The organism is Methylobacterium sp. J-048 (assembly GCF_022829515.1).
Taxonomy (GTDB): Bacteria; Pseudomonadota; Alphaproteobacteria; order Rhizobiales; family Beijerinckiaceae; genus Methylobacterium.
Map to the genome: position 1 here is coordinate 1 of NZ_JAKSYL010000139.1, position 56,860 is coordinate 56,860.

A 56,860-nucleotide genomic window follows, 5' to 3' on the forward strand; every position below is an offset into this window, starting at 1 on the left:
GCCCTGCCCGTAGAGCGCCGTGAGCGCCGAGGTGGTCAGCCCGATCAGGGCGCCGATCTTGATCACGATGGCGAGCCCGGGCATCGCCAGACGGTCGATCGCCTTGGCGATCGGGTCGGCGACGTCCAGCTCCCGGTAGGGAACCAGGCCGGTCAGCACCGCCGCCACCGCCACGTACAGGATCGTGCTGATGGCAAGCGACCCGATCAGACCGACCGGCGCATCGCGCTGGGGCGCCCGGCACTCGCCCGCCGCGGTCGCGACGGTCTCGAAGCCGATGAAGGCGAAGAACACCACCGCCGCCCCGCGGAACACGCCGCTCCAGCCATAGGTGCCGAACGACCCGGCATTCTCCGGCACGAACGGGTGCCATAGCTCCGGCTGCAGATGGGCAGCGCCGACGCCCACGAAGGCCAGGATGATCGCGATCTTGGCGACCACCAGCAGCCCGTTCACCAGGGAGGCGTCCCGGGTCCGGCGGGTCAGGAGCGCGGTGAGCACCAGCACGATGCCGGCCGCCGGCAGGTTGATCAGGCCGCCGTCCCCCGGCGCCCCGGACAGCGCCGCCGGCAGCTTCAGGCCGAAATCGGCCGCGAGCGACTGCGCGTAGCCGGACCAGCCCACCGCCACCGTGGCCGCCGCCATGGCAAATTCGAGCACGAGATCCCAGCCGATGATCCAGGCCGGCAGCACGCCGAGGCAGGCGCGCGTGTAGGTGTAGGTCGAGCCCGCCTCCGGGATCATGGCGGCGAGTTCGGCATAGCACAGGCCGACGAAGCCGCAGGCGATGCCGCCGATCACGAAAGACAGGCTGAGCGCCGGCCCCGGATATTGCGCCGCCGCTGTTCCCGTCAGCACGAAGATGCCCGCGCCGATCGTGGCGCCGAGCCCGATGGCGACGAGGCCCGGGGCGGTGAGGCTCCGGGCGAGGCTGGGATTGCCGGTCGCCGGGCTCTCGATCAGGGCGATGGCGGCGGTGTCGGACATGTCGAGGCTCACGGTCTTCGGTCACCGGGTGGATCGGATGGGAGGCCGGATCGCAAGATCCGAGCCGGCATCGCTGCGCGCTCGCGCAGACGCGCACGGACGATCGACCCATCGTACCGTCGAGTCTAGGAAAAAAGCGGTTCGATGCCGAGGCCCGGAACAGTATTGCGAGCCGGCGATCGACGTCCGGGCTTCGAGCTCCGCATCGCGTATCGCAGGACGTGCGCCAGCGTGCTCAAGGCATCGGCGCATTCTCGGAAGGCGGCCGGCCCTCGACCATCCGGGGATCGGTCCGGAAGACTTTGGCGATGCGTGCCGACAACCGGATGAACGCGCGGCCCTGCGGGGTGATGACATAGCCGTCCCCATCCGCGGCGAGGTTGCCCGACGCGGTCTGCTCCGCAAGGCGCCGCTCGACCTGCCGGAATTCCCCCACATAGACCGATTCGAACCGGGCCCGCGCCCGCTCGGCGCTGAAGCGCGCCTCGGGATCGGCCGCCATCTGGCCGAGCAGGAACACGCTGATCGAGCGGTCGATCGTCACCGGGAAGATCACGAAGACGCTGAGGTTCAGGGCGAGCGACAGCACGCAGGCGCCGAGGGCGTCCCGGCGGCGCAGACCCCAGGCGCGGCCGAGCCCCGCCAGGGCCGCCGTCGCCACGACGGTTATCAGGAAGGCCACCACCAGCAGGATCAGGCCGCGATAGAACAGGATCGTGACGCCGGACCAGAGGTCCGTCTGGAACAGCAACACGAAGACCGCGAAGCCGACGAGAATCGCGCCCGCATGCAGCGCGCCTTGAGCCGCGAGCCAGCGCAGCGCCTGTCGCGCGCGCACGGGGGTGGCCTCGGTCATCGCGGCCTCCCATCAAGGTCCTCGACGGACAGGATGCGGACGAGCGGCGACGCGTAGAGCGGTCGGCCGCGCCAGACCCAGGACTCCGGATTCCCCCAGGGGGCATCCTGCGCGGTGACGATCAGCGCGCCGATACCGGCTCCGGCGGCTAGGCGGTGGACATCGTCTGCTGTGAGCACATCGGAAAAAATCGGCGCGACCTGCGCCAGCCGCGCCGCGACGGCCTCCTGCGGGGCTCCGAACAGCCGCGCCTCCCGGTCGGCCACGGCCACCGGTTGAGAGCCATAAAGGCCGAAATCGAACACCCGCGGCGCGCTGGAAGCCGCCTGCAGCACAAGGTTCCGGGGCAGATGGATTCCGGCCCAGGCATAGGCTGCGCGCAGGGCGCGGTCGATGTCGGGGCGGCCGTTGAGGAAGGCGAAGCTCGAGGCGCCGGAGGCGGGATAGGCCCGCATCCCGGCGAAGCCGTAGAGCGTCGTCGCGTAGCCGAGCAGGAGCAGCCCGGCGATCACGCCGGGCAGCCGGAGCCGCACACCCGCGCCCCGAGACAGGGCCGCCACGGTCCAGACCAGGGTGGCGACCTGTGCCAGCAGGACCACGCGCCAGCCCAGGTCGTTGTAGAGGATCGCCGAGCGCAGAAAGCCGCCGATCAGCAGGGACGAGGCCGCCACGATGGTCAGCAACCGCCCCGCCTCCCGGGCATGGGCCTCGCTCCGCGGCACGATTCGCCAGAACAGGAACGCGCCGGCGGCGAGAACCCCGAAGGCGAGGTAGTAGTTTACCGGCAGCAGGATCAGGCGGAGCAGGCTCAAGGCCGGGCCGTCCGCCATGCCCTCCAGGGGGCCGAAGCTCCGGACCCCGAACACGATCGCCTGCCCGGCCTCGCCTCGGCTCGCCAGGAGCCCGGACAGGTAAGGCGCGGCCAGGACGGCGGCGACGAGTCCGGCCGCGACGAGCCGGCCGGCATCGCGCCAGCGGCGCTCGATCGCCAGCAGCGCCAGCCAGGTCCCGGCCGCCGCCACCGTGCCCAAGCAGACCCAGACCGACAGGCCGGCGCAGGCGGCGAACGCGATGCCCGACACTGCGATCGCGGCGCCCGGGGGGCGCCGCGTGCCATCCGCGGTCTCTGCGAGGACCAGGAAGCCCAGCCAGCCGGCCAGCGCGCCCGCGACGTGATGCGGGACCCAGACCAGGGAACTCGGCCAGTTTAGCACCTGCTCGTTCAGCCATTCCGGCATCGGGATCCAGAACCCGGTCGCGATCCGGTTGCGGACGACCAGCAGGATGTCGAGCCCGCCCGCAGGCAGCAGCAGGAGGGTTGCAAAGCGCACGCGGCGCGGGGATGCGTCCCGCACCAGTCCGGTGGCGGCGAGCAGCCGGTCCAGCAGGCCGAGCAGGCCGATCCCGGTCCAGAACGCCATCCCGGCGAAGGCGGTGCGCCCGTCGACCAGCGTCCCGCCGGCCCAGTCGGTGAGCGCGCACAGCGTGTAGAAGAAGTAGTAATAGCCGGCCCGTTCGGGCCGGGCGAAGAACGGATCGACCGGTGGCAGACCGTCCTGGACGATCGAGCGGGTCAGGCTCGCGTGCTTGACGAGGTCGATGACGGTCACCGGCTGGTACAGGCCCGTGCCGGTATCGATATCGATCAGCGCGTAGACGACGATGCCGAGCCAGAGCGCGGCGAGCGCCAGCCCGCGTCCCGCAGCCGGCAGGTCGATGCGGCCCCGGAACGCGCGGGAGGCCGGCACCAGCGCCGCCAGCCCCAGCGCACCGTTCGCCAGCACGGCGACCGAGATAGAAACGGCCTGGACCAGCAGACTGTCGAGGACCGGCAGCAGGCCGATGCCCAGCAGGACGGAGCAGAGAAGTCGGCCCCCGGGTGCAAGGCTGCGAAACCCCAGAATCCCGGTCAGGCTGCCCAGCGCGTAGCCCGGCAGCAGCATAAGAGGAACGCCGAGCAGCGTCGCCACGAGGACGCCGCTCATATCCGAGAGACTACCGTTCATCGCCGGGCCGCCGTTCGTGCCGGTTCCGGCTACCACGCCGGCGTTAACCCTTCCCTCGGCGCGGTCTTCCGGCCCGGGGGTGGCGTATCCGGCGGTTTCGTGTATGGATCGCGCGGCCTCGGCCCGGGTTACCGGGCGGGGCTTGAACCGCTTGGCGCTGTGACCGTGCTGGACGACATCCCGGCACCGGCCGAACGCCGAGTTCGCGCGCCCTCCAGCGGGGCGCCGCATCCGAACCAGCACAACCCGAAAGGTATGCGATGTCGATCACGGCAGAGCGCAAGACCGCGCTCATCAAGGAACACCGCAAGGACGCCAAGGACACCGGGTCCCCCGAGGTCCAGGTCGCGATCCTCACCGAGCGGATCACCAACCTGACCGGCCACTTCAAGACCCACGGCAAGGACAACCATTCCCGCCGGGGCCTGCTGAAGATGGTCTCGCAGCGCCGCTCGCTGCTCGACTACGTCAAGCGCAAGGACGAGGCCCGCTACCGCGCCCTCATCGAGCGTCTCGGCATCCGCCGCTAAGACCCTATCCCGCGCGGTTCCGAGCCCAGCTCGGGGCCGCGTTTCACGATCTCGGGCTGCCGGAATGGGTCCGGCCGCTCGAAAAACGGGCCGCTTCGAGGCGCCAGCGTCGGGGCAGGATCGCGCGACACTTCGCCGGAGGAAGTGTCGCGCCGTCTTGCCCCCGACGGCGCCGGGCCGGGCCCGCCGAAGGCTAAGGACAAGACAAGCATGTTCGACGTTCAACGCGAAGAGCTGATGTGGGGCGACCGCAAGCTCGTCCTCGAGACCGGCAAGGTCGCCCGCCAGGCTGACGGCGCCGTGATCGCCACCTACGGCGAGACCTCGGTGCTCGCCACGGTCGTCGCCGGCAAGGAGCCGAAGGCCGGCATCGACTTCCTCCCGCTCACCGTGAACTACCAGGAGCGCGCCTACGCGGCCGGCCGCATTCCCGGCGGCTACTTCAAGCGCGAGGGCCGTCCCTCCGAGAAGGAGACCCTGGTCTCCCGCCTGATCGACCGCCCGATCCGCCCGCTATTCATCGACGGCTGGCGCAACGACACCCAGGTCGTCATCACTGTCCTGACCCACGACCTCGAGAACGATCCCGACATCGTCTCGATGGTCGCGGCCTCCGCCGCCCTGACCCTGTCGGGCGTGCCGTTCATGGGCCCGATCGGCGCCGCCCGCGTCGGCTACATCAACGGCGGCTACCGGCTGAACCCGCTGGTCACCGAGACCAAGGAGGAGTCGAGCCTCGACCTCGTCGTCGCCGGCACCCAGGACGCCGTGCTGATGGTCGAGTCGGAGGCCAAGGAGCTGTCCGAGGACGTGATGCTCGGCGCCGTGATGTTCGGCCACAAGCACTTCCAGCCGGTGATCGAGGCGATCATCCGCCTGGCCGAGAAGGCCGCCAAGGAGCCCCGCGCCTTCCAGGCCCCCGAGAACGCCGACGTCGAGAAGGCCGTGCTGGAGGTCTGCGAGACCGAATTGCGCGCCGCCTACACCAAGACGGTCAAGCAGGAGCGCTACGCCGCCGTCGACGCCGTGAAGGCGAAGGTGCTGGCCGCCCTGTGCCCCGAGGGCGCGGAAAAGTTCCCGGCCGAGAAGGTCAAGGCCGCCTTCAAGGAGGCGCAGTCCAAGGTCGTGCGCTGGAACGTGCTCGACACCGGCTCGCGCATCGACGGCCGCGACCTGAAGACGGTTCGCCCGATCGTCTCCGAGGTCGGCGTGCTGCCCCGCGCCCACGGTTCGTCGCTGTTCACCCGCGGCGAGACCCAGGCCCTCGTGGTCGCCACGCTGGGCACCGGCGAGGACGAGCAGTTCATCGATTCGCTGGACGGCACCTACAAGGAGCGCTTCCTGCTCCACTACAACTTCCCTCCCTATTCGGTCGGCGAGACCGGCCGCATGGGCTCCCCGGGCCGTCGCGAGATCGGCCACGGCAAGCTGGCGTGGCGGGCGATCCGGCCGGTCCTGCCGCCGGCGCACGAGTTCCCGTACACGATCCGCGTCGTGTCCGAGATCACCGAGTCCAACGGCTCGTCGTCGATGGCCTCGGTCTGCGGCGGCTCGCTGTCGCTGATGGATGCCGGCGTGCCCCTGCGCCGTCCGGTGGCCGGCATCGCCATGGGCCTCATCCTCGAGGGTGAGCGCTTCGCGGTCCTGTCCGACATCCTGGGCGACGAGGATCACCTCGGCGACATGGACTTCAAGGTGGCCGGCACGGACGAGGGCGTGACCTCGCTCCAGATGGACATCAAGATCGCCGGCATCACCGAGGAGATCATGCGGGTCGCCCTCGACCAGGCGAAGGACGGGCGCGCCCACATCCTCCAGGAGATGGCCAAGGCGCTCACCGACGCCCGGCCGGAGCTGGGCGAATACGCGCCGCGCATCGAGACGATGCAGATCCCGACCGACAAGATCCGGGACGTGATCGGCACCGGCGGCAAGGTGATCCGCGAGATCGTCGAGAAGACCGGCGCCAAGATCAACATCGAGGATACCGGCATCGTGAAGATCGCCTCGGCCGACGGCAAGGCGATCAAGGCGGCCTATAACTGGATCCGCTCGATCGTCGCCGAGCCCGAGAACGGCATGATCTACGACGGCACGATCGTGAAGTGCATGGAGTTCGGCGCCTTCGTGAACTTCTTCGGCGCCAAGGACGGTCTCGTCCACATCTCGGAACTCGCCGTCCAGCGGGTCGCCAAGGTGACGGACGTCGTCAAGGAAGGCGACAAGGTCAAGGTGAAGTTCCTCGGCCAGGACGACCGCGGCAAGATCCGCCTGTCCATGCGCGTCGTCGACCAGCAGACCGGCGAGGACATCACCGAGAAGGTCAAGGCCGAGCGCGAGTCCAGCCGCAGCGACCGGGACGGCGAGCCCCGGCGCGAGGATAATGGCGGCCGCCACCGCGGCGAGCGCCGCCGCGACTCCGCCGGCGAGTAGGTTTGTGACTGTCCCGCGCGGGCTTCAGCCGGCGCGGATCTGAGATGAAAGGCGCGGTCCCCCGGGGCCGCGCCTTTTTTCATGCGCCGAGCCCAATTCCCTGGAACTGGAGCCTCGGAGTGTGTCTGTCCGGCAGGTCCTGCTCAGGCGCTCGATGCGACGTTCTACCGTGGCGTCGTCGGTCGTGCCGGCGCGGCAGCAGGTGCCATTCGGGCTCCTGCGCAGCCTGCACGCCTCAACCGTGCGGGACGGTTGGAACGCCCGCCCCGCGCCCGCGTTCGCACCGCGACCTCACAGCGGGAAAGCTTTCATGGCCAACGATATGATCCAGGACATCTTCAGCGGGCAGCCGAACCTTACCACCACCGAGCGGGCGGTGTCGGTGGCGCTGGGCCTCGGGATCGCCGCTGCGGCCGCGCAGCCCAGGCCGAACAAGATCCTCAGCCTGCTGGCGCTGGTCGTCGGCGTCGGTCTGGCCGTGCGCGGCGCCACCGGCCACTGTGCGGTGAAGGCAGCGGCGGATCATCTCTAAGGGCTTCGCCCGGTCGACGGACTGAGCAGGCCAAAAAACAAAAAGGGGCGCCCCGCGGGGCGCCCCTTCACGTTCCGGCGCTCTGGACGCGGTCAGATGGTCGTGCTGCGGCGGCCGGCGATCATGCCGTAGATGAACAGCACCACGACGGCGCCGACGACGGCACCGATGAAGCCCGCGCCCTGGTTGGGCCCGTACCAGCCGACGGCCTGGCCGATGAAGGTCGCCACGAAGGCGCCGACGATGCCCAGGATGGTCGTCAGAATGAAGCCCGACGGCTCGTTCGGTCCGGGCATGAGGAACTTGGCGATGATTCCGGCGAGGAACCCGATGACGATGGTCCAGAGAATACCCATGACGAACCCCAAGGCGTGACAAGCGATGCCGGTTGAACGCGCGGTGGCCGGCCACGGTTGCTCGCACCTGCACACGCAGGGGAGAATTTTCCGCCGGTTCCCGCGGCGCGTGGGCGCGCGGCCCTTTACGGCCGCACCGCTGCCACGGCAGATACCGGCTTTCGCCGGCTGGGGACTTGAATGAGCATCAAACGGATCGAACCGGGAACGCGGATGTCGCAGGGCGCCGTCCACGGCAACACCATCTACCTCGCCGGCCAAGTGGCGTCGGATCCGGTCGGCACCGGGGTCACCGCGCAGACCCAGAACATCCTGGTTCAGATCGACCGGCTGCTCGCCGTCGCCGGCAGCGACAAGGATCACATCCTGTCGGCGACGATCTACCTCGCCGATATCGGCCATTTCGCCGAGATGAATGCCGCCTGGGATGCCTGGGTGTCCAAGGAACACCCGCCGGCGCGCGCCACTGTCGAGGCGCGGCTGTGCGATCCGCAATATCTGGTCGAGATTGTGGTCGTCGCCGCGAGGCAGGCGTGAGCGGGGCCGGGACGGGCCGGGTCGAACGATCGGTCCGGCGCCTCGTCCCGATTCGGGATCGGTCCGCATCGCGCGCACGGACCGGTTTTCGTCTGACGACGGGGCTGCTGCTCTTAGCCCTCCTCGGCCTGGCCGCGCCCGTGCGGGCCGCGGAAGAGCGGGTCGTCAACATCTACAACTGGTCGGACTATATCGACCCGACGGTGCTCGACGCCTTCACCCGGGAGACCGGGATCAAGGTCGTCTACGACACCTACGACAACAACGAGATCCTGGAGACCAAGCTGCTGGCCGGCCGGTCGGGCTATGACATCGTCGTGCCGTCGGGACCCTATCTGCAGCGGCTGATCCGGGCCGGGGCGTTCCTGCCCCTGGACAAGTCCAAGCTGAAGAACCTCGGCAATCTCTGGCCGGAGATCTCCAGCCGGCTGGCCGTGTACGACCCCGGCAACGCCTACGCGGTCGACTACATGTGGGGCACCACTGGCATCGGCTACAACGTCGCCGCCGTGCGCGAGCGCCTGGGCGCCGGCGCAGTGCTGAACTCCTGGACCGTCGTCCTCAATCCGGCTTCCGCGAACAAGCTCAAGGATTGCGGGATCATGATGCTCGACAGCCCCGAGGACCTGATCCCCAGCATGCTGCCGGTGTTCGGGGCGAAAGCCGATTCCAAGCGCTGGGACGACCTGACCCAGGTGACCGACGCGCTCTACAAGGTCCGGGGGACCGTGCGAAAATTCCACGCCTCGGAATACATCCAGGCGCTGGCCAACGGCGATATCTGCGTGGCGGTCGGCTATTCCGGCGACGTGATGCAGGCCAAGCGCCGGGCCGAGGAGGCCAAGAACGGGATCGAGATCGCCTACGTGGTCCCGAAGGAAGGCGCGCTGATGTGGTTCGACACCTTCGCGATCCCGAAGGATGCGGCCCACCCGGCCGAGGCCCTGGCCTTCATCGACTACATGCTGCGGCCCGAGGTGGCGGCGGCCAACACCAACTTCGTGGCCTATGCCAGCGGCAACCTCGCGGCGAAGAAGTTCGTGAAGCCCGAGATCCTGAGCAATCCCGGCATCTATCCCGACGAGGCGACGATGCAGCGCCTATCGATCAACACCGCCTGGGACGACCGCACCCAGCGTTACGTCACCCGGCTCTGGACCCGGGTCCGAACCGGCCGCTGAGGAAGGCCCGGCGCGATCAGGCGCCGGGCCGTGCTCGGCTTCAGTTCTTGAGGTCTTCCGGCACCTTGCCGCCGTTCTCGGCGAGCTTCTGCATCACCTGCTTGTGCAGCCAGATGTTCATGGAGGCCGAGTCCTCCTTGTCGCCGGTGTAGTGCAACTCGTCGGCGAGCTTCTTGCGCTCCGACAGGCTCGAATCCAGGCCGAGCAGCTTCATCAGGTCCACGATCGAGTGGCGCCAATCGAGCGTCTGCCCGTTCTTCTCGGCGAGGCCGGTGAGCACGGCCGCCACGTCCACGGGCTCGCCGCCGCCCGCGCCGCCGGGGGCCGACGCGGTGCCCGTACCGGCCGAGCCGCTGGAGGAGCCCGACGTGGATGAGGGTGCGGCGTCCGCGGAACCGCCGCCGAACGGATGAAGGATCTTGCCGACGATGCTGCCGAGGAGGCTCATAGGTCCGCTCCGATAATCGAGGCCCGGCCTGCGCGCCGGGCGGGCTGTCAACCGGTTGTCGGCCCAGGCGTTCCGAGAATCGGTCTTCGCAGCCCTGAGACTACAAGCGGGCGCCGTGCAGGGCGACGCCGAGCAGGGACAGGCCGAGCACCAGGCAGATCCCGCTCAAGCGTTCGAGGACGACCGCGCGCGCGGGGTGGCGCAGCGAAAGACCCGCCAGACCCACACTGCAGACTAAACAACTCAAGCTCATCACGATAACCAGCACGTTCCTTGTGATCCAAAATCGACGGGCCCAGCCTTAATCAGATCTCGCCGCTGCAGGATATCGAAGACCACGTAGACAGCGGGAAACGCACAGACTTCTCAATTTTCACCGGCGATCAAGGGGGAACGGTGCCCGATATCGATTTGCAGGCGCGATGTAAAATCAATCCTGCCGCGCCAGGTCTGGCCGGCATGTCGCGCAGATATTAAATTTCGGTACGCAAGGCATAGTCTGTTTGCGTAATAAACGATCCTGCCGTCACGGCCGGTCGCGCGGGACGGACAGGTTGGGACCGCACGTCGAGACGTTCAGCCCGCGCTCGCCAGGGCGGCGATCAGGGCCCCCCGCTCCTCGGCGAGCGTGCCGCGCGGCACGGGCCTGCCGGCGCGGCCATACCAGTAGCGGGCATTGCCGTCATCGCCCTCGATGCGGTGGAGATGCGCGTGCACCCAGGCGGCGTCGGGCCCGGAGGCGTCTTGGACCAGGGCATGCGCCCGCGCCCAGCCGGCGTCCGCGGTCTCGGTCGCCTCCTTGGCGAGCCACCAGAGGGCGGCGCGCGGTGCCGGCCAGGCCGCGGGCGGCTCAGGCTCGGTCAGCGTCGCCGCGAAGGCGTCCGGCACGGTTTCGGTCATCGCGCGCTCCTCCGATCCGCGACGGGTCAGCGGCCGGCAGCGCGCTCCGGCTGCCAGCGCGGTCGGCGCTGGCGGGCGGACCATGCGTAGCGGGCATCGCCGTCGAGGCGGTCGAGATGGTCCGAGAGCCGGTTGCGTTCAAGCCAGGCGAGCGCCGCCTCCAGCTCGGGCAGGGTCATGGTCGCGCGGCCCTTGCCGAGTACGCGCTTGAGCACCGCGTTGTAGCGATGCGCCAGGTTGCCGCCGCGGGGGACGCGCAGAGACGCCTCGTCCTCGACCGCCTGGCTCGCCACCGCGACTGCGAGGCGCTGGCGCAGGGTCCGCTCGGTGACCGATGGAATCTCCGGCGTCGGTGCAACGGGGGCGGGCTCGGCGAGCCGGGGGCGCAGCAGGGCGTAGCGCAGCCCGATCGCGTTGCTCTCCAGCGGCGTGATCCCGCCGGGATCCTCGTCTCGCCATGGGGTCCGCTCCGGAACGATGGCGCTGGCCGGCCGCTCGCGCTTGGGCCGCACGCTGCTCCCCTGCTCGGTCTCCAGTTCCAGGCGGAAGCGGGCGAAGAGCGGATCGTCCGGGTGGAAGACCAGCGCCTGCTGGTTGTCGTAGGGGCCGGCATGCGGATCGACCCGGGTGGCGCGCGCCAGCATCTGCTCCAGCCAGGGCCGGGAGCGGATATGGGTCAGGGCCGCCACCACGGCGACTTCGGGGGCATCGAGCCCCTCATAGGCCATCGCCACCGTGACCAGCACCGCCGGCTCCGCGGTCAGGCGGAACGCCGCCAGGGCCGCGTGGGCATCGCCCTGGCCGGAGGTCGCGAGGCGGACATCGCGCTCCCCCTGCGTGGCCGGCATCCAGCTCCGCAGGGTCGTCAGGTAGGCGCGCGCGCTCGCCTGGTCCGGGGCGACCACGAGGAGCTTGCCGAGGCCCCGGGCCATCCGGCCGGGCGGCAGGCCGAGTTCGGCCCGGCGCCGGGCGCGCAGGCGCTTCGTCGCGAAGAAGGATTCACTCAGGAGATCCCGGGCGAAGCCGGTGCGCAGGGCCGTGAACAAAGCTGGCCGGGTGGTGACCCGGACCGATCCGGCCCCCAGCCGATGCGGCCCGACCCGGGGGCCGTCGCCGGCGATTCGGCCGCCCTCTAGCCAGCTCGCCTCGCCGTCGATCGCCCCGAAGGTCACCGGCAGCACCGCCCGCTCAGCCAGCGCCTGCGACCGGGAATAGCCGATCACCGCCAGCCCCGGCGCGTCGAGGTCGAGTTCGGGACCGCGGCCGAGGGCGGACGGCCGGTAGGGCAATCCGAGGATGCGCCGCCCATCCGCCCGCTCCAGGGTGCCGGACAGGAACAGGCCGATCTCGGCCGCCTCCATCACCGGCAGCATCGCCCGGGACCACGCCCCCGCCTCGGCCTCCTCCTCGGCGGAGGCGTCCTCCGCCCCCGGACGCCCCGGGACCGGCAGATGGTGCACCTCGTCGACCACCAGCAGGGTGCGGTGCGCCCGCGCCTCAGCGAGGTGCAGCGCCGGAGCGGCCGCGACCGCCTGATAGGTGGTGACGTAGCCGGAGAGGCCGCGGGCCGGGTCACGCTCGTTGTCGGCGGCGCGCACGCTCAGCCCATGCCCGAACGCCGCGCGCCAGAGCGGGTCGGCGAAGGCTTCCTCGGCCTGGAGCCGCAGGGAATCCCGCGGCACCACCCAGACCACGCGCTCGACCCGGCCGGCCGCGATCAGCGCGTGCGCGGCGATCACCGGCAGCAGCGACTTGCCGCCCCCCGGCGTCACCGCCGCCAGGATCTTTTGGACATGCCCCGCCTCCCCGCTCGCCATGGCCGCCACGAGGGCCATCAACGTACGCTGGTGGGACCGCAGGGACGGGGCGGGACGGGTCAATGGCCGGCGAAGCAGGGCGACATCCGCGCACCGTGGCCGATCCCGATTCCTTTGTGAATCCCTGGGGACACGGAACGTTCGTGTTTTCTTCCCCGGCGCTTAAGGTGCGGTCAGAAGGAGCCGCTGCGCGGCGAGTCTCATGCTGGGTCCCGGGTCGCATTCCGCTGGCGCTGCACGCGCCCGGGAAAGGGCGTGGCGTTTCATCCTGCATCGCCCCTTTCCCGGACAGGTGGAGCGAAGCGGAACCTGATCCGGGACCCAGCACAGAACTCGCCGCGCAGCGGCTCTGAAGCCTCACCCTCGGCGGAGCGTCGTAGCCGCGGCTAGGAAAGCGGGATCGCACCACGACAAGCGTTGACACCCGGCCAGCCTCTCACCATAAGGGCGCCGCGGGTGAAAAACCCGCCTTGGGGGAATGTCCCGAGCGGCAAAGGGGGCGGACTGTAAATCCGCTGCGTAAGCTTCGTAGGTTCGAGTCCTACTTCCCCCACCAAGGTTCCTGGAAAATTCTGCCCTGCCCGATCAGCCCTGCTTCGCCAGGGCCGCCTCGATGCGCGCGGCGGCGGCGGCCGAAAAACCCTTCCCGGCCAGCCCCTGACCCGCGGCGGCCTGACCGGTGAGGCTGCGCTTCTTGCCCTCCGGCAGATGCGTCTTGCGCAGCGCGTGCGCGTCGCGGTGGCTGGCATGGGTGATCGCGATGGCCAGCGCGTCGGCGGCGTCGGCGACGCGGAACTCGGCCTTGGGCAGCAGGAAGCGGACCATCGCCTGGATTTGCACCTTCTCGGCATGGCCGGAGCCCGCCACGGTCTTCTTGATCAGGTTGGCGGCGTATTCGAACACCGGCAGCCCGGCGAGCGCCGGCACCACGAGCGCCATGGCCCGGGCATGGCCGAGCTTGAGCGTCGCCTGGGCGTCCTTGTTGACGAAGGTCTCCTCCACGGCGACCTCGTCGGGCGTCTGTGCGGCGACGATGCGGCCGATCCCCTCGAACAGCTCACGCAGGCGCAGGGCCAGCGGCAGGTCGCCGTCCGAGGTCACGACACCGCAATCGCCGTAGGTCAGCTTGCTGCCCTGCGCGATGATCAGGCCCCAGCCGGTGCGGCGGAGCCCTGGATCGATCCCCAGAATGCGGACGCTGCTGCTCATGACGCTCCAGGGTTGTTTTTCTCGTGCATCGGCGTGTCCTGAAAGCCAGCCGCCGTCTTTCGGCCGGATGCTCTCGACCACTTGCCCAAGCGTGCCGTACGTATCGTGAACGCCCGGTTTCACCAAGGGACCGGGATTTGGGGAGCCCGACCATGAGCGCACCAACACGGATCAGCCGCTTCCCGGTGCCGAAGCTGTCCGAGATGCCGGACGACCTGCGCGCCCGCATCGCCCTGGTGCAGGAGAAGGCAGGCTTCGTGCCCAACATCTTCCTGGCGCTCGCGCACCGCCCGGACGAATTCCGCGCCTTCATGGCCTATCACGACGCGCTGATGGACAAGCCCGGCGGCCTCACCAAGGCCGAGCGCGAGATGATCGTGGTCGCCACCAGCGCGGCCAACAACTGCCTCTACTGCGTGATCGCCCACGGGGCGATCCTGCGGGTCCGGGCCAAGAACCCGCTGCTGGCCGATCAGGTCGCCGTCGCCTACGCCAAGGCCGACATCACCCCGCGCCAGCGCGCGATGCTGGCCTTCGCGCTCAAGGTCGCGCAGGAGGCCCACACGGTCGAGGCCGCGGACCATGCCGTGCTGGCGGGCCACGGGTTCAGCCCGGACGACATCTGGGACATCGCGGCGATCACCGCCCTGTTCGCCCTGTCGAACCGGCTCGCCAGCGTCGCGGAACTGCGGCCGAACGACGAATTCTACACGATGGGGCGGTGAAGCCCCCTCACCCGCGGCGCCCGAGCAGGATGATCGCCGTGCCGGCCAGGCAGACGGCGCTGCCCGCGAGGTCCCAGCGGTCGGGCCGCTGGCCTTCGGCGAGCCACAGCCACAGGATCGAGGCGGCGACGTAGACCCCGCCATAGGCCGCGAAGGCGCGCCCCGCCGCCGGGCTGTCCACCAGGGTCAGCAGGCCGGCGAACGCCACCAGGGAGGCGACGCCCGGCAGCGCCCACCAGGCCGACCGGCCGAGCCTGAGCCAGGCCCAGAACGCGAAGCATCCGGCGATCTCCGCCAGGGCGGCACCGGCATAGGCGAGGAGCGTCATCGATCCAGCTTGGCACGGGGATCGGCGCCGAGCGAGCCGCGACACGCAAACCGGTTGAATACGCGGCACGCGAAGCAATGAGCCGTAAGTGCAAGATGCTCATGCGCCCAAGATAGGCTAAGACCGCTCACGATCGCCTCCGCGTGCTTCCCGGGCCCCGCTGCCCGATCCACCGCCCCCGGCCATGTCAGACCCGATCGAGACCGCCCGCCTCCAGGTCCTGCACAGCTACGGCATCCTCGATACGCCGCGCGAACCGGCCTTCGATGACATCGTCACGCTGGCGACGCAGATCTGCGCGGTGCCGGTGGGCCTCGTCAGCCTCGTCGCGGCCGACCGGCAATGGTTCAAGGCCCGGTGCGGGTTCCCGGCCTGCGAGACGCCCCTGAGCCAGTCGGTCTGCGTCCACGCGCTGGAATCCGAGGACGGGCTGATGGTGATCCCCGACCTCAGCGCCGACCCGCGGACCCGCGACAACACCCTGGTGACGGGGTCGCCGTTCATCCGGTTCTATGCCGGCGCGGTGCTCCGGACCGAGGACGGCGTCCCGTTCGGGACCCTGTGCGTGATCGACACCGAGCCTCGGCCCGACGGCCTCAAGGCGGACCAGGCCTTCGCCCTGCGGGCGCTGGCGCGGCAGGTGACGGCGCAGCTCGACCTGCGCCGCGCGGTCCGGGAGCGCGAGGCGGCCCTGGCGGCCGAGCGCCAGACCCGCGACGCCCTGGCGGTCTCCGAGGAGCGCTACCGGCTCTCGTCGCGGGCGACCACGGACCTGATCTGGGACTGGAACCCGCAAACGGGCCGGATCCACTGGGACGAGGGGCTGTCCGCGCTCTACGGCTACCGGCCTGCGGAGATCGAGCCGAGCAACGCCTGGTGGTACGCGCATATCCACCCCGAGGATCGCGACCGCGTCCGCCGCAGCGTCCAGGCGGCCCTCGCGGGCGCCCGCCTGCGCTGGAGCGAGGAATACCGGTTCCGGCGGGCCGACGGGACCTACGCGACGGTCCTCAACCGGGCGATCATCGTCCGCACCGCGGAGGGCACGGCCACCCGGATGACCGGCGTGATGCTCGACGCGACCCAGCAGGCCGAGGCCGACGCGCATCGGGAGATGCTCAGCCAGGAACTCAGCCACCGGCTGAAGAACACCCTGGCCATGGTCCAGGCGATCGCTTCGCAGACCCTGCGCGACGCCCCCGACGTCACGTCCGCCCGCGACGCCCTGCTGCAGCGCCTTCTGGCGCTGGGCAAGGCGCACGACATCCTGCTTGCCGGCAATGCCGAGCGGGCCGGCATGGAGGCGGTGATCCGCGGCGCCCTGGCGCTCCACGACAATGCCCGCCCCGGCCGCCTGCGGATCGAGGGGCCGACCCTCGATATCGGGCCGAAGGCGGCCCTCGCCCTGGCGCTGATGATCCATGAGCTGGCGACCAACGCGGCCAAGTTCGGGGCCCTCTCGGCAGAGGCGGGCCATGTCGGCGTCACCTGGCAGATCGAGACCCTGGCCGATGGCCCGCAACTCCGGCTCAGCTGGATGGAATCGGGCGGCCCCCCGGTGGCCCCGCCCTCGCGCAAGGGCTTCGGCACTCGCCTGATCGAGCGCGCCTTCGCGGGCACCGTGGCCGGGAATGTCGCCCTGGATTACCGACCGACCGGCCTGCACTGCGTCCTCACCGCGCCGCTGGCCGGATTCCAGGGCAAGGACGGGATCCTGACCTGAGCGGCCGCTCGGCGAGGCGTTAAGCTCCCGACAACGAAAAAACAGTCGAGTGGGGCCATGAGCGCACGCGAGACGGCCGACGACCTGATCCTGCTTCCGGGCGATTCGCGCCTGCGCGAGGCGGTCCATGCCTGGGTCGACGGGCTGGCGCGGGAGCGGCGGATGTCGCCCAACACCGTCGAGGCCTACAGCCGCGATCTGCGCCAGTTCCTGGTCCACCTCGCGTCGCGCCTGGGCACGCCGACCATCCCGATGCTGGTGGCCCTGAAGGTGCGGGACATCCGTGCCTTCATGGCGGCTCGCCGGGCCGACGAGGTGTCCGGGCGCTCGCTGATGCGGATGCTGGCGGGGTTGCGCTCGTTCGGACGCTTCTTGGAGCGCGAGGGCTACGGCAGCGTCTCGGCGCTCGGCGGCGTCCGCGCGCCCAAGGTCCCGCGGCGCCTGCCCCGGCCGCTGCCCGTCGCCGCCGCGGTGGCGCTCACCGACACGGCCATCCGGGCCGGCGAGGAGCGCGAGCCCTGGGTGCTCGCCCGGGATGCGGCGGTCCTGGCACTGCTCTACGGCGCGGGCCTGCGCATCTCCGAGGCCCTGGGCCTCACCCGGCGCGACGCGCCGCTTCCGGGCAGCGATCAGGTCACCGTGCTCGGCAAGGGCGGCAAGCAGCGCATGGTACCGATCCTGCCGGTGGTGGCGCGGGCGGTGGCCGATTACGTCGCCGCTTGCCCGCTGCCGCTGCCGCCGGAGGGGCCGCTCTTCGTCGGCGCCCGCGGCGGACCGCTCTCGCCGCGCATCATCCAGTACACGGTGGCCCGGGCCCGAGGGGCGCTCGGCCTGCCGGAGAGCGCGACCCCGCATGCCCTGCGCCATTCCTTCGCGACGCATCTGCTCGCCCGCCAGGGCGAATTGCGGGCCATTCAGGAACTGCTCGGCCATGCCTCCCTGTCGACCACGCAGCTCTACACCCAGGTCGACGCCGCCCGGCTGATGAGTGCCTACACGGCGGCACATCCAAGAGCCGGCCGCTAATCTAACGGTGAGAGATCAGTTCTGAGAGCTGTTTCCAGCGATAGGATGAGCAGACTATCCCCTATATCGGCTTATGAGGCTGCCTTTTAAGAGCTTCGTCATGATCTGCATCCATTCTCGACGTCGGGGAATGGGATTGCTGGGGCATGGCCATGGAGCTGGATGAGGCGCGGTTGCCCGCGCGTGTCCTGATCGCGGATTGCGATGCAGGGCGCCGTGCCGCCCTGAAGGCGATCGTCGAACGCTTCGACCCCCACGCCGTGATCGACGAGGCCATTTCGGGTCAGGTCCTGTGCGACATCCTTCTCCAGCAACGCCCAAGCCTCGTCTTCGTGGGTCCCCAACTCGAAGACCGGAGCGGACCCGAGGCCGTCGCGGTGGCGCGCCGGGCGGGCGCCGAGCCGCCCTGCCTCGTGCTGATCGCCACGCGCGTGCTGCCGCACTGGCAGGAGATCGCCCGGAGCCTGGGCGCTTATGAGGTGCTGAAGACGCCCCTCGATCCGGGCCATATCGAGCAGCTCCTGCACGCCGATGCCCGCCGCCGTACCCCGACCCGGGCGCTGCTCGCCTGCTCGTCCCCCGCCGGGCGCACGGCGATCAGCCGGGTTGTGGCCCGCAGCGGCTTCGCCATCGCGCTCGAGGAGACCAATTGCGGGCGCCACGCCCTGAGCCAGCTCAAGCTCGGCGCCTACGACTTCGCCTTCCTCGACGTGAAGCTCGGCGGCATCGAAGGGATGGAGCTCGCCTGCCAGATCCAGCCCCTCGGGCTCCCGACCCGGATCACTCTGCTGACCACCGCCGAGCTGGAGCCGGTCGCCCAGGCCGGGCGCTATTTCGGGGTCGACGCGGTGCTGCGGATGCCGTTCTACGCCCGCGACATCGACCTGGCGCTGCACAACGCCCTGGGCCTGCGCCGGCCGTATCTGCTGAACGCGCTCACCGCGCCGCCGGCGCCGAGCGCGCTCCTGCGGATCGCCGACCTTCCGAACGCCCGGCGCAAGATCGCCTGATCCCGCGCCGGGTGCTTGCCGCTCAGACGTGGATGGCGCGCTTGGACACGGCCAGAGCGGCTTCCTTGACCGCCTCGGTCAGCGTCGGGTGCGCGTGGCAGGTGCGGGCGATGTCCTCGGACGAGGCGCCGAACTCCATCGCCACCGCGACCTCGGCGATCAGGTTGCCGGCACCCGCCCCGACGATGTGCACGCCGAGCACCCGGTCGGTCTGCGCGTCGGCCAGCACCTTCACGAAGCCGTCCGTGGTGCCGTTGGCCTTGGCCCGGCCGTTGGCCGTGAACGGGAATTTCCCCGCATTGTAGGCGACGCCGTCCTTGGTCAGCTCCTCCTCGGTCTTGCCGACCGAGGCTACCTCCGGGAAGGTGTAGACCACGTTCGGGATCACCCCGTAATTGACGTGGCCGGACTGGCCGGCCAGCATCTCGGCGATCGCGACGCCCTCGTCCTCGGCCTTGTGGGCGAGCATCGGCCCGGCGATCACGTCGCCGATCGCGTAGATGCCGGTGACGTTGGTGGCGTAGTGGGCATCCGTGAGGATCCGGCCCTTGTCGTCGCGCTGCACACCCACCGTGTCGAGGCCGAGGCCCTCGGTGTAGGGCACCCGGCCGATCGCCACGAGGACCACGTCCGCCTGCAGGCTCTCCGCCTCGCCGCCCGCGGCCGGCTCCACGGTGACGCTCGCGCCCTTCTTGCCGACCTCGACGCCGGTCACCTTGGTGGACAGCTTGAACAGGATGCCCTGCTTGGTCAGGATCCGCTGGAACTGCTTGCCGACCTCGCCGTCCATGCCGGGCAGCACCCGGTCGAGATATTCCACCACGGTGACCTCGGCGCCGAGCCGGCGCCAGACTGAGCCCAGCTCCAGCCCGATCACGCCGGCGCCGATGACCAGGAGCTTCTTCGGCACCCGGTCGAGCTCCAGGGCACCCGTGGACGAGACCACCACCTTCTCGTCGATGGTCACGCCCGGCAGGCGCGTGACGTCCGAGCCGGTGGCGATGACGATGCTCTTGGTCTCGAGCATCTGGTTGCCGCCATCCTCGGACACGACCTCGACCCGGCCGGCGCCCGCGATCTTGCCGGTGCCGTGGAAGGTGTCGACCTTGTTCTTCTTGAGCAGGAACTCGACGCCCTTGGTGTTCCCGGCCACGCCCTCGGCCTTGAAGCTCATCATCTTCTTGAGATCGAGCTTCACGCCGCTGACTTCGATGCCGAGATCGGCGAAATGCTTGGTCGCCTCCTCGAAGGCCTCGGAGGCGTGGAGCAGCGCCTTCGACGGGATGCAGCCGACATTGAGGCAGGTGCCGCCGTGGGTCGCGCGCTTCTCGACCACGGCGGTCCGCAGGCCGAGCTGTGCCGCGCGGATCGCGCAGACATAACCGCCGGGGCCGGTGCCGATGACGACGAGATCGTAGGACATGGGAGTTCGCTTCCGGTCGGTCATGCCGCCTGGGACGGGCGGAGAGAAGAGAGTTTGAAGGGGTGGGTTCAGCGGCCGCCGCCGACGTCGAGGATGGCGCCCGTGGTGTAGGACGCCTCCTCCGAGATCAGCCACGCGATCGGCGCGGCGACCTCCTCGGCGGTGCCGGCCCGGCCCATCGGGACGCCGGGGCCGAGACGCGCGACCCGGTCGGGCTCGCCGCCGCTGGCGTGGATCTCGGTGGCGATGATGCCGGGTGCCACCGCGTTGACGCGGATGCCCTCCCCGGCCACCTCGCGGGCAAGCCCGATGGTGAGCGAGTCGATCGCGCCCTTGGAGGCGGCGTAGTCGACGAACTGGCCGGGGCCACCGAGGCGGGCCGCCACCGAGGACAGGTTGACGATCGCGCCCCCTGCCCCGCCGCGCTTGGTCGACATGCGCCGCACCGCCTCGCGGGCGCACAGGAAGCTGCCGACCACGTTGGTGTTCATCATCCGCTGGAGCCGGGCGGCGCTCATGTCGGCGACGTCCGACTTCAGGTCGACCACTCCGGCGTTGTTGACGAGCGCCGCGAGCCGACCGAGCCCGTCGGCGGCCTGGAACAGGGCGAGCACGTCGGCCTCGACGCCGACATCGCTGCGCACCGCCAGCGCTGTGCCGCCCTTGGTGGTGATCGCATCCACCACCGCCTGAGCCGCGGCCGAGTCGGAGACGTAGCTCAGGCAGATCGCGTAGCCGCGCTCCGCCAGGAGCAGCGACACCGCCCGCCCGATGCCGCGGCTGCCGCCGGTGACGATGGCGACGCTTGGTCCGTTCATGGGCTCACTCATGCGGCTGCTGCGTGGGCCGATTCGTATCGGCTGGCCAAATCTTCGACGATCTGGGTCTCGATCCGGATCCGCGTCGCGTCGGGGCAGAAATCGATCTCGTGCCCGAGGGCGTCGAGGTTCCAGCCGAAGGTCCAGCCGCCTTCACCGACAGACACCGTCCGGAAATAGGCTTCGTTCTTCAGGGGAGCGAAGATCGCGCCTTCGGCAATCAGATCTGAAAGGTCGAGGATGCCACCGACGCCGTCATCGAACGTGATGCGGAGCGTCGGATACTGCAGGGGCTCCACAGAGGCGATCCGATGCGTCTTCATTCGATCATTCCCCCGCTGTGGCGGCCGGCCCGAATCTCTCGCCAAACATAGGAAACCTGTTCGCGATTGGCAGCCAGCCACGCACGGATGGCCTTGAGTTTCGCACGCGGCAAAGTCCCGCTGAGGACTTCGCCCGTGACGATCGAAAGCTTCGCCTCCTGGCCAGCAAAGAACGCGTGCAGATGCGGCGGAAGATGATCGTTGAGATAGATCGTGATCCGAACGCCCTCGACGATGGCGATGGTTGGCATCGATCAGCCCGTTATCGCGATCGATGCCGAGCAATGCCGACGGGGCTTAGAGGTCCAGCACGAGCCGGGCCGGATCCTCCAGCGCCTCCTTCACCCGCACCAGGAAGGTCACCGCCTCCTTACCGTCGACGATCCGGTGATCGTATGACAGCGCGAGGTACATCATCGGCCGCGCCTCGATCTTGCCGGCGCGGACCACCGGACGCTCCTCGATGCGGTGCATGCCGAGGATGCCCGATTGCGGGGCGTTGAGGATCGGGGTCGACATCAGCGAGCCGTAGATGCCGCCGTTGGTGATCGTGAAGGTGCCGCCCTGCATGTCCTCGATGGACAGCTTGCCGTCGCGCGCCTTCTTGCCGAAGCCGGCGATCGTCTTCTCGATGCCCGCGATGGACAGGTCGTCGGCATTGCGCACCACCGGCACGACCAGGCCCTTATCGGTGCCGACCGCGATGCCGATGTGGTAGTAGTTCTTGTAGACGAGGTCCTGCCCGTCGATCTCGGCATTGACCGCCGGCACGTCCTTGAGGGCGCCGATCACCGCCTTGGTGAAGAAGCCCATGAAGCCGAGCTTGGTGCCGTGCTTCTTCTCGAAGATATCCTTGTACTGGCTGCGGAGCGCCATCACGGCCGACATGTCGACGTCGTTGAACGTCGTCAGCATCGCGGCGGTGTCCTGCGCGTCCTTGAGGCGGCGCGCGATGGTCTGGCGCAGCTTCGTCATGCGCACGCGCTCCTCGCGCGCGGCATCATCCGGCGCGGAGGGCGCACGCGGCAGGGTCGGGCGGGCCTCCTTGGCGGGGGCGGCGGCCGGGACCGGCCCCTTGGAGATCGCGCCGAGCATGTCGCCCTTGGTGACGCGGCCGTCCTTGCCCGAGCCGTTGATGCCCGAGGGATCGACGCCGCTCTCGCGGGCGAGCTTGGCCACGGCCGGGCCGTTGTCGCCGGTCGGGCGCTGCTGGGTCGCGGGCGCGCCCGCGTCGCCGTGGTTGCCGTAACCGGCCGAGGATTCCTGGGCCGGCGCCTCGGCCTTCGGGGCAGCTTCCGGTGCCGGAGCCGCGCTGCGGCTCTCGGACTTGGTCTCGGCGACCGCCTTCGGGGCCGCCTTTTTGCCGCCGCCGGCCGATGCCCCCGCCTCGACGATCGAGCCGAGCAGCGCGCCGGGCTCCACCGTCTCGCCGTCCTTGACCAGGATCTCGCCGAGCTGACCGGCCGCCGGGGCGTTGACCTCCAGGGTGACCTTGTCGGTCTCGAGCTCGACGATCGGCTCGTCGACCGCGACCGTGTCGCCGGGCTTCTTGAACCAGCGGCCGATGGTGGCCTCGCTCACGGATTCGCCGAGCGTCGGGACGAGGATATCGGTAGCCATGGTGTTCTGCACTTCCGGATCGGTTGGGCCGTGCCGGACGGCCTGGAGAATGACGACGGCGCCGGCCCGGGGAGGCCGCCGCCAGGTCTCAAGAGATCAGACCGCCAGCGCCTCATTGAGGAACGCCTGGAGCTGGGCCTGGTGCTTCGACATCTGGCCCACGGCCGTGGACGCGGAGGCCGGGCGTCCGACGTAGCGGGCCCGCTTGACCGCGGAGCCGGCCTGGCCGAGCACCCATTCGAGATAGGGCTCGACGAAGGACCAGGGGCCCATGTTCTTGGGCTCCTCCTGGCACCAGACCACGTCCGCGTTGCGGAACCGTCCCATCTCGGTGGCGAGCGCCTTGAGCGGGAACGGGTAGAGCTGCTCGACGCGCATCAGGTAGACGTCGTTGAGCCCGCGCTTCTCCCGCTCCTCCAGCAGGTCGTAATAGACCTTGCCGGAGCACAGCACGACGCGGCGGATCTTGTCGTCGCGCACCAGCTTGTTGGGCGTGCCCTCCTCCTCGGCATCGTCCCAGAGGACGCGGTGGAAGGTCGAACCCTCGGCCAGGGCGTCCAGCGTCGAGACCGCCCGCTTGTGGCGCAGCAGCGATTTCGGCGTCATCAGCACGAGCGGCTTGCGGAAGTCCCGCTTCAGCTGTCGGCGCAGGATGTGGAAGTAGTTGGCCGGCGTCGTGACGTTGGCCACCTGCATGTTGTCCTCGGCGCAGGCCTGGAGGTAGCGCTCCAGGCGGGCGGAGGAGTGTTCGGGACCCTGGCCCTCGTAGCCGTGCGGCAGCAGCAGCACGAGGCCGGACATGCGCAGCCACTTGCGCTCGCCGCTCGCGATGAACTGGTCGATCACCACCTGGGCGCCGTTGGCGAAGTCGCCGAACTGGGCCTCCCACAGGACGAGGGCGTTCGGCTCGGCCAGCGAGTAGCCGTACTCGAAGCCGAGCACCGCCTCCTCGGAGAGCATCGAGTTGATGATCTCGATCGAGGCCTGTCCGCCGCGGATGGCGTTGAGCGGCGTGAAGCGCTGCTCGTTCTCCTGATCGATCACAACGGCGTGGCGCTGCGAGAAGGTGCCGCGCTCGACGTCCTGGCCGGAGAGCCGGACCCGGTTGCCGTCGAGCAGGGTCGCCCCGAAGGCCAGGGCCTCGGCGGTCGCCCAGTCGATGCCGGCGCCGGTCTCCACGGCCTTGGCGCGGTTGTCCATGAACCGCTGAATCGTGCGGTGCAGGTGGAAGCCCGGGGGCGCCTGGGTGATCTTGCGGCCGATCTCCTGCAGGGTCTCGGCCGGTACCGCGGTGCGGCCGCGGCGCGGATCGTCGACATCCTCGTGCACGGCCTTGAAGCCGGACCAGCGGCCGTCGAGCCAATCGGCCTTGTTGGCCTTGTAATTGGTCGCGACGTCGAGCTCGCTGTCGAGCACCTGGCGGAACTCGGCTTTGCGGGCGTCGAGGGCCTCCTGGTCGAGGGTGCCGTTCTCGACGAGCCGGCGGCCATAGGTCTCCAGCACCGACGGATGCTTGCGGATCCGCTGGTACATCTTCGGCTGGGTGAAGGCCGGCTCGTCGCCCTCGTTGTGGCCGAAGCGGCGGTAGCACAGCATGTCGATCACGACCGGCTTGCCGAACTTCTGCCGGTACTCGACCGCAACCTTGGCCGCGAAGGTAACGGCCTCCGGGTCGTCGCCGTTGCAGTGGAAGATCGGCGCCTCGACCATCTTCGCCACGTCCGACGGATAGGGCGAGGAGCGCGAGAACCGCGGATCGGTGGTGAAGCCGATCTGGTTGTTGATGATGAAGTGCACCGAGCCGCCGGTGCGGTGGCCCTTCAGGCCCGACAGGCCGAAGCACTCCGCGACCACGCCCTGCCCGGCGAAGGCGGCGTCGCCGTGGATCAGCAGCGGCAGCACGCTGGAACGCTGGATATGGGGCTTGGCCCACTGGTCCTGCTTGGCCCGAACCTTACCGAGCACCACCGGGTCGACGATCTCGAGGTGAGACGGGTTGGCGGTGAGCGACAGGTGGACGTTGTTGCCGTCGAAAGCGCGGTCCGAGGACGCGCCCAGGTGGTACTTCACGTCGCCCGAGCCCTCGACCTCGGCCGGCGAGGCGGAACCGCCCTTGAACTCGTGGAACACCGCCCGGAACGGCTTGGCCATCACGTTGGTGAGCACGTTGAGCCGGCCGCGATGGGCCATGCCCAGCACGATTTCGCGGACGCCCAGAGCGCCGCCGCGCTTGATGATCTGTTCCAGCGCCGGGATCATCGCCTCGCTGCCGTCGAGGCCGAAGCGCTTGGTGCCGGTGTACTTGAGGTCCAGGAATTTCTCGAAGCCCTCGGCCTCGATCAATTTGTTCAGGATCGCGCGCCGGCCCTCCGGCGTGAACGAGATTTCTTTGTCCTTGCCCTCGATGCGCTCCTGGATCCACGCCTTCTCGGCGGGGTCGGAGATGTGCATGAACTCGACGCCGAGCGTCTGGCAGTAGGTCCGCTCCAGGATGTCGACGATCTCGCGGATCGTCGCGAACTGAAGGCCGAGCACGTTATCGAGGAAGATCGGGCGGTCCCAATCGGCGTCCTCGGTGAAGCCGTAATGCTGCGGGTGCAACTCCTCGTGGTCGCCGCGCGGGGCCAGCCCCAGCGGGTCGAGCTTGGCGTGCAGGTGGCCGCGCATGCGGTAGGAGCGGATCAGCATGATCGCCCGCACCGAATCCTTGGTGGCCTGCTCCACCGACACGCCCGTCGTGGCGGCGACGCTGTCGACCGGCTTGCCGGGCTTCGGCTCCTTGGCGTCGCGGGCGACGATCTTGTCGCCGATCGCCTTCTCCAGGGCGCCCCAATTGCCGTCGAGCGCCGAGACCAGCTCGCCGTTGAGCGGCACCGGCCAGTTGGGCTTCTCCCAGGATGCGCCCGCGGCGTTCTTCTCGACCAGGGTCTCGTCCTCGCCGAGCCCCTTGAAGAACGTCTGCCATTCCTGGTCGACCGAGGCCGGGTTGCGGGCATAGGCCGCCTGCAGTTCCTCGATGTAGGCGGCGTTGGCGCCGTAGAGGAACGAGGTTTCGAGGAGCGCTTCGTTCACGTCCTGGCGTGCCATGGTCCGTTCATCCTATCGCGCGGGCAGGCTCTCCTGCCCTTCCGGCGACCCGCTCGCGGGGCGGATCGCCCTGAAATTGAACCGGGGCGGCAGACCGCCCCGTCCCGTCGATATGGGGGTCGCGCGCCTGCGCCGGCCGCGACCCAGACGCGCGGCCCTCAGCCCTTGAGGACTTCGACCAGCGTCGAGCCGAGCCGGGCCGGCGACGGCGACACGCGGATGCCCGCCGCTTCCATGGCGGCGATCTTGTCCTCGGCGCCGCCCTTGCCGCCCGAGATGATCGCGCCGGCATGGCCCATGCGGCGGCCCGGAGGCGCCGTGCGGCCGGCGATGAAGCCGACCATCGGCTTCTTGCGCCCGCGCTTGGCCTCGTCCTTCAGGAACTGCGCGGCCTCCTCCTCGGCCGAGCCGCCGATCTCGCCGATCATCACGATCGAATCGGTCTTCGGGTCGGCGAGGAACAGCTCCAGCACGTCGATGAACTCGGTGCCCTTCACCGGGTCGCCGCCGATGCCCACGGCCGTGGTCTGGCCGAGGCCGGCGTTCGAGGTCTGGAACACCGCCTCGTAGGTCAGCGTGCCGGAGCGGGACACGATCCCGACCGAGCCCTGGCGGAAGATGTTGGCCGGCATGATGCCGATCTTCGACTGGCCGGCGGTGACGATGCCGGGGCAGTTCGGACCGACGAGGCGCGACTTCGAGCCGGTGAGCGCCCGCTTCACCCGGACCATGTCGAGCACCGGGATGCCTTCCGTGATGCAGACGATCAGCGGGATCTCGGCACTGATCGCCTCGCAGATCGCGTCGGCGGCGCCGGGCGGCGGCACGTAGACCACCGAGGCGTCGGCGCCGGTGGCCTCGCGGGCCTCGGCGACCGTGTCGAAGACCGGCAGGCCGAGATGGGTCGCGCCGCCTTTGCCGGGGCTGGTGCCGCCGACCATCTTGGTCCCGTACGCGATGGCCTGCTCGGAGTGGAAGGTCCCGTTCTTGCCGGTAAAGCCCTGGCAGATGACCTTGGTATTGGCGTCGATCATCACCGACATGATCAGGCTCCCTTCACGGCGGCGACGATCTTCTGGGCGGCGTCGTCGAGGTCGTCCGCCGGGATCACGTTGAGGCCGGAGCCCCGGATGATGTCCTTGCCCTCTTCGACGTTGGTGCCTTCGAGGCGCACCACCAGCGGCACCTGCAGGCCCACCGCCTTGACGGCGGCGATGACGCCGCGGGCGATGACGTCGCACTTCATGATCCCGCCGAAGATGTTGACGAGGATCCCCTTCACTTGCGGATCGGCGGTGATGATCTTGAACGCCGCGGTGACCTTCTCCTCGGAAGCGCCGCCGCCGACATCGAGGAAGTTGGCCGGGCTCTCGCCGTAGAGCTTGATGATGTCGAGCGTCGCCATGGCCAGCCCGGCGCCGTTGACCATGCAGCCGATCGTGCCGTCCAACGCGATATAGGCGAGGTCGTACTTGGATGCCTCGATCTCCTTGGCGTCCTCCTCGGTCTCGTCGCGCAGCGCGACGATGTCGGCGTGCTTGTAGAGCGCGTTCGAGTCGAACGAGATCTTGGCGTCGAGACACTTGAGGTGGCCGTCGGCGGTGAGCACCAGCGGGTTGATCTCCAGCATGCTCATGTCCTTGGACACGAACGCCGCGTAGAGCTTTTCCGTGAGCGAGGCCGCTTCCTTGGCCTGGGCGCCGGTGAGGCCCAGCGCCTTGGCGACCGCGCGGCCGTGGTGGGGCATCACGCCGGTGGCCGGATCGACCGGGATCGTGTGGATCTTCTCGGGCGTGTCGTGGGCGACCGCCTCGATATCCATGCCGCCCTCGGTGGAGACCACGAAGGCGACGCCGCCGGTGGCGCGGTCGACCAGCATCGAGAGGTAGAATTCCTCGGCGATCTGGGCGCCTTCCTCGATGTAGAGGCGGTTGACCTGCTTGCCGGCCGGACCGGTCTGGATCGTCACCAGGGTCTGGCCGAGCATCTCGCCGGCATACTGCTTGACCTCGTCGATGGACTTGGTGACCCGCACCCCGCCCTTCGCGCCCTCGGGAGCGCCCTTGAAGGTGCCCTTGCCGCGGCCGCCCGCGTGGATCTGGCTCTTCACGACCCAGACCGGGCCGCCGAGTTCCTTGGCGGCGGCCTCGGCCTCCGACGGGTCGAAGATCGCCACGCCGCGGGAGACCGGCAGGCCGAACTCCTTCAACACGGCCTTGGCCTGGTATTCATGGATGTTCATCGGGACCTCGTAGGGAGGAGCGAGTAGGGATTAGCGAAGCGCGAATAGATTTCAGGGTGCGATGCAGCCTCGAACAGGCCGCTCTTCGCTGCTGAATATTCGCTATCCGCCCTGAGATCAGGCAAGGTTGCTGTCGACGCCCTTGCAGGCCTCGATCAGGCCGGTCACCGAGGCGACGGATTTCTCGAACATCGCCTTCTCGGCCGGGTCGAAGGTGACCTCCAGGACGCGCTCGACGCCGCCGGCGCCGATCACGATCGGCACGCCGATGAACATGCCGGTCACGCCGTACTGGCCGTCGAGATAGGCGGCGCAGGGCAGGACCCGCTTCTTGTCGCGCAGGTAGCTCTCGGCCATGGCGATGGCGGAGGCGGCCGGCGCGTAGAAGGCCGAGCCGGTCTTGAGCAGGTTGACGATCTCGCCGCCGCCCTTCCGGGTGCGCTCGACCATGGCGTCGAGCTTCTCCTGGGTGGTCCAGCCGAGCTTGACCAGATCCGTGAGCGGCACGCCCGCCACCGTCGAGTAGCGGGTGAGCGGGACCATGTCGTCGCCGTGGCCGCCGAGCACGAAGGCGGTGACGTCCTCCACCGAGACCTTGAACTCGTCGGCCAGGAAATGGCGGAAGCGGGCCGAGTCGAGCACGCCGGCCATGCCGACGATCTTGTTGGTAGGCAGCCCTGAGAACTTCTGCAGCGCCCAGACCATGGCGTCGAGCGGGTTGGTGATACAGATCACGAAGGCGTCCGGGGCGTAGCTCTTGATGCCCTCGCCCACCGCCTGCATGACCTTGAGGTTGATGCCGATCAGGTCGTCGCGGCTCATGCCGGGCTTGCGCGGCACGCCGGCGGTGACGATCACGACGTCGGCGCCCTTGATGGCGGCATAGTCGCTCGCACCCGCGTAGCTCGCGTCGAAGCCTTCGACCGGGGCGGCCTCGGCGATGTCGAGCGCTTTGCCCTGCGGCACGCCGTCGACGATGTCGAACAGCACCACGTCGCCGAGATCCTTCAGGCCAGCCAGGAGGGCCAGGGTGCCGCCGATCTGGCCGGCACCGATGAGCGCGATCTTGTTGCGAGCCATGTCGGATCGTCCTCCGCTGCGTGTCGTCTTCGGTGGGATCGGCGAGGTGCCAGGACCGTCCGGTTGTCGGCTCCGGCGCGGGATTCGCCGCTCGGGAATCTGCGCGGCTGTGTGGCCGAAAAGCCTTGTCGCTTCAACCCGATGGGCAGATGCAGACGCGGGGCCACGGGCCGTGGCAGCGCGCGGATGTCGCAGGCCCGGACGCTGAAACGCCAATGAAGCGAGGGTTTTAGGTGCAGTGCACCCGGCGCCGCGGGCACTGCAAAGCTCAGATGACAGATCCCGACACCTGTCATTTGGCTGGTTTCGGTATGGTCCCGAGCCGTGGGTCGCGCCCTCGGTCCGGTGTCCGAAACACGCGAGGCCCGGACGCGATGTCCGGGCCTCGGGATGTCTGCCGACCAAGGGGCCGGGTCGTTCCGGTGTCAGAGGATCCCGGACCGCAGGACTCTCTGGATCGCGTGGATGACCGCCCCGAACCGAGCCTCGATCAGGTCGCGCGGTACCTCCGCGTCGTGCTGGATCGCGAGTGGGTGCGTGAAGCGGTAGCTGGCATCGAAGATATAGGCGATTGCCCGTTCCCGGTCCCGGGCGGAGAAGATGCCCGAGGTGATGCCCTCCTCGACCACCCGCTCGACCAGGCTGCGCAGGCGGACCCGGTGCCGTCGGGCGATCGGCCGCGCCGACACCGTCGCATCGAGATGGACCGCGAACAGGTTCGGCTCGTCGAACAGGGCGTCGCGCTGCACGGTGGCGAGGGCGGTGAGCAGCCGCTCGATCTTGTCGTCGGCAGGATCGGGCGCGTCGGCGATGCCGGCCAGCCGAGCCTCGACCTCGCGCAACCAGCGACCGGCCACCGCGTCGAGGAGCGCGTCCTTCGACGGGAAGTACCGGTAGACGTTGGCGTGCGTCATCCCGGCTTCCGCCGCGACGGCGACCACCGTCACGCGCTTGGGCCCGAGGCGGGACAGGTGCTCGGTAGCGATACCGAGCAACCGGACATCGGCCGCGACCGGCGCCCGCGGACGCGACGGAGCCGCCACCTCGCCGGTGTCGCGAAGCGCGTCACTGGCGGTCGTGTCTGTTGCAGAAATCTTGGATTTAGCGCTGAGCGCCTCTTCCCCAGCCCCGTCAGATTCTGGCTTAAGGAACGGAAGCGGAAGGCGGGAGGTGGACAGGTGGTAGGGCGAGACGGACCCCCATCAGACCGGCGGAAGCGTCCCGGCGCTTCGCGTTGACGTTACGGCTTCCCCCCGGGAGCCCGTTGACACTAGCGGATTGGTACCGCTTGGACAGGGTATGTGTCAGTTCGGCTTGAGAACGCAACAAAATTTTCTTGGTTATCACCGCCCTTAGAAGCGGTCCTTCCACGCGCGCAGTGCAACAAACACCGCCTCCGGATCTGTGCCGGGCGCTAAATCCACTGATTTAGCCAAGGTTGGCAGGCTCGCGCGCAGGAAAGGATTGGTCGCCCGCTCCGCACCCAGCGTCGACGGAATCAGGAAGCGGCCCTCGGCCTTGGCCCGCTCGGCCTCGGCTTTGCGCGCCATCAGGTCGCGGTTGTCCGGGTCCGCCACCAAGGCGAATCGAGCATTGGACAGGACGTAGTCGTGACCGCTGAACACCTGCGTGGTGTCTGGAAGCGCCTCGAACCGCCGCAGGGAGCGCCACAGGGTCTCGGGCGGGCTCTCCATCACCCGGCCGCAGCCGAGGGTGAACAGCGTATCACCCGAGCAGACCAGGCCTGCCTCGGCGAACCAGTAGGTGACGTGGTCGGCACAGTGTCCAGGGGTCTCCCAGACCAGGGCCTTCAGCCCGCCGACCGCGACGGTGTCGCCTTCGCGGACCGCGATATCGACATCCGGGACCGCGTCGCCGGCCTTGGCGGGAGCCGTCACCCGGGCGCCGGTGGCGCGCTTGACCTCGGGGATGCCCGCGATGTGGTCGCCGTGCCGGTGGGTGACCAGGATGTCGGTGAGGTGCCAGCCGGTCTCGTCCAGCGCCTTCAGGACCGGGCCGGCCTCCGGCACGTCGATCGCCGCGCAGGCGCCGGTGACGGGATCGCGGATCAGGACCCCGATATTGTCGCTGCGGCACAGGAAGGTTCGGATCTCGGTCTCGGCTGCCATCGGAGTTCCCGGTCAGGAGGCGCGAAGAATCGCGAGGCGCGCCGAAGCGCGAAATCTGCTGCCGTGAACCGGTGGCGATCAAGCCCGGTTCCGTTCTTGTCGCTCGCTTTGGAGCTTGCCGGGGACAACGCGGCCTACCATTGAGTGAGGATCGTCGTCCCGGGCTCGGTATTCTGTTCTTCCATGCGTCTCGACGTCAACGGTCTGCGCGCCTTCTATGCCAGCCCCTTGGGGGCCGAGACGCACCGCGTCGTCGCCCGCACCCTCCATGGGTTCCTGGGCTCGGTCTCGGGCCTGCGCGTCCTCGGGATCGGCTACGCGACGCCGTATTTCGGGCCGATCCACTGCATCGCCGAGCGCACCCTCGCGTTCATGCCGGCGACGCAGGGGGTGGTGAACTGGCCGGGGACCGGCCGCTCCTGTACCGCGCTCGCCGACCCGACCATGATGCCCCTGCCCGAGGCCGCGATCGACCGGGTCGTGCTGGTCCACGCGCTCGAATCGGTGGAGAGCCCGACGGAACTGCTGCAGGAGGTCTGGCGCACGCTGACCCCGGGCGGCCGGATGATCCTGGTCGTGCCCAACCGGCGCGGGGTCTGGGCCCGGCGCGAGGCGACGCCGTTCGGCCACGGCCAGCCCTACAGCCGCTCGCAGCTCGGCCGGCTGATGCGCGACACGCTGTTCTCCCCGGAGGGCTGGGCCGAGACCCTGTACATGCCGCCGGTCCGCTCGCGGCTGATGCTGCGAACGGGACCCGCCTGGGAGCGCATCGGTTCCGGCCTCGCCCTGCCGTTCGCCGGCCTGCACGTGGTCCACGCGACGAAGCAGCTCTACCGCCCGATCGCAGTCCAGCAGGTGCGCCGCGCCCGCCGCCTCGCCCCGGCACGGGTGCTGGTGCCCGCCCCGTCGCCGGGCTGACGTGAGCGACAGACTGGCCGTCGCGGGCTGCTTGGTCTAGGTCGCGGCCCTCATGAACGTCGATTTCACAATCCAGCAGTTCCTGCTCGCCCTCTCGGGCCTGATCGCGATCGTCAACCCGATCGGCGGGGCCTTCATCTTCGCGCAGGTGACCGGCGCCTACAGCCATGCCGAACGGGTGCTGCTGTCGCGCAAGATCGGGGTCTATGCCGCCCTGGTGATGCTCGGCGCCCTCTGGGCCGGCACGCCGATCCTCAACTTCTTCGGGGTCACCCTGGCGGCCCTGCGGATCGCCGGCGGGCTGGTGGTGATGTCCTCGGCCTGGACCCAGCTCAACCGGCCCGAGGCCCGCGAGGCGCGCAAGCAGGCCGAGGCCTCGGGCTCGAAAGATCGGGGCTCCAAGGATCGCGGGCCGGCGACCCTGATCGAGACCAGCCGCGATCCGGCGCCGGGGCCGCTCGCCGAGATCGCGTTCTTTCCCCTGACCCTGCCGTTCACCACCGGGCCCGGCACCATCGCAGTGGCGATCACCCTGGGGGCGAACCGGCCCGCCGCTTATGCGGACCGGTTCGGCTTCTTCATCGGCGTCACCCTGGCGGCGCTGGTCGTGGCGCTGGCGGTGGCGCTGATCTACGCCTCGGCCGACCGGGTGGTGGCGCTGATCGGTCCGGCCCGGGCGCGGGTGACTGGGCGCCTGTTCGCCTTCCTGCTGCTCTGCGTCGGGACCCAGATCCTGATCACCGGGCTGACCGACGTGTTCGCGCCGCTGATCGCGGCGCGCTGAGCGGACCTCAGATCACCGGCAGGGTGTTGAGTCCGCCGAACAGGGCCGCGTGGCCGGCGTAGTAGAGGAAGAGGAAGAGCGCGAGGGCGCCCCCGTACCAGGCCGGTGCCAGCACCACGTGGCGGGCGCGGACCGCCATCCGGACATCGTCGGCGGCGATGGCGAGCAGAACCACGATGATCCCGGAATGGCCGATCGCATCGACTTTGCCGAACTCGAACACCGCCGACACGAAGACCGCCGCGAGGATGATCGCCGCGCAACGCCGGACCAGCGGGGTCCAGAGCAGCGCGAAGGCCAGGGTGAACTCGATGACGCCGGCGGCCTGCATGAACAGCTCGGGCGTCGCGCCCAGCGTCATCTCCGGCTTGGCGGCGATGAGCGGGGCGGTCCAGTCCGGATAGGCCCATTTCTCGATGGACGCCCACATCAGCGTGATTGCGGCGGTCCAGCGCACGATGTCGAGCGGGCGGAGGCCGAAGGGCGAGAGGTCGAGTCCGCGGCAGATCAGATAGACGGCCACGCCCAGGAAGATCGGATAGTCGGCGAGGTGGAAGACGCCGTACTGCGCGGTGGCGAAGCTGAACAGGAACACGATGCCGAGCCCGGTGAGCGGCATGGTCCGCCGCCAGATCAGGCAGGCGGCGAGCGCCAGCTGGAACCACGGGATCCAGGCGACGTCGGTCTTGAGTTCCGGGGTCAGGATGATGCCGCCGAGTTCCCAGAGCGAGACGAAGAAGAAGCCGAGGGTGGCCCGGACCAGCAGCTCGGTGTCGGTGCGGATCCGGGTGGTCACGCGATCCAGCGCGTTGAGCAGGGCGCCGCCCAGCGGCGTTCCCTCGGCCAGGCACCCGAACATCAGGCAGACCAGGGCCAGCACGGTCAGACCTTCGAAATTGGTGCAGAGCACCTGCTCGAGGCCCTGAGGCTGCCCGGCGACGTCGTAGGCGCAGAACCACTTGACGTGGGCCTGGGCCTCGCCGGTGGCCGCGAGGCTCGCGGCTCCGGCGATCCCGAGAGCGCATCCGGCGGATAGCCGCTTGTTCTTGAATGCTAGCATTGAACCCTCGCCGGTGCATCGAGACACCGTGGTTACCGGGCTATTTAGATAGATTAAGCGGCTGTTCGCCAATGGTTTGTTAACGAATATGAGTGGAAGGTTAACGCTGTGGATTCCGCGCGCAACCTGGACGATGTCGGGTTGCACTAGGGCTGGAACCCGGATCCGCGAACCGGGAACCGCGGGTCGATCCCCGTCCCGGCCGGCAGCACCGGATGCGCGCCGCCCTCCTCCCGAGTCACCGTGGTTCTCGGGCGGAGCGTCAATCGAATCAATGTAAATTGGTCTTCGGTCGAGATATAAAGATCGTATTCTGATCTATTGCACGATTTATTTCTGAAAATCGGTCAAAATTTGCGAGATTTTTCACAAAATTTCGACAATTGTGCTGGAAAGAGTCTTCGGTTTCGAGATCATAACAGCGGATAAGCTGTCAAATTACTTGCTTGTAGGCTTGCCCCGCGCGCTGTGCTGGGCGAACTCTCTGCCCTGCGCGACGCTGGCCAGACGACGAACGGACGCGGTCCCGCCGCGGCACCGGGCCGGCAACGGAGTGCAAGCTGTGAAGAGGGCGAACATTCCAGGTCACGCAGCCTCCCCTTCGGCGGCGCCCGGGTCCCACCGGGGATCGGGCGAGGCGGCGGGGGCGGGACGAGCCGATGCCCGATACCCGATCGGATCGGCGGCTTGAGCGTGCTCGGCCATCTCACGCGAAGCCGCGGCATCGGCGTCCGCTCGGCGGCGGGATGCGCCCGTCGGCCGGGCTTGCCCGCTCCCGGTCCGGGGCCGGACCGACGACACCAACCCTGACACCCCAGCAGGTCCGTCTCCGCGCGCCGCAGCAACGCCCGCGTAGATGCCGCCCTGCGCCAATCAAGCCAAGGAGACTTTCATGACCGACGCCACCCAGCTCAAGGTTCCGGCCTGGTACAGCCCGTTCGAGCTTCAGGACATCAAGCAGGATCTCCTCGGCCCGGGCAACACGAAGGTCCTGATCCTCTGCCTCGGCGGCAAGGGCGGCGTCGGCAAGACGACCATCGCCCTGCAGATCGCCGACCTCTGCGCCGAGGTCGGTCCGGTCCTGGCGATCGACACCGACCCGGCCAACCGGCACTTCCACACGGCGCTGATGCGCGAGACCGAGCCGGGCAGCCAGAACTTCGTTCCGCGCCGTCCGGGCGTATCCGGCTTCCGGCAGCGGCTGCGCGCGGAGGATTCCACCGGCCGCGTCGACCCGACCCTGGTTCAGGACCTGATCGAGCGCGTGTCCGACGCCGCCGAGCGCTTCGTCGTGGTCGACTTCCCGGCCGGCGACACCGAGACGACCCGGCGCAGCAGCGAGATCATCGTCGAGAGCTGCCGCGAGGATAAGATCCGCCTCTGCGTCGTCGTGGCTGCGGGCGCCGTCGACCCGACCGCTCTGGACGTCCTCCGGGAGTTGCGGCCGCTGCTGCTTGAAGCCGACCGGTCGATCCTGGCCAAGAACACCGCCCAGGCGACCAACTTCGATTACCTGGAAGCCTCGGACGTGGTCCGGCAGCTGCAGGCGCAGCCGAACTTTCGCGCCATCGAGATTGAGCGGATCGGCGAGCGCCTGATCGAGGCGCTGCGGATCCAGCACACGACCTGGCTGGAACTGGCCACCACCGCGCCGATGCGCCTGCGCGTCGAGGCGCGGCGCCTGCGGCGCAACTTCCACACGGCGTGGCGTGAGGCCTTCCGTCCGTGAACAACCTCGAGCGGTTCTACCGGACGGTCCACGGCCGGGAGCTGCTGCCTTAGGAGCGGCAGCTCGCCGTGCGCGTCGCGGCCGCCCTCAACACCACCACGGACGACGACTTCGTCGTCCACCTGCTGCTGCTGTACAACGCCACCCACGTCATCAGCGAGATGCACAACGAGCTGGTCGCTTCGAGAGACGCGCTCTCTCAGAGCAACCGGGAACTCGTCCACGACCTGTCGGTGGAAGTGCGGCGCAACACCCGGACGGTCTACGTGCTGCTCGGCGTGGCGGTGGCGAGCGTGCTGGGGAGCGTCTGGATCATCCTCAGCCTGGTGAACCTGTCCCACCAATACGCGGTCAGCGAGGCCCGCATCACCGCCGCCCTTCCGGCGATTGAGCGCCGGGCGCCGGGCGTGCCCCAGCCGGGGCTGGGGCGGTGATGATCGAGGCCGGGATGGCCGGTGGTGCTCGTTCAGCATCCCGCCCCGTCATTGCGAGCGCAGCGAAGCAACCCAGGGATACGCGACCGTCGGGGAGCGTGCGCTGCGCTGGGTTGCTTCGCTGCGCTCGCAATGACGGGGCGGTCCGGCTTACGGCGCCGGCGCTGCGGCGGTAAACGACGCCGTCGTCACGTCACGGCCTGTCCCGGTCGAGAGCGTCCCCAGAAACGCCAGCAGGTCCGCCCGCTCCGCGGCGCTGAGATGGAGCGGCTTGATCGATCGGGACCGGCTCGGGCGGTCGATTCCGCCCCGGTCATAGAGGTCGATCACCGCCTCCAGGGTCGCGACCGAGCCGTCATGCATGTAGGGGCCGCGCCGGCCGGCCTCGCGGAGCGTCGGGGTCTTGAAGGCGTAGCGCAGGGCGACGGAGGTCGGCTTAAAGCGGCCGCGGCCAATATCGGCGCCGCTGCCGACGCCGATATCGTGGAACGAGTTGTCGGTGAACGACCAGCCGGAATGGCAGCTCGCGCAGTCGGCGCGGCCGTTGAACAGGTCGAAGCCGCGCTTGGCCGGCTCGGCGATGGCGGTTTCGTCGCCGGCGATCCAGCGGTCGAACGGGGTGGTTCCGGTGACGATCAGGCGCTCGAAGGTCGCCAGCGCCGCCTCCAGCCGCTCACGGGTGATGGCCGGATCGTCGAACGCGGTGGCGAAGGCGGCCGCGTAGCTCCTGTCGGCGGACAGCTTGGCCAGCGCATCGGCCATCGGCAGATTCATGTTGGCCGGCGAGGTCATCGGCATGGCGGCGACGGATTCGAGGCTCCGGAACTTCCCGTCCCAGCCCATCGGGCCATCCTGCCAGGCGATGTTGAGCAGCGTCGGCGTACGCAGGTCCATGTCGCCCTGCATCCGCGTGGCGGCGCGCGCCCGCCCGTCGCCCCAGCCGAGATCCGGGATGTGGCAGGTGGCGCAGGCGCGGCTGCCGTCGCCGGACAGGATCGGATCGAAGAACAGCCGCCGGCCCAGCTCGGCCTTGGCGGCGGAATAGGGATTGTCGCTGGGGAACGGGATCTCGGCAGGCGGACGATAGGTCTCGCGCCAGCCGGCCCGGCGCGGATCGGCCCCGCCGCCGAGTTCCGCCGCCACACCGGCCAATCCGAGAAGCCCCGCGATTGCGGCGCCGACCTTCCAAGCCATCACCGACCTCACCAGCCTGCACTAGACCGGTATTCGTTGACGACCGATGAATCCGACCAGGATGTTTTACATGCGCCTGCGTATTGGTGGATCCATGATGACGCATCCAGGTGACGTCATCGCCGACATTGCACCTCACTCCAACCGGACAGAGACGCTGTCGCTTGCCCCCGTGGCATCAAGAACCGAGATCCGCGTGAAACCGGCCCCGCCCGGGATCCATTCGGCCCGGCGCCGCGGCGACTGTGCGACCGGCTGACCGTCGACCAGCCAGGTCAGCGGCGGCACCCCGCCCAGCGCCTTGAGGGCGAGACCCTGGCTTGCGGTGTCGCGATCGTCCCCGAGCCTCGCCGCGAGACCGAGATCGATCCGCGCGCCGTCCGGGGGATAGGCGATCTTCAGCGCCGGACCCTGCGCCTCGCCCCCGTCCCGATGCAGCCGCCGCAGCGGCGGCGGCAGGCCGCCGGGTTCGGCCGCGCTCAGCACGTCGCGGGGCTGCGGGACCGGTTCGGGCTCGGTCCCGAGCCGCGCGAAAGCGTCGAACAGGATCGGGGCGGCGGCCACGCGCCCGACGAGGCCGGGCACCGCGGCGCCGTCGGGCCGCCCGATCCAGGCCACCACGGTGACCTGCCGGTCGAACCCCGCCGCCCAGGCGTCGCGATAGCCGAACGACGTGCCGGTCTTGTAGGCGATGCGGTTCGGCAGCGCGTTCTCCGGCGGCGGCGTCCCGCGCAGGATGTCGGCGACGTACCAGGCCGCCACCGGCTCGGTGATCCGATGCTCCGCGCCGGTGGCGCCTGAGTCCCCGGCCCGGCGCAGGATGTCCGGCACCGTGCCGCCGCGGGCCAGGCCGGCATAGAGCCGCGCGAGGTCGGTGAGCGTGATGCCGAGACCGCCCAGAGCGACCGGCAGGCCCGGCGCCGCCTCACGGGGGAGCTGGATCCCGGCGCCGGCCGCCCGCAGCCGGGCAATGAACCGCGCCGGCCCGACCGCCTCCATCAGCGCCACCGCGGGCACGTTGAGCGAGAGCTGCAGGGCGCGCCGCGCCGTCACCGTCCCCTGGAAGGTCAGGTCGAAATTCTCCGGCGCGTAGTTCTCCGAGAACCGCGCCGGGCGGTCCTCCAGCAGCGTCTCGGGATGGGCGAGCCCGTTCTCGAAGGCCAGGGCGTAGACGAACGGCTTCAGGGCCGAGCCCGGCGAGCGGACCGCCAGGGTCATGTCGATTGCCCCGCGCCGGCTCGGATCGAGATAGCCGGCGCTGCCGACCTGGGCGAGGACGCGGCCGTCGCGGTTGTCGAGCACCAGGATCGCCGCCGAGAGGTCCGGCCCGGCCGCGGCGGCGCGCTCGGCCGCCAGGGCCTCGAGCCGCGCCTGCAGCCGCCCGTCGATGGACAGGCGGATCACGCCCACGCCCGGCTCGGCCGCCACAGCCTCCTCGGCGGCGTGAGCGGCCAGCATCGGGAACGGCCTGCGTTCGGTCGGCACCGGCTCCGCCTTGGCGGCTGCGGCCTCCGCCGGGGTGAGAAGGCCCCGGCGCGCCGCCAGATCGAGCACCCGGTCGCGGGCGGCCCGGGCGCGGGCAGGGAACCGGTCCGGCCTTCGGGTCTCGGGGGATTGCGGCAGGGCGACCAACAGGGCCGCCTGCGCCGTCGTCAGCCGCATCGGCTCCCGCCCGAAATAGGCGAGGCTCGCCGCACGCACGCCCTCGAGCGGGCCGCCATAGGGTGCGAGCGCCAGGTACAGGTCGAGGAGCGCCGCCTTGCCGAGCTGCCGCTCCAGCGCCACCGCCCGCACCATCTGGCGGAGCTTGGCCTCCAGCGAGCGCCCGCGCCGCGGCTCGACCAGCCGGGCGACCTGCATCGACAGGGTCGAGCCCCCCGACAGGATCCGGCCATGCCCCAGCCATTGGCCGGCGGCGCGCAGGATCGCCAGCGGGTCGATGCCGGGATGCGATTGGAAACGCCGGTCCTCGTAGGCGAGCAGCATCGCCCGATAGCGCGGATCGACGGTCGCCGCTTTGGCCGGAAGCCGCCAGCGGCCGTCCGCGGTGGCGAAGGGGCGCAGCAGCGCGTCGGACCGGTCGAGCACCACGGTGGAGCGCGCCGAGGCCGCCGCCAGGTCGAGGGGCGGCAGCGAAGCGGCGTAGCGCCAGACCAGACCGGCACTCGCCGCCATGAGCAGCCCGACCAGGAGGGCCGCGATCCCGAGGCCCACGCGCACCGCGCGGCCACGCCGGGTTTCAGGCGCTGCGGCCGCGCTGGGATCAGGCCCGTCGTGCGGCACGCATCCTCCAGGTCCCGGGATTGCCGGCGCGCACAGATTCAACGAACTGCGGCGGCAGGCAAGTCCCGGGGGAGCCGGCTCAGCCGACGCCGCGCAGGTCCGGGAAGGCCGGTCGGCCCGCCTGCCCCAGGCGGAAGGGGAAGGGCACGACGTTGCTGGGCATGATTTCGGGCTCGGCTTCGAGGATCTGCGGCGCGGATTTGCGCGCCTTGCCGGGCCTCGCCCAGCGTTCAAGCCGCTTGAAATAGGCCCGCCGGGTCAGCCAGATCGGAAATCGCCTGCTTTTGTGCATGTTCAACCCCTCGTCGACACGCGCGCGAATCGCGAATTCCAGTCCACGAAGCTCGATCGCTGAGGCTGATCGAATCATGACTGTATTCGTGATACCATGCCAACGCGCCAACGCTTGCATCCCCTGTTTGGGTGATGCGGGCCGGCAGGACGAGACGACCGCTCAGGCGGCGGCGGATTCCTTGGCCCGCTCCAGGGCGAGCTTGACGACGGAGACCTGGTCGACCTTGCCGGTGCCGAGCATCGGGATCGCGTCGAGCACCACCACCTCGGCGGGGATCGCCACGTCGGAGGCGCCGCGTTCCTTGGCGAAGCTCTGGTAGGCGGCCCGGGTCGCGCCCGTCTCCTGCGTGAACAGAACCAGCCGCTCGCCCTTGCGCGGATCCGGTACGGCGGCGACCGCGCTCGGCCGGTTCGGCCAAAGTTCGGCGGCCAGCGCCTCGATGCCGGCGAGCGAGACCATTTCGCCGGCGATCTTGGCGAAGCGCTTGGCCCGGCCCTTGATCGTGATGAAGCCCATGGCGTCGATCGCCACGATGTCGCCGGTGTCGTGCCAGCCGTCGGGCGGCGGCTCCAGCACGCCGGGTTTTTCGGCCCGCAGGTAGCCGAGCATGATGTTCGGGCCTCGCAAGGACAGGCGGCCGCCCTCCTCGATCCCGGGCACCGGTTCCAGGCGGGTCTCGATCCCGGGCAGGATCCGCCCGACCGTGCCGAAGCGGTTGAACATCGGCGTGTTCAGCGCCACCACGGGCCCGCACTCGGTGACGCCGTAGCCCTCCAGGATCCGCAACCCGAATTTCTCGCCCCAGGTCTTGCGGGTCGATTCCTTCACGGCCTCGGCGCCGGCCACGACGTAGCGGAGCGAGCGCAGGTCGTAGGCATGCGCGGCCCGGGCGTAGCCGGTCAGGAACGTGTCGGTGCCGAACAGGACCGTGCTGTTCGAGCCGTAGATCAGCTCCGGGACGATCCGGTAGTGCAGCGGCGACGGGTAGAGATAGACCGGCACCCCCGAGACCAGGGGCAGGACCAGCCCGGCCGTGAGGCCGAAGGCGTGGAACACCGGCAGCACATTGAACACCTTGTCGGTGGGCCCGAAATCGATCCGGGCCGCGACCTGGGCCACGTTGGCGAGCATGCAGCGGTTGGCCAGCACCACGCCCTTTGGCGTACCCTCGCTGCCCGAGGTGAACAGAACCGCGGCCGGATCCTCGCCCGAACGCTTCACGAGGGGCTTTCGCCCGGCCAGCAGCGCGCGGATCTTGTCCGGCGTGGTGATCGTGGCGCGCACGTCCTCCAGGTAGACCAGCTCGACCGTCCCCTTGATCGCCTCGATCAGGCTGCCGAGCCGGCCCTTCTCGATGAAGGCCCGGGAGGTCAGGATCCTGTCGACCTGCGCCGCCTTGCAGGCCGAGAGCACGTTGGCCGGCCCGGCCGAAAAATTGATCATCGCCGGCACCCGGCCCGCCGACGCCAGGGCGAACAGGGTCACGGCCGCGCCGTTGGCGTTGGGCAGCATCACCCCGATCCGGCCGCCCTCGGGCGCGAGCGGCATCAGCTTGCGGCCGAGCACGTTGGCGCCCAGGACCAGCCGGCTGTAGGTCAGGCGGCCGGTGACCGGGTCCTCGACGGCGTTGCGGCGCCAGCCGTGGCGGTCCCCGGCATCGATCAGCGCCGCCATCAGGCCGCGGTCGGTGTCGGCGGTGCGGAACAGCAGGTCCGACATGATGCCGTAGAGCGCCGCGCCTGCGGCCTGCCGCCGGGCCTTGCCCCGCAGGGTGTCGTCCACGGTCAGCCGCACCGGCGGCAGCACGGTCACGGTCACCTTGGGCCACCAGCGGCGGCGGACCTGCCCGCGGGACAGGCGCGAGAACGCGGTGCGCTCCAGACCGTCGATCTTCACGGGTACCACCATGGCCCCCGACTTGTCGGCGATCAGGCCGGCGCCGTCATAGACCTTCATCAGGCTGCCGGTGACCGTGAGCCGGCCCTCGGGGAAGATGATCAGCGTCTCGCCGCTCTTGACCGCGTTGATCAGCGTCCGCGTGGCGAGCGGCCGTGTCGGATCGAGCGGCATCGCCTTGGTGACCCGCAGGAACGGCCGCACCCACCAGCGCTGCGCGATGCCGCTGTCCACCGCGAAGACCGGCTCCTGGTCGAGCAGCGACAGGGCCAGCGGCGCGTCGAGGAACGAGACGTGGTTGAGCGCCAGGATGCAGTTCGGCCCGGCGGCCGCGACGTTGTCGAGCCCGCGGACCTCCAGCCGGTAGAAGGCCCGGAACAGGATCGAGAGCGCGTCCCGGAACGGGCTGGTCGGCAGGGTCGCGAACACGACGGCGCCGACGATCAGGTTCAGTACCGCCACCAAGGCGAGCAGGCTGGCGATCGACAGGCCGGCGGCCTGCAAGGCCGCGAGCGCCAGGGTGCCGGCCACCATGAAGGCCGCGGTGACGACGTTGACCGCCCCGATGATGCGCGCGCGCATCGCCTTCTCGGTCCAGGCCTGAACGGCGGCGAAGGACGGGACGATGTAGAGCCCGCCCGCCATGGCGAGCCCGAGGAAGCCGATGGCAACGCGCAGGCCGTCGCCGGTCTGCAGGAAGTCCAGCGGGCCGATCGCCTCCGCGGGCGGCGGCGGCAGGGACCCGATCGTCCAGGCGAGGTCGAGGCCGAAGAGCCCCATCAGCACCGCCCCGACCGGCGTCGGCAGCAGCACGATCCGGCCGCTGGCGAGCCACGAGGCCAGCCCCGAGCCCACCGCGATGCCGATGGAGAACAGCGCCAGCAGCAGGGTGATCACCGTCTCGGTGCCGTTGAAGGCGCCGCGCACCAGCACCGGCAGCAGCGACAGCACCACCACGCCGACCAGCCAGAACCAGCTCACCGTCAGGGAGCCGCGCCACAGCCGCGTGTCGGCCCAGAGGTCGCGCAGCAGCGAGGCGGTCGAGCGCGCGACGTTGCGGTCGACATGCAGGTCCGGCGCCCCCTCCCCGGTCGGCGGGATCATCCGGGCCGAGAGCCAGCACAGGACCGCGAAGCCCATCACCAGGGCGCCGAACACTAGGCCCGAACCGCCCATCGCCGAGGCCGCGCCGGCCGCGATCGTGCCGAGCAGGATCGCCAGGAAAGTCGCGGCCTCCACCAGCGCGTTGCCGGCGGGCAATTCCTCGCGGCGCAGGTGGTCCGGCAGGATGCCGTACTTGATCGGGCCGAACAGGGCCGCGATCGTCCCAAACAGGCCGAGCGCCACGAACAGCACCGGCACCGAATGCAGCAGGAAACCGAGCACCGCGGTGCCGGCGGCAAAGATTTCGGCGAACTTGAGCCGGCGCGCCATCAGCGCCTTGTCGTAGCGGTCGGCCCATTGGCCGCCCAGGCCCGACAGGATGAAGAACGGCCCGATGAACACGGCGCTCGCCAGGGTGACGAGGACGCCCGCATGGGCATCCGCCTGCCCGCCGATCCCGAACAGGATCAGGAAGGCCAGGGCGTTCTTCAGGAAATTGTCGTTGAAGGCCGAGAAGAACTGGCACCAGAACAGCGGCGCGAAGCGCCGGGCACTCATCAGGGAACGGAACATGGCGATCTCTCGGTTCCGAGCCTGACTGGCCCAGCCGATGCGTCGAGGTCAAATCGGCCTTGCGGCACGCGGCGGCTGCGGCGTCGCAATGACGGTGCGGCGATTGCCAAATGTGCCCGCGGATATCCCGATCTCCCCCTCATCCTGAGGTGCTGCGCAGCAGCCTCGAAGGAGGCCTCCAGGGATCGCGCGGCTGGCTAGAGGGCTCCTTCGAGGCCTTCGCTTCGCTCCGTCGCCTCAGGATGAGGGCGAGGATGGGACTCCCAGGATCGAGCCGTTTCCGATTCTCGAATACGATTTCAACAGTTGCGTACCAATCAAGCCGGAACGCGCACCGTCCCTCAAACTTTCCGGATGGAACGCCCGTGTCCGCCGGCCATCCGGCCGATCTGGCGCTCGATGGCGACTCGCACCGAGGCCCCGAGGTCGTAGGACCAGGCAATGTAGGCCGCGATCGTCGCGCTCACGACCATCACGGCGCTGGCGGCGCAGAGCGGGACCACGAGCAACAAAGTCAGGACCAGCCCGACCGACATCCGTTCGCCCAGCGAGGCTTGCGGCCAGGGATCGATCGGCAGGGTGAACCGTCGTCCGTATCGCATGGCTGCGATCCTCGAAGGCCGGTCGCGCTGCGATGGCGCGCGACTACGCAGACTCAACAGCGCTCGGCGTCGGATGTTGCGCACCGGGTTCCGAAAAGACCGGCGGCCGTGACGTTGCGGCACGGTGGTGCGGCGCAACCGGGGGCGACGACACCCGTTGCTGCAGCGGTTCCTTCACAGGGTGAGGCCGGGATGGCACGGGTTGCAGTCGTTACCGGAGGGACGGCCGGAATCGGGCTCGCGACCGCGCATCGCTTCGCCGCCGGCGGCTGGTCGGTGGCCGTGATTGCACGCGATCCCGGGCGGCTGGCCGCTACCGAGCGGGCGCTCGCCGCTTATGGCCAACCGGTCCTGGCGATCGCGGCCGATGTCGCCGACGCGCAGGCCGTCGACGCCGCCGCCGCCCGGATCGAGACTGAGCTGGGCCCGATCCGCGCCTGGGTGAACAACGCCATGTCGACCGTGGTGAACCCAGCCGACCGGATCACCCCGGACGAGTACCGGCGGGTCACCGAGACCACCTATCTGAGCCAGGTCTACGGCACCCTGGCGGCGCTCCGCTACATGAAGCGGCGCAAGCGCGGTGCGATCATCCAGGTCTCCTCCGGGCTCGCGATCCGGGCGGCGCCGCTCCAGGCGCCCTATTGCGCGGCCAAGTTCGCCGTCTCCGGCTTCACCGACGCCCTGCGCTGCGAGCTGCTCCACGATAACGTCGCGATCAGCCTCAGCGTGGTCTACCTGCCGGCGGTGAACACGCCGCAGTTCAACTGGGCGCGCAACCGCACCGGCCATCGCCAATACGCTCCGGACCCGGTCTTCGACCCGCGGCTCTGCGCCGAGGCGATCGTCTACGCGGTCGAGCATCCGCGCCGGGAGGTCTGGGTCGGACGTTCGTCGATGATGATGGCCGCCGCGCAGGCGCTCGCCCCGGCGTTCGCCGACCGCAAGGCCGCGTCGATGTGGTCGGCCCAGCTGTCCGACACGACGATCCCCGACATGACGGGCAACCTCTACGACCCGGTGCCGGGCGAAGTCGGCATCGACGGGCGGTTCATCGACCGGATGAAATTGACCCGGGGCGAGTTCGTCACCAGCCGCACCCGGGATGCGGTGGTCGGCGGTCTCGCCGCGCTCGCCCTGCTGGGACTCGCGGGCGCGGCCGTGGCGGCCACCCGTCCCCGGCGGGCTGCGCTGCGTGGTCGGATTCGCTAGACAGTCCCGGTTTCAAAAGGTCCGAGACCTTTTGCGGGTCCAGGGCGGAGCCCTGGTGTCGGGCTTCACCCGATGCTCGGGGGTTCCACCCCCGAACCCCGCCAAAGGGCTGAGCCCTTTGGAAACCCGGGGTCCCAACCGCCAGGAGAGGCCTGACACGATGCCCGGCTATCTGCCCTTCGCGGGCGCCCTGAAGCTGCCTGCCTATACCTGCGACAATTGCGGGTTCTGGCAGCGCCATTTCGCGACGCCCCCGTCCTGCCCGATGTGCCTCGACGCCCGCCACGTGGTGCCGCAGGACGGCTGGCGCTTCCGAACGACCCGGGAGGCGCAGGACGCCTTCCCGTGCCATTGGCAGGAGCTGGAATCGGGCGTCTGGCGGTTCTGGAACGAGCCGGTCTCCGGCATCGGTCCCTCCGCCTATCTGATCCGGACCGAACACGGGAATATGGGTTTCGAGGGCTGCCCGGTCTTCAGCGAGGCCGCCCTCGACCAGATCGAGCGGCTCGGCGGCATGCAGGTGCTGTCGGCCTCGCACCCGCATGCCTACGGGGCGTTGACGCAGCTTCAGGATCGGTTCGACCCGGAGCTGTGCCTGCCCGCCGCCGACTTCACCTGGAGCGCCGCGCTTCAGGTGAGCTGGCCCTACGACGACTTTCTCGAGCCTCTGCCAGGGCTGGAACTGCATCGCACCGCGGGGCATTTCGACGGTCACGCCGTCCTGTACGACCGGGCGCGAAAGATCTGTTTCTGCGGGGATGCGCTGAAGTTCGAGCTGGACCCCGCCGACCCGCGCCGAGCCACCACGATCTCGGCGCACAAGGCGTTCGTGCGCGGCGTGCCGCTCACCCCGAGCGAGCTGCGCCGCTACCGCGACGTGTTCGAGCGCCTCGACTTCACCCAGACGTGGACGCCGTTCGAGCCCGCGCGCAATTGCGGCCGTCCTGAAGTTCTGGCGCTGCTGGATCAGTTGCTCATCGGCCGCGCGCATGCCGCGCCGGTGCCGCTCGACAGCCTCCCGGTTCAGGGCCGGTAGAGCGGGTCGTTCTCCAGCCGGATCGACTGGCCGTGCGGCGTCGCCGCGGCGGCGCGCAGGAACGCCTCGGTTCGCACCGCGACGCTCTCGGCGGCCGCCACGCCGCGTTCGGCGAGGATCGTTTCGAGGGTGGCGAGCCAGGCGCTGTAATCGGCCGCCCGCTCCGGCCCGTCCGCCGGCCGGATCTCGCGACCGAGACGGTCGGTCCACTCCGCCCAGGTGAACAAGCCGGCCTCCTGCAGGGACACCACCAGGGCGAAGACCTGCGCCTCCCAGGGTGCCGCGAAAGCTTTGGGCGACGGAACGCTCACGCCGGCTCCAGATAGGGTTCGAAGGCCGCCACCGTGACGATCCCGCCCGGGTCGCCGCTCTCGCCCCACAAGTCCTGGGCCGAGAAGCTAACCGTGTACAACCAGGTCGGGTTCTCGCCAGTCTTGTAGGCGTTGGTATCGGGGTACACGAACGTGCCGTCGACGCGCTCGACCCGCCCGCGTTTGCCGCGGACGTAGCGCGGCAGCCTCGTATGGTCGGGCGGGTGGATGTTCCGGGCGATGACGGCCTCGCCGACCGCGAAGCGGGCCGGCCCGGCGGAGTCGCGGCTGCTCGGGAAGCCCGCCCGGAAGCGCGCTTCCAGCCCGTCCCGGGCGAGCACCCGCGCCACCGGCTTGGCTGCCTCGGACGCTCGGCCCGCTGCGATTTCCTCGGCCGACGCGAGACCCGTGGCGACGACCTGCTGCTCCAGGGCCGCCAGCCAGATCTCGTAGTAGCTCGACGCCAGATACTGCACCGGCGGCAGCGACTCGCGCGTGGCGCGGCTGCCGTCGAGGTTCCAGGCACCGGTGTAGCCCATGGCCATCGCCAGGGCGAAGACGCGGCGCTCCCAGTCGGCGTGGAACACCGGCTCGTCCGGCTCCGGCATCACCGGCCCGAAACCATGCGCGCCGCCGAGGTCCTGGGCGCCGTTCATGCGGGCATCTCCGGTGGAATCGCCCCGGGCAGGCCTGTGCCGATCATCGCGTCGCGGCTGACGAGGGCGGCCAGGGCCTCCTCGGAAAACCCTTCGGTGTTCGCCGGCCGCATCGGCAGGACCATGTAGCGGGTCTCGGCGGTCGAGTCCCAGACGGTGATCCGGGTGGTCTCGGGGATCGTCACCCCGAACTCGGCCAGCACGCCGCGCGGGTCGATCACCGCCCGGGCGCGGTAGGGCGGCGCCTTGTACCAGACCGGGGGCAGGCCGAGCACCGGCCAGGGGTAGCAGGAGCAGAGCGTGCACACGACGAGGTTGTGGGTCTCGGGGGTGTTGGCCACCACCACCATGTGCTCGCCGCCCCGGCCTCCGATGCCGAGTTCGGCGATGGCCGGCGTGGCGTCGGACAGGAGCCGGGTCCGGTAGTTGGGATCGACCCAGGCCCGGGCTACGACCCGGGCGCCGGCATGCGGCCCGACCTTGGTCTCGTAGAGCTCGACCAGGGCGTCGAGGGTGGCCGGGTCGACGTAGCCCTTCTCGGTCAGCAGGGATTCCAGGGCGCGGACCCGCGCCTCGACGGGCGAGAGATCGCTGCCGTGCGAATGGTCGTGCGCATGGTCGTGGCTCATCCCGCCCTCCTGCCGACCGGTATTCTGCACCCTTGCGCGGTCTGGTGCCACAGCGAGGAGCGGAGACCGTTCATCACGGCCCCACTGGCCTGAGTAGATTTCCCGATCTTATCGGGAGTGTTTGGCAAAGGTTCAGGATTGCCGCGATACCCAATTAGAGTCATTCCAGTATACCAGAATACGGACCCGCGGATACGGGTCCAAGGGAACGCGCATGATCGATGATGGATCGAACCCGCCGGCAAGCCCCGGGCCTGGCGACGCCGCGGCGCCTTATGCCACGATCCTCGGTCAGCACCTCGCCCTGCCGATCCGCGATTATTTCCGGATCGTCGAGCAGGAGCCGCTGCCCGTTCAGCTCGCAGGCCTGCTGGAGCGTTTCGAAGCCGCCGTGGCGGCGCGCGGCCAGGTCGTGGCGTTCGACTTCCGCAGCGACATCATCAAAGCGCTCCCGGCCCTGCGCACCTTCGCGCTCTCGCTCGTCGGCGATGTGAGCCGGGCCGACGACCTCGTGCAGGAGACCTTCGTAAAGGCCTGGGCCAACCAGGCCCGGTTCCGGCCCGGCACGAACTTTACCGCGTGGCTGTTCACGATCCTGCGCAACCAGTTCTACTCGGAGCTGCGCAAGCACCGGCGCGAGATCGAGGACGTGGACGGCACGCATGCGAGCCAGATGACCAGCCTGTCCGACCAGGAGGATGCCAGCACCCTCAAGGTCGTGTGGAAGCAGCTCGGGACCCTGCCGGTGGCGCAGCGGCAGGCGCTATTGCTGGTCGGCGCCGAGGGGCACACCTACGAGGAGGCGGCGAGCAAGCTCGGCTGCCAGGTCGGCACCGTGAAGAGCCGGGTCAGCCGGGCGCGGTCCTCGCTGCTCGATACGCTGGGCGTGGTGGTGGCGGGGCAGGCCCCGGCGGCGTAAGGGGCCGCACCACGCGGTTTTCTGAACCTGCCCGTCTCAAGCCCCGCCCGTTTAAACGGCAGGGCGTGAACACGCGCTCGGGATGCCCCGGATGCTGAGAGGACGGGAAGACTGAGCCTGCTCAGACTGGAGCCCGCCGCCGATGCCAGTCGGTCGCCCGCTGGTAGGCCTGGCCGATCCGCAGGGCCATCGCCTCGTCGTAACCGCGGCAGGTGATCTGCAGCGACAGCGGCAGCCCGGCGGATGTGAACCCGTTGGGCAGCGCCAGCGCGCAGAGATCGAGCAGGTTGCCGAAGCGGGTGAAGCGCGAGGGCAGATGCGCCTCGTCGACCTCGGACAGTGCGACGGCGGCGCATTCGGTGGTCGGCGTCAGCAAGGCGTCGATCCCCTCCAGGGCGGCGGCATAGGCAACCTTCATCGCGGCGCGGCGCTGGAGCGTGCCGAGATACTCCTGGGCCGAGACTTTCGCGCCGGCCAGGATCCGGGCCCGCACGACGTCGCCGAGCTGCGAGGCCGGGTCTTCGGCGAGCGCGCCGTTGACGAAATACGCCTCGGCGTTGGTGATGCCGCTCATCGCCACGCAATCGGCGAACCGGAACGGCAGGGCGACATCCACGATCTCGGCCCCCTGCCGGGCCAGGAGATCGAGGGCCGCGTCGTAGGCCGCCAGCATGTCCGCGGCGACGCCCTCCCGCTCGGCTTCCGGCATCCGCCCGAGCCGCAGGCCGCGCACGCCGCGGTTCAGGGTCGACCAGGGCGCGTCCGGGGCGATCCCCCGAGTGGTCGGATCGAGGGGGTCGGGGCCGGAGATCGCCTCGTAGAGGAGCGCGGCGTCCTCGACGGTGCGCGCCAGCGGACCGGGCGTGTCCAGGGTCGTCGAGAGCGGCACGATCCCCCAGGTCGAGACGCGCCCGACCGTGACCTTCAACCCGGTCAGCCCGCAGAAGGAGGCGGGCAGGCGCACCGAGCCGCCGGTATCGGTGCCGATGCCCCAGGGCGCCATCCGGGCCGCCACCGCGACCCCGGTGCCGCTGCTCGACCCGCCCGGCGTGCGTGGCGTCTCCGGATCCCAGGGATTCCAGGGCGTGCCGAGATGCTGGTTGGTGCCCCAGCCGCCATAGGCGAACTCCACCGTGTGGGTCTTGCCGAGCACGATCATGCCCTGCGCGATCAGCCGCCGGGCGATGGTCGCGGTGCGCTCGGCCCGGCGCGCCCGGTGGGCGGCCGAGCCGCCCATGGTGATCCGGCCCTCCAGGTCGATCAGGTCCTTGAGCACCACCGGAACGCCGTGCAGCGGCCCGACCGCGTGCCTGGAGCGGATCGCCCGGTCGGCGCCCTCGGCGGCCAGGCGCGCATCGGCGGCAAACACCTCCGTGAAGGCCTGGAGCTTCGGCTCCAGTTGCTTGATCCTGCCGAGCAGCGCGTCGACCGCGTCCACCGGCGAGAGTGTCTTCGATCCGATCGCCCGGGCGAGTTCGGCCGCGGACGCGTCGATCAGATTCAGATCAGCCATCGGGATCACTGCACGCTGACGAGGGTGAGGTCGACGAACCAGGATTGCGGGGAGACGAAGCCGTGGATCTTCTTCGACATCCCGCGCGGGTTGAGGTCGTGCACGATGAACAGCCACGGCGGGTTGTCCACCAGCCGCTCGTGGGCGAGCGCCGTCTGCGCGTCGATCACCTTGGCGTCGTTGGTCTCGGCCAGCGCCTTGAGGGCGGCGTCGAACGCGTCGTCCTTCCAGTTCGGGAAGTTGAAGCCGCCGGGCGGGAACCGGTCGCCGGCGAAATAGCGGGCCATTACGCTCGGATCGGACGACGGCGAGGAGACGTTGAGCGCCATCGAGCCCTGGAGGCTCGGGGCGTCCGGCAGCGCCCGGCTCGAGTTCAGCAGCACCTGCCACTCGACCACGTTGAAGCTCAGCTCGACGTTGCAGGCCTGCTTCAGGTTCTCCTGCAGGTACTCGTTCATCGGCATCGGCAGCATCTGGCCCGAGCCCGAGGACGAGATCATCACCTTGAGGCTGAGCGGTTTCTTTTCCGAATAACCGGCTTCGGCCAGCAGCGCCTTGCCCTTGGCGGCGTCGAAGCCGTAGCGGTTCTTCGGGCTGCCGAAATTCGGGTCCTTGTCGTTGAGCCAGCCCGAGGCCGGCTCGGCCGTGCCGTTGAGCAGCTCGACGATGCCGCTCCGGTCGACGCAATAGTTGAGCGCCTGGCGGACGCGCACGTCCTTCAGCGGGCTGTCCTTGGCGCCAATGTTGAAGATATACGGCCAGACATGCGGGTACGAGCCCGTGGTGATGGCGAAGCCCGCCTGCTTCAGGGACGGGATCGCATCGGGCGCCGGCACCTCGATCCAGTCGACCTGTCCCGAGCGCAGGGCCGCGACCCGGGCATTCGCCTCCGGGATCGGCATCAGCCGGACCTTGTCGACCTTGGCCATCCGGTTCGGGTCCCAGTAGCCGTCGAACTTGGCGAGATCGACGGATTCCCGCGGGGCGACCCGGGTGATCTTGAACGGGCCGGTGCCGGCCGCCGGCAGCGCCGCCACCTTGGCCCAGTCGCGCCCTGCCGTCTCGAAGGATTTCGGCGAGGTGAACAGCAGGTAGACCACCATGTCGGGGAAGTACGACGCGACCTGCGTGGTCGTGAACTGCACGGTTGCATCGTCGATCTTCCTGTAGCTCCCGACCAGCGGCGCCCGGGCCCGGGAGATGCCGGCGCCCTGCGGCTCGAATTGCGGGCTATCGTTCTTGAAGTAGCGGTCGAGGTTCCAGATCACCGCGTCGGCATTGAACGGGCTGCCGTCATGGAAGCTGACGCCCTGGCGCAGGTGGAAGGTCCAGATCTTCTTGTCGGTTTGATCCTGCTCCCAGCGCTCGGCGAGCGCCGGGATGATGCCGGCGAGCTTGGCCGTGCTCTTGAGGTCCCACTGCACCAGCCCCTCGAAGATCGGGTAGCCGAGGAAGCGCATGCCCTCGAAGCCGTTATTGGGCATCCCCGTGGCGGTGGGAATGTCGGAGGCGGTCATGGCGATGCGCAGCACGCTCTCGGCATGGACCGCGGGGGCGAGGCCAAGGGAACCGGCGACGGCAGCGGCAAGCAGGCGGCGAAGTTTCATCGGATCCCGTTCGTCGAAGTTGCGGGCCGCCACCGGCAAATCCCGCGCCAGATCATGCCATAATCCCGGCGCCCGATGCTCGGGCGATGGCACACGCCGGCCCTTGCGCTCGGTGCGGGCTGCGCCACGATAAGAAAGACTGCGCGTCGCCGGCTGCCTGAGCCGGACCGAGAGGGAGCCGCCCGTGACCGATGGGACGCCAACTACGATGAACGGGGCCGAGAGCCTCGTCCGAACCCTCGTCGCCGGCGGGGTCGAGGTCTGCTTCACCAATCCCGGCACGTCCGAGATGCACTTCGTCGCCGCCCTCGACCGGGTCGAGGGGATGCGCTGCGTCCTGTTCTTGTTCGAGGGTGGGGCCACCGGCGCGGCGGACGGCTATGCCCGCATGGCCGACAAGCCGGCCTCGACGCTGTTGCATCTCGGGCCGGGCCTCGCCAACGGCCTCGCCAACCTGCACAACGCCAAGAAGGCGCGCACGCCCGTCGTCAACATCGTCGGCGAGCACGCCACCTATCACCGGGAGTACAACGCGCCGCTGACCTCGGACATCGAGGGGCTGGCCCGCCCGATGTCGTCCTGGGTGCATACCGGCCTAAGCGCCGCGGAGATCGGCTCCGACGGTGCCGCCGCCATCGCGGCCGCCCGCACCGCGCCGGGGCAGGTCGCCACCCTGATCCTGCCGGCCAATACCGCGTGGGATCCGGGCACCGGCGTCGCCCCGGTGCCGCCGATCCCCGAGCGGGCTCGAGCGGAGGATTCGGCGATCGCGGCTGCCGTGGCGGCGCTCTCCAGCGGCGAGCCGGTGCTGCTGCATCTCGGCGACCGGGCGGTGCAGGGCGAGGGCCGGGTGATCGCCGACCGGATCGCCCGCAAGACTGGCGCGACGCTGATGGCCATGACCTCCAACGCCCGGATCGACCGCGGCGCCGGCACGGTGCCGATCGAGCGCCTGCCCTACCCGATCGACCAGGCAATCGAGGCCCTGAAGGGCTTCCGCCACATCATCCTGATCGGCGCGACCCAGCCGGTCGGCTTCTTCGCCTATCCGGGCAAGCCCAGCCTGCTCGCCCCCGAGGGGTCTTCGACGATCACCCTGGCGACCCCCGAGGAGGACCAGATCGACGCGCTGGAGCGGCTCGCCGAGGCCGTGGCCGCGCCGCCGGCCGCGCCGATCGCCGTGAACCCACGTCCGAGCCTTCCCCGCTCGGGCGCGCTGGACCAGGACACGATCGGCCAAGTCCTCGGGGCGCTGATCCCGGACGGCGCGGTGATCTGCGACGAGTCGATCACCACCGGCCGCAACTTCTTCGCCCTGACCCGGGATGCGGCGCCGCACTCCTGGCTGCAGCTCAGCGGCGGCTCGATCGGCCTCGGTATCCCGATGGCCACCGGCGCGGCCATCGCCTGCCCCGGCCGCAAGGTGATCAACCTCCAGGCCGACGGCAGCGGCCTCTACACCGCCCAGGCGCTCTGGACGCAGGCCCGCGAGCGCCTCGACGTGGTGACGCTGATCTGGTCGAACCGCTCCTACGCGATCCTGCGGGCGGAACTCGCCAATGTCGGCGCGCACAATCCCGGCCCGAAGGCGCTCGGCATGCTGAGCCTCGACGATCCGGCGGTGGATTGGGTCAGCCTCGCCAAGGGCTTCGGTGTCGAGGGTCGGCGGGTGGAGACCTTGGCCGCGTTCATCGACGCATTCGAGCACGCGCTCGCCGAGCCAGGCCCGCACCTGATCGAAGTCGCCCTGTGAGCGAGGCCGCCTACGCGCTTCCCGGGCTCGAAGGCCCGGCCGAAATCCGGATCGACCGCTGGGGCTTGGCGCATATCCGCGCCGCCACCACGCTCGACGCCTTCCGGGTCCAGGGTTTCAACGCGGCCCGGGACCGGCTGTGGCAGCTCGACCTCTGGCGCAAGCGCGGCCTTGGCCTGCTGGCCGCGGATTTCGGGCCGGGCTACCTAGCCCAGGACCGCGCCGCTCGGTTGTTTCTGTATCGCGGGGATATGGCGGCCGAATGGGCCGCCTACGGGCCGCAGGATACGAGGGCGATCGTCACGGCCTTCGTGGACGGGATCAACGCCTTCGTGGCAATGACCGAGACGCGTCCGGACTTGCGGCCCCCTGAGTTCGCTCTGACGGAGACGCGCCCGGCCCGGTGGGTGCCGGAGGATGTCGTCCGGATCCGCAGCCACGGGCTGGTGCGCAACGTCCTGTCCGAGGTCGCCCGCGCCCGGGTGCTGGCCCGGGCCGACACCCGCGAGGCCGGGCTTTCGACCGACGATCTGCGCAAGCGCATCAGCCCGCCGCACGATCCCGTGGTGCCGGACGAGCTCGACGCCGCCGACTGGCCGGACGACCTGCTGGACGTTTTTCGCCTCGCCACCGCCCCGGTCGGGTTCACGCCCGAGCGGATGGCGGCCTCGCGCGACGAGGCTTGGGACTGGACCAGGGTCGACGCCCACGGCGCGGTCACGCGGGGCGCGCGTTCCGCCCCGAAGGAACCGGTCGAGGGCTCGAACAACTGGGTGGTGGGACCCGCCCGCACCGAGACGGGCCGCCCGATCCTGGCGAGCGACCCGCACCGGATCTACCTGCAGCCGTCGCTGCGCTACGCCGTCCACCTCACCGCCCCGGGCCTCGACGTGATCGGCGCTGGGGAGCCGGCGCTGCCCGGCATCTCCATCGGCCATAACGGCCACGCCGCCTTCAGCCTAACCATCGCGCCGATGGACCAGGAGGATCTTTTTGTGTGTGAGACCGATCCCGGGGATCCGGATCGCTACCGCTACGGCGAGGACTGGGAGCCGATCGAGCGCAGTGTGGAAAAAATCCCGGTGCGCGGCGGGCCGGACGAGACCGTGGTGCTGGGCTTCACCCGGCACGGCCCGGTGATCCGCGAGACGGCTGGCCGTGCCTTCGCGCTTCGGACGGTCTGGTCCGAGCCGGGCGCTGCCGCCTATCTCGGCAGCCTCGCCTATCTCGGCGCCACGAGCCCGGAGGCGTTCGGGCAGGCCCTGCGCCACTGGTCGGCGCCCTCGGTCAACCAGCTCTACGCCGACGTGACCGGGCGGATCGCGTGGTTCATGGCCGGCAAGGCGCCGGTGCGCCCGGCTCATGATGGCTTGCTGCCGGTGCCCGGCGACGGCCGCTACGACTGGGCCGGGTTCCACGATCCCGGCGCCCTGCCCCGCCGCATCGACCCACCGGAGGGCTACCTCGCCACCGCAAACGAGATGAACCTGCCGGCCGATTTTCCCGCCGAGGCTCGCAAGGTCGGCTTCGAATGGGCCGAGCCCTGGCGCGCCCGGCGCATCCACGCGGTGCTCGACGACCAGAGCCGACACAGCATGGCCGATTCCCAGGCGCTCCAGGGTGATGACGTCTCCGAGCCGGCCCGGCGTCTCGCGGACCTCGTGCGGGCGCTCCCGGCGGGGGCGGATCCCGAGATCGAGGCCGCCCGCGCCCTGCTAGCCTCGTTCGACGGGTCGCTGCACGCGGACTCCGCCGCTGCCGCCCTCATCGAAGTGTTCTGGGTCCGCCACCTGCGCCCGGCCCTGCTCGAAGCCCTGGTGCCCGATGCCCGGACCCGTCGCCTGCTGCCGCCCGGCGATACCCAGAGCCTGATCGAGCGGCTGGAAAGCGGCTTCGATCCGGCCGCGCGGACAACCCTTCTGATGGAGACCTTGGGGGCCGCGTTCCGGGAGTGCCGGACACGGTTGGGCCAGGATCCAAAAGCCTGGTCCTGGGGCCGGCTGCACCACGCCCTGTTCGCCCATCCGCTCTCAAGCCGGCGGCCGGATGTGGCCTGGGATGTCGGCCCGCTGGCCGTCGGGGGCGCCGCGGCATCGGTCATGCACGCGGAGTACCGGACCGACACGTTCCAGCTGACCCACGGCGCCTCGTTCCGCATGGTCGTGGATGTGGGCGACTGGGACCGGTCGGTCTTCATCAACGTGCCGGGCCAGTCGGGAGACCCGGGCAGCCCGCATTACGCCGACCTGGCCCCGATCTGGGGCCGCCGGGACCATGTGCCGATGCTCTACGGTAGTGCCGCCGTGGAGGCGGCCACCGAGACGATCATCACGCTGAGCCCGGCCTCCGCCTGACCGGCGGCCGGCCGAAGACGGGGACTTGAGACCTTGAAGATCTTCATCGCAGGATTGGCCACCGAGACCAACACTTTCGCGCCCCTGCCCACCGGCCGCGCGGCCTTCCTGGCCGACTATGCCCGCCGGGACGGCAGCAAGAACCCGCCCCGCCTCAGCAATATCGGTCTCAAGGCCTGGCGCGAATTGGCCGAGGCGGACGGGCACACTGTGGTCGAGAGCCTCTCGACCTTCGCGCAGCCGGGCGGGATCACCCTGCGGGCGGTCTACGAGGAATTGCGCGACGCGCTGCTCGACGATCTCCGGGCCGCGATGCCGGTCGATGCGGTGCTGCTGTTCATGCACGGCGCCATGGTCGCCGAGGGCTACGACGATTGTGAGGGGGACACCCTGGAGCGGGTCCGCGCCATCGTCGGCCCGGACGCGACGATCGGCGTCGAGCTCGACCTGCACTGCCATCTCACCGAGGCGATGCGGCAGAGCGCCGACGTCATCGTGATCTACAAGGAATACCCCCACACCGACATCGTCGACCGCGCCCGCGACCTCTATCCCCTTGTGGTGCGGACGGTCGCGAAAGAAATCCGGCCGGTGATGGCCTATGCCGATTGCCGGATGATCAACATGTGGCGCACCACCCGGGAGCCGGTCTCAAGCTTCGTGCGCCGGATG

At 69.7% G+C, this 56,860-nt stretch carries 51 protein-coding genes and 1 tRNA gene (1 of these 52 cut by a window edge); 20 read left to right on the plus strand and 32 right to left on the minus strand.

Features of this window, described 5'->3' with window-relative positions:
- The 3 genes from MKL09_RS13300 to MKL09_RS13310 form a co-directional block, all read right to left on the minus strand.
- The coding region (locus MKL09_RS13300) for an amino acid permease (RefSeq protein WP_244020728.1) at positions 1-987 on the minus strand (987 nt) is incomplete at its 3' end.
- A 235-nt stretch (positions 988-1,222) separates the two neighbouring features.
- Positions 1,223-1,843: a hypothetical protein gene (locus MKL09_RS13305; protein WP_244020729.1), complete on the minus strand. Its 621-nt coding sequence runs from the start codon at positions 1,841-1,843 to the stop codon at positions 1,223-1,225.
- Positions 1,840-3,849, minus strand: coding sequence for a hypothetical protein (locus MKL09_RS13310; RefSeq protein WP_244020730.1), 2,010 nt, complete (start codon positions 3,847-3,849; stop codon positions 1,840-1,842). Before MKL09_RS13310 ends, MKL09_RS13305 begins: the two co-directional genes overlap by 4 nt.
- Before the next feature lie 260 nt (positions 3,850-4,109).
- On the opposite strand from MKL09_RS13310, the gene rpsO reads away from it, so the two are divergent.
- The 3 genes from rpsO to MKL09_RS13325 all read left to right on the plus strand — a co-directional run bounded on the left by rpsO (position 4,110) and on the right by MKL09_RS13325 (position 7,344).
- Complete coding sequence (gene rpsO, locus MKL09_RS13315; RefSeq protein ID WP_007560136.1) at positions 4,110-4,379, plus strand: 30S ribosomal protein S15; 270 nt, start codon at positions 4,110-4,112, stop codon at positions 4,377-4,379.
- 210 nt (positions 4,380-4,589) lie between these two features.
- The gene (gene pnp, locus MKL09_RS13320) at positions 4,590-6,812 is read left to right on the plus strand and encodes a polyribonucleotide nucleotidyltransferase (protein ID WP_244020731.1); all 2,223 of its coding nucleotides are present in this window, start codon (positions 4,590-4,592) and stop codon (positions 6,810-6,812) included.
- Between the two features lie 310 nt (positions 6,813-7,122).
- On the plus strand, positions 7,123-7,344 hold the full coding sequence (locus MKL09_RS13325; protein ID WP_244020732.1) for a YgaP-like transmembrane domain: 222 nt from the start codon (positions 7,123-7,125) through the stop codon (positions 7,342-7,344).
- 92 nt (positions 7,345-7,436) lie between these two features.
- Here MKL09_RS13325 and MKL09_RS13330 read toward each other — a convergent pair whose 3' ends face one another.
- Complete coding sequence (locus tag MKL09_RS13330) at positions 7,437-7,700, minus strand: GlsB/YeaQ/YmgE family stress response membrane protein (protein WP_244020734.1); 264 nt, start codon at positions 7,698-7,700, stop codon at positions 7,437-7,439.
- A gap of 180 nt (positions 7,701-7,880) precedes the next feature.
- On the opposite strand from MKL09_RS13330, the gene MKL09_RS13335 reads away from it, so the two are divergent.
- Positions 7,881-8,237 (plus strand): RidA family protein, encoded by a 357-nt coding sequence (locus MKL09_RS13335; protein ID WP_244020735.1) that lies wholly within the window; start codon positions 7,881-7,883, stop codon positions 8,235-8,237.
- Positions 8,238-8,329: 92 nt separating this feature from the next.
- On the plus strand, positions 8,330-9,418 hold the full coding sequence (locus tag MKL09_RS13340; RefSeq protein WP_409566928.1) for a polyamine ABC transporter substrate-binding protein: 1,089 nt from the start codon (positions 8,330-8,332) through the stop codon (positions 9,416-9,418).
- A 40-nt stretch (positions 9,419-9,458) separates the two neighbouring features.
- Here the strand turns inward: MKL09_RS13340 and MKL09_RS13345 are convergent, their stop codons facing one another.
- The 4 genes from MKL09_RS13345 to MKL09_RS31990 form a co-directional block, all read right to left on the minus strand.
- Positions 9,459-9,866 carry a DUF3597 domain-containing protein gene (locus MKL09_RS13345; protein ID WP_243945318.1) on the minus strand — a complete coding sequence of 136 codons (408 nt, stop codon included), beginning with the start codon at positions 9,864-9,866 and terminating at the stop codon, positions 9,459-9,461.
- Between the two features lie 100 nt (positions 9,867-9,966).
- Positions 9,967-10,134, minus strand: a complete 168-nt coding sequence (locus tag MKL09_RS13350) for a hypothetical protein (RefSeq protein ID WP_244020739.1) — start codon at positions 10,132-10,134, stop codon at positions 9,967-9,969.
- A gap of 308 nt (positions 10,135-10,442) precedes the next feature.
- Positions 10,443-10,766, minus strand: coding sequence for a hypothetical protein (locus tag MKL09_RS13355; RefSeq protein WP_244020741.1), 324 nt, complete (start codon positions 10,764-10,766; stop codon positions 10,443-10,445).
- Between the two features lie 26 nt (positions 10,767-10,792).
- Entirely contained in the window at positions 10,793-12,646 is a 1,854-nt protein-coding gene (locus MKL09_RS31990) for a DEAD/DEAH box helicase (RefSeq protein WP_279605861.1), read from the minus strand.
- A 409-nt stretch (positions 12,647-13,055) separates the two neighbouring features.
- On the opposite strand from MKL09_RS31990, the gene MKL09_RS13370 reads away from it, so the two are divergent.
- Positions 13,056-13,139: transfer RNA gene (locus MKL09_RS13370), tRNA-Tyr, on the plus strand.
- 29 nt (positions 13,140-13,168) lie between these two features.
- Here the strand turns inward: MKL09_RS13370 and ruvC are convergent.
- A complete protein-coding gene (gene ruvC / locus MKL09_RS13375) occupies positions 13,169-13,792 on the minus strand; it encodes a crossover junction endodeoxyribonuclease RuvC (protein WP_244020743.1) in 624 nt (207 codons plus the stop codon).
- A 152-nt stretch (positions 13,793-13,944) separates the two neighbouring features.
- On the opposite strand from ruvC, the gene MKL09_RS13380 reads away from it, so the two are divergent.
- Positions 13,945-14,517 (plus strand): peroxidase-related enzyme, encoded by a 573-nt coding sequence (locus MKL09_RS13380; protein ID WP_244020745.1) that lies wholly within the window; start codon positions 13,945-13,947, stop codon positions 14,515-14,517.
- Between the two features lie 7 nt (positions 14,518-14,524).
- Here MKL09_RS13380 and MKL09_RS13385 read toward each other — a convergent pair whose 3' ends face one another.
- Positions 14,525-14,845 carry a YnfA family protein gene (locus MKL09_RS13385; RefSeq protein ID WP_244020747.1) on the minus strand — a complete coding sequence of 107 codons (321 nt, stop codon included), beginning with the start codon at positions 14,843-14,845 and terminating at the stop codon, positions 14,525-14,527.
- Positions 14,846-15,029: 184 nt separating this feature from the next.
- On the opposite strand from MKL09_RS13385, the gene MKL09_RS13390 reads away from it, so the two are divergent.
- From MKL09_RS13390 to MKL09_RS13400, 3 genes are all read left to right on the plus strand, one after another.
- Positions 15,030-16,568, plus strand: a complete 1,539-nt coding sequence (locus MKL09_RS13390; protein ID WP_244020748.1) for a PAS domain-containing protein — start codon at positions 15,030-15,032, stop codon at positions 16,566-16,568.
- A gap of 57 nt (positions 16,569-16,625) precedes the next feature.
- Positions 16,626-17,594 (plus strand): tyrosine recombinase XerC, encoded by a 969-nt coding sequence (locus tag MKL09_RS13395; protein WP_244020750.1) that lies wholly within the window; start codon positions 16,626-16,628, stop codon positions 17,592-17,594.
- Between the two features lie 146 nt (positions 17,595-17,740).
- Complete coding sequence (locus MKL09_RS13400; RefSeq protein WP_244020752.1) at positions 17,741-18,604, plus strand: response regulator; 864 nt, start codon at positions 17,741-17,743, stop codon at positions 18,602-18,604.
- 22 nt (positions 18,605-18,626) lie between these two features.
- On the opposite strand, the gene lpdA is transcribed toward MKL09_RS13400, so the two are convergent.
- The 11 genes from lpdA to gloB all read right to left on the minus strand — a co-directional run bounded on the left by lpdA (position 18,627) and on the right by gloB (position 31,326).
- Positions 18,627-20,027, minus strand: coding sequence for a dihydrolipoyl dehydrogenase (gene lpdA, locus MKL09_RS13405; RefSeq protein WP_244020754.1), 1,401 nt, complete (start codon positions 20,025-20,027; stop codon positions 18,627-18,629).
- A gap of 68 nt (positions 20,028-20,095) precedes the next feature.
- Entirely contained in the window at positions 20,096-20,845 is a 750-nt protein-coding gene (locus MKL09_RS13410) for an SDR family oxidoreductase (RefSeq protein WP_244020756.1), read from the minus strand.
- Positions 20,846-20,853: 8 nt separating this feature from the next.
- On the minus strand, positions 20,854-21,168 hold the full coding sequence (locus MKL09_RS13415; RefSeq protein ID WP_244020758.1) for a DUF2442 domain-containing protein: 315 nt from the start codon (positions 21,166-21,168) through the stop codon (positions 20,854-20,856).
- A complete protein-coding gene (locus MKL09_RS13420) occupies positions 21,165-21,419 on the minus strand; it encodes a DUF4160 domain-containing protein (protein ID WP_244020760.1) in 255 nt (84 codons plus the stop codon). Before MKL09_RS13420 ends, MKL09_RS13415 begins: the two co-directional genes overlap by 4 nt.
- Positions 21,420-21,465: 46 nt before the next feature.
- A complete protein-coding gene (odhB, locus tag MKL09_RS13425; protein WP_244020762.1) occupies positions 21,466-22,788 on the minus strand; it encodes a 2-oxoglutarate dehydrogenase complex dihydrolipoyllysine-residue succinyltransferase in 1,323 nt (440 codons plus the stop codon).
- Positions 22,789-22,884: 96 nt separating this feature from the next.
- Positions 22,885-25,875: a 2-oxoglutarate dehydrogenase E1 component gene (locus tag MKL09_RS13430; RefSeq protein ID WP_244020764.1), complete on the minus strand. Its 2,991-nt coding sequence runs from the start codon at positions 25,873-25,875 to the stop codon at positions 22,885-22,887.
- A gap of 158 nt (positions 25,876-26,033) precedes the next feature.
- Positions 26,034-26,918 carry a succinate--CoA ligase subunit alpha gene (gene sucD, locus MKL09_RS13435; RefSeq protein ID WP_244020765.1) on the minus strand — a complete coding sequence of 295 codons (885 nt, stop codon included), beginning with the start codon at positions 26,916-26,918 and terminating at the stop codon, positions 26,034-26,036.
- Between the two features lie 2 nt (positions 26,919-26,920).
- Positions 26,921-28,117 (minus strand): ADP-forming succinate--CoA ligase subunit beta, encoded by a 1,197-nt coding sequence (gene sucC / locus MKL09_RS13440; RefSeq protein ID WP_244020767.1) that lies wholly within the window; start codon positions 28,115-28,117, stop codon positions 26,921-26,923.
- 117 nt (positions 28,118-28,234) lie between these two features.
- Entirely contained in the window at positions 28,235-29,197 is a 963-nt protein-coding gene (mdh, locus tag MKL09_RS13445; RefSeq protein WP_244020768.1) for a malate dehydrogenase, read from the minus strand.
- A gap of 425 nt (positions 29,198-29,622) precedes the next feature.
- Positions 29,623-30,240, minus strand: coding sequence for a TetR family transcriptional regulator (locus MKL09_RS13450; RefSeq protein ID WP_244020770.1), 618 nt, complete (start codon positions 30,238-30,240; stop codon positions 29,623-29,625).
- A 309-nt stretch (positions 30,241-30,549) separates the two neighbouring features.
- Positions 30,550-31,326, minus strand: coding sequence for a hydroxyacylglutathione hydrolase (gene gloB / locus MKL09_RS13455; protein WP_244020771.1), 777 nt, complete (start codon positions 31,324-31,326; stop codon positions 30,550-30,552).
- Positions 31,327-31,509: 183 nt separating this feature from the next.
- Here gloB and MKL09_RS13460 point away from each other — a divergent pair, with 183 nt between their 5' ends.
- Entirely contained in the window at positions 31,510-32,244 is a 735-nt protein-coding gene (locus MKL09_RS13460) for a methyltransferase domain-containing protein (RefSeq protein ID WP_244020772.1), read from the plus strand.
- A gap of 52 nt (positions 32,245-32,296) precedes the next feature.
- The gene (locus tag MKL09_RS13465; protein ID WP_244020773.1) at positions 32,297-33,028 is read left to right on the plus strand and encodes a MarC family protein; all 732 of its coding nucleotides are present in this window, start codon (positions 32,297-32,299) and stop codon (positions 33,026-33,028) included.
- Between the two features lie 7 nt (positions 33,029-33,035).
- On the opposite strand, the gene MKL09_RS13470 is transcribed toward MKL09_RS13465, so the two are convergent.
- Complete coding sequence (locus MKL09_RS13470) at positions 33,036-34,088, minus strand: hypothetical protein (protein ID WP_244020774.1); 1,053 nt, start codon at positions 34,086-34,088, stop codon at positions 33,036-33,038.
- Positions 34,089-34,980: 892 nt separating this feature from the next.
- Between MKL09_RS13470 and MKL09_RS13475 the strand changes: the two genes are divergently transcribed.
- The gene (locus MKL09_RS13475; protein ID WP_244020775.1) at positions 34,981-35,817 is read left to right on the plus strand and encodes an ArsA-related P-loop ATPase; all 837 of its coding nucleotides are present in this window, start codon (positions 34,981-34,983) and stop codon (positions 35,815-35,817) included.
- A gap of 68 nt (positions 35,818-35,885) precedes the next feature.
- Positions 35,886-36,251, plus strand: a complete 366-nt coding sequence (locus MKL09_RS13480) for a hypothetical protein (protein WP_244020776.1) — start codon at positions 35,886-35,888, stop codon at positions 36,249-36,251.
- 150 nt (positions 36,252-36,401) lie between these two features.
- On the opposite strand, the gene MKL09_RS13485 is transcribed toward MKL09_RS13480, so the two are convergent.
- The 5 genes from MKL09_RS13485 to MKL09_RS13505 form a co-directional block, all read right to left on the minus strand.
- Entirely contained in the window at positions 36,402-37,445 is a 1,044-nt protein-coding gene (locus MKL09_RS13485) for a cytochrome-c peroxidase (RefSeq protein WP_244020777.1), read from the minus strand.
- Positions 37,446-37,580: 135 nt separating this feature from the next.
- Positions 37,581-39,728: a penicillin-binding protein 1C gene (gene pbpC, locus MKL09_RS13490; protein ID WP_409566927.1), complete on the minus strand. Its 2,148-nt coding sequence runs from the start codon at positions 39,726-39,728 to the stop codon at positions 37,581-37,583.
- Positions 39,729-39,807: 79 nt separating this feature from the next.
- Positions 39,808-40,098, minus strand: a complete 291-nt coding sequence (locus MKL09_RS13495) for a hypothetical protein (protein ID WP_244020779.1) — start codon at positions 40,096-40,098, stop codon at positions 39,808-39,810.
- A gap of 84 nt (positions 40,099-40,182) precedes the next feature.
- Positions 40,183-43,596: an acyl-[ACP]--phospholipid O-acyltransferase gene (locus tag MKL09_RS13500; RefSeq protein WP_244020781.1), complete on the minus strand. Its 3,414-nt coding sequence runs from the start codon at positions 43,594-43,596 to the stop codon at positions 40,183-40,185.
- A gap of 341 nt (positions 43,597-43,937) precedes the next feature.
- Positions 43,938-44,198, minus strand: a complete 261-nt coding sequence (locus MKL09_RS13505; RefSeq protein ID WP_244020783.1) for a hypothetical protein — start codon at positions 44,196-44,198, stop codon at positions 43,938-43,940.
- A gap of 192 nt (positions 44,199-44,390) precedes the next feature.
- On the opposite strand from MKL09_RS13505, the gene MKL09_RS13510 reads away from it, so the two are divergent.
- Positions 44,391-45,410, plus strand: coding sequence for an SDR family oxidoreductase (locus MKL09_RS13510; RefSeq protein ID WP_244020784.1), 1,020 nt, complete (start codon positions 44,391-44,393; stop codon positions 45,408-45,410).
- A 160-nt stretch (positions 45,411-45,570) separates the two neighbouring features.
- A complete protein-coding gene (locus MKL09_RS13515) occupies positions 45,571-46,446 on the plus strand; it encodes an MBL fold metallo-hydrolase (protein ID WP_244020798.1) in 876 nt (291 codons plus the stop codon).
- On the opposite strand, the gene MKL09_RS13520 is transcribed toward MKL09_RS13515, so the two are convergent.
- From MKL09_RS13520 to nthA, 3 genes are read right to left on the minus strand one after another with little or no spacing between them, the layout of a single operon-like run.
- A complete protein-coding gene (locus MKL09_RS13520; protein WP_244020800.1) occupies positions 46,434-46,757 on the minus strand; it encodes a nitrile hydratase accessory protein in 324 nt (107 codons plus the stop codon). The genes MKL09_RS13515 and MKL09_RS13520 overlap by 13 nt on opposite strands.
- Positions 46,754-47,413 carry a nitrile hydratase subunit beta gene (gene nthB, locus MKL09_RS13525; protein ID WP_244020802.1) on the minus strand — a complete coding sequence of 220 codons (660 nt, stop codon included), beginning with the start codon at positions 47,411-47,413 and terminating at the stop codon, positions 46,754-46,756. Before nthB ends, MKL09_RS13520 begins: the two co-directional genes overlap by 4 nt.
- Positions 47,410-48,042 carry a nitrile hydratase subunit alpha gene (gene nthA, locus MKL09_RS13530; RefSeq protein WP_244020803.1) on the minus strand — a complete coding sequence of 211 codons (633 nt, stop codon included), beginning with the start codon at positions 48,040-48,042 and terminating at the stop codon, positions 47,410-47,412. The genes nthB and nthA overlap by 4 nt, the downstream gene beginning before the upstream one ends.
- Positions 48,043-48,256: 214 nt before the next feature.
- On the opposite strand from nthA, the gene MKL09_RS13535 reads away from it, so the two are divergent.
- Positions 48,257-48,961 carry a sigma-70 family RNA polymerase sigma factor gene (locus MKL09_RS13535; RefSeq protein ID WP_244020805.1) on the plus strand — a complete coding sequence of 235 codons (705 nt, stop codon included), beginning with the start codon at positions 48,257-48,259 and terminating at the stop codon, positions 48,959-48,961.
- A 121-nt stretch (positions 48,962-49,082) separates the two neighbouring features.
- Here MKL09_RS13535 and MKL09_RS13540 read toward each other — a convergent pair whose 3' ends face one another.
- Both MKL09_RS13540 and MKL09_RS13545 read right to left on the minus strand, forming a co-directional pair.
- On the minus strand, positions 49,083-50,474 hold the full coding sequence (locus tag MKL09_RS13540) for an amidase (RefSeq protein ID WP_244020807.1): 1,392 nt from the start codon (positions 50,472-50,474) through the stop codon (positions 49,083-49,085).
- A gap of 5 nt (positions 50,475-50,479) precedes the next feature.
- Positions 50,480-52,081, minus strand: coding sequence for an ABC transporter substrate-binding protein (locus tag MKL09_RS13545; RefSeq protein ID WP_244020809.1), 1,602 nt, complete (start codon positions 52,079-52,081; stop codon positions 50,480-50,482).
- Positions 52,082-52,289: 208 nt separating this feature from the next.
- On the opposite strand from MKL09_RS13545, the gene MKL09_RS13550 reads away from it, so the two are divergent.
- The 3 genes in view from MKL09_RS13550 to MKL09_RS13560 are tightly spaced (at most 33 nt apart) and all read left to right on the plus strand, a layout consistent with a single transcriptional unit that may run on beyond the window.
- Entirely contained in the window at positions 52,290-53,834 is a 1,545-nt protein-coding gene (locus MKL09_RS13550) for an acetolactate synthase large subunit (protein ID WP_244020842.1), read from the plus strand.
- Complete coding sequence (locus MKL09_RS13555) at positions 53,831-56,188, plus strand: penicillin acylase family protein (protein WP_244020811.1); 2,358 nt, start codon at positions 53,831-53,833, stop codon at positions 56,186-56,188. Before MKL09_RS13550 ends, MKL09_RS13555 begins: the two co-directional genes overlap by 4 nt.
- Before the next feature lie 33 nt (positions 56,189-56,221).
- On the plus strand, positions 56,222-56,860 hold the start of the coding sequence (locus tag MKL09_RS13560) for a M81 family metallopeptidase (protein ID WP_244020812.1). Its footprint extends 843 nt past the window's final position; 639 of the gene's 1,482 nt are visible here — the first part of the coding sequence; the start codon lies at positions 56,222-56,224; the stop codon falls past the right edge of the window.

Coding starts and splice junctions, on each gene's coding strand:
- MKL09_RS13305 (WP_244020729.1), bottom strand. CDS start 1,843: ATGACCGAGGCCACCCCCGTGCGCGCGCGACAGGCGCTGCGCTGGCTC.
- MKL09_RS13310 (WP_244020730.1), bottom strand. CDS start 3,849: ATGAACGGTAGTCTCTCGGATATGAGCGGCGTCCTCGTGGCGACGCTG.
- rpsO (WP_007560136.1), top strand. CDS start 4,110: ATGTCGATCACGGCAGAGCGCAAGACCGCGCTCATCAAGGAACACCGC.
- pnp (WP_244020731.1), top strand. CDS start 4,590: ATGTTCGACGTTCAACGCGAAGAGCTGATGTGGGGCGACCGCAAGCTC.
- MKL09_RS13325 (WP_244020732.1), top strand. CDS start 7,123: ATGGCCAACGATATGATCCAGGACATCTTCAGCGGGCAGCCGAACCTT.
- MKL09_RS13330 (WP_244020734.1), bottom strand. CDS start 7,700: ATGGGTATTCTCTGGACCATCGTCATCGGGTTCCTCGCCGGAATCATC.
- MKL09_RS13335 (WP_244020735.1), top strand. CDS start 7,881: ATGAGCATCAAACGGATCGAACCGGGAACGCGGATGTCGCAGGGCGCC.
- MKL09_RS13345 (WP_243945318.1), bottom strand. CDS start 9,866: ATGAGCCTCCTCGGCAGCATCGTCGGCAAGATCCTTCATCCGTTCGGC.
- MKL09_RS13355 (WP_244020741.1), bottom strand. CDS start 10,766: ATGACCGAAACCGTGCCGGACGCCTTCGCGGCGACGCTGACCGAGCCT.
- ruvC (WP_244020743.1), bottom strand. CDS start 13,792: ATGAGCAGCAGCGTCCGCATTCTGGGGATCGATCCAGGGCTCCGCCGC.
- MKL09_RS13380 (WP_244020745.1), top strand. CDS start 13,945: ATGAGCGCACCAACACGGATCAGCCGCTTCCCGGTGCCGAAGCTGTCC.
- MKL09_RS13385 (WP_244020747.1), bottom strand. CDS start 14,845: ATGACGCTCCTCGCCTATGCCGGTGCCGCCCTGGCGGAGATCGCCGGA.
- MKL09_RS13390 (WP_244020748.1), top strand. CDS start 15,030: ATGTCAGACCCGATCGAGACCGCCCGCCTCCAGGTCCTGCACAGCTAC.
- MKL09_RS13395 (WP_244020750.1), top strand. CDS start 16,626: ATGAGCGCACGCGAGACGGCCGACGACCTGATCCTGCTTCCGGGCGAT.
- MKL09_RS13400 (WP_244020752.1), top strand. CDS start 17,741: ATGGCCATGGAGCTGGATGAGGCGCGGTTGCCCGCGCGTGTCCTGATC.
- lpdA (WP_244020754.1), bottom strand. CDS start 20,027: ATGTCCTACGATCTCGTCGTCATCGGCACCGGCCCCGGCGGTTATGTC.
- MKL09_RS13410 (WP_244020756.1), bottom strand. CDS start 20,845: ATGAACGGACCAAGCGTCGCCATCGTCACCGGCGGCAGCCGCGGCATC.
- MKL09_RS13415 (WP_244020758.1), bottom strand. CDS start 21,168: ATGAAGACGCATCGGATCGCCTCTGTGGAGCCCCTGCAGTATCCGACG.
- MKL09_RS13420 (WP_244020760.1), bottom strand. CDS start 21,419: ATGCCAACCATCGCCATCGTCGAGGGCGTTCGGATCACGATCTATCTC.
- odhB (WP_244020762.1), bottom strand. CDS start 22,788: ATGGCTACCGATATCCTCGTCCCGACGCTCGGCGAATCCGTGAGCGAG.
- MKL09_RS13430 (WP_244020764.1), bottom strand. CDS start 25,875: ATGGCACGCCAGGACGTGAACGAAGCGCTCCTCGAAACCTCGTTCCTC.
- sucD (WP_244020765.1), bottom strand. CDS start 26,918: ATGTCGGTGATGATCGACGCCAATACCAAGGTCATCTGCCAGGGCTTT.
- sucC (WP_244020767.1), bottom strand. CDS start 28,117: ATGAACATCCATGAATACCAGGCCAAGGCCGTGTTGAAGGAGTTCGGC.
- mdh (WP_244020768.1), bottom strand. CDS start 29,197: ATGGCTCGCAACAAGATCGCGCTCATCGGTGCCGGCCAGATCGGCGGC.
- gloB (WP_244020771.1), bottom strand. CDS start 31,326: ATGGCAGCCGAGACCGAGATCCGAACCTTCCTGTGCCGCAGCGACAAT.
- MKL09_RS13460 (WP_244020772.1), top strand. CDS start 31,510: ATGCGTCTCGACGTCAACGGTCTGCGCGCCTTCTATGCCAGCCCCTTG.
- MKL09_RS13465 (WP_244020773.1), top strand. CDS start 32,297: ATGAACGTCGATTTCACAATCCAGCAGTTCCTGCTCGCCCTCTCGGGC.
- MKL09_RS13470 (WP_244020774.1), bottom strand. CDS start 34,088: ATGCTAGCATTCAAGAACAAGCGGCTATCCGCCGGATGCGCTCTCGGG.
- MKL09_RS13475 (WP_244020775.1), top strand. CDS start 34,981: ATGACCGACGCCACCCAGCTCAAGGTTCCGGCCTGGTACAGCCCGTTC.
- MKL09_RS13485 (WP_244020777.1), bottom strand. CDS start 37,445: ATGGCTTGGAAGGTCGGCGCCGCAATCGCGGGGCTTCTCGGATTGGCC.
- MKL09_RS13495 (WP_244020779.1), bottom strand. CDS start 40,098: ATGATTCGATCAGCCTCAGCGATCGAGCTTCGTGGACTGGAATTCGCG.
- MKL09_RS13500 (WP_244020781.1), bottom strand. CDS start 43,596: ATGTTCCGTTCCCTGATGAGTGCCCGGCGCTTCGCGCCGCTGTTCTGG.
- MKL09_RS13505 (WP_244020783.1), bottom strand. CDS start 44,198: ATGCGATACGGACGACGGTTCACCCTGCCGATCGATCCCTGGCCGCAA.
- MKL09_RS13510 (WP_244020784.1), top strand. CDS start 44,391: ATGGCACGGGTTGCAGTCGTTACCGGAGGGACGGCCGGAATCGGGCTC.
- MKL09_RS13515 (WP_244020798.1), top strand. CDS start 45,571: ATGCCCGGCTATCTGCCCTTCGCGGGCGCCCTGAAGCTGCCTGCCTAT.
- nthB (WP_244020802.1), bottom strand. CDS start 47,413: ATGAACGGCGCCCAGGACCTCGGCGGCGCGCATGGTTTCGGGCCGGTG.
- nthA (WP_244020803.1), bottom strand. CDS start 48,042: ATGAGCCACGACCATGCGCACGACCATTCGCACGGCAGCGATCTCTCG.
- MKL09_RS13535 (WP_244020805.1), top strand. CDS start 48,257: ATGATCGATGATGGATCGAACCCGCCGGCAAGCCCCGGGCCTGGCGAC.
- MKL09_RS13540 (WP_244020807.1), bottom strand. CDS start 50,474: ATGGCTGATCTGAATCTGATCGACGCGTCCGCGGCCGAACTCGCCCGG.
- MKL09_RS13545 (WP_244020809.1), bottom strand. CDS start 52,081: ATGAAACTTCGCCGCCTGCTTGCCGCTGCCGTCGCCGGTTCCCTTGGC.
- MKL09_RS13550 (WP_244020842.1), top strand. CDS start 52,290: ATGAACGGGGCCGAGAGCCTCGTCCGAACCCTCGTCGCCGGCGGGGTC.